This window comes from Vicingus serpentipes, from assembly GCF_007993035.1.
Lineage (GTDB): Bacteria > Bacteroidota > Bacteroidia > Flavobacteriales_E > Vicingaceae > Vicingus > Vicingus serpentipes.
Map to the genome: position 1 here is coordinate 115191 of NZ_VOOS01000004.1, position 57671 is coordinate 172861.

The 57671-nt window shown below is 31.7% G+C and carries 60 protein-coding genes (2 of these 60 cut by a window edge); 20 read left to right on the forward strand and 40 right to left on the reverse strand.

The annotated features are described in order from the left end of the window. Positions 1–2017: the 5' portion of a DNA polymerase I gene (polA, locus tag FRY74_RS09315; RefSeq protein ID WP_147100810.1), read on the reverse strand. 782 nt of this gene lie to the left of the window's left edge; only the first 2017 of its 2799 coding nucleotides appear in the window; it begins with the start codon at positions 2015–2017; its stop codon lies beyond the left edge, outside the window. Between the two features lie 73 nt (positions 2018–2090). Then, the gene (gene rlmN / locus FRY74_RS09320; RefSeq protein WP_147100812.1) at positions 2091–3143 is read right to left on the reverse strand and encodes a 23S rRNA (adenine(2503)-C(2))-methyltransferase RlmN; all 1053 of its coding nucleotides are present in this window, start codon (positions 3141–3143) and stop codon (positions 2091–2093) included. Positions 3144–3216: 73 nt separating this feature from the next. On the opposite strand from rlmN, the gene FRY74_RS09325 reads away from it, so the two are divergent. Continuing rightward, on the forward strand, positions 3217–4380 hold the full coding sequence (locus FRY74_RS09325) for an amidohydrolase family protein (RefSeq protein ID WP_170227996.1): 1164 nt from the start codon (positions 3217–3219) through the stop codon (positions 4378–4380). Between the two features lie 41 nt (positions 4381–4421). After that, a complete protein-coding gene (locus FRY74_RS09330) occupies positions 4422–4895 on the forward strand; it encodes a hypothetical protein (protein WP_147100817.1) in 474 nt (157 codons plus the stop codon). Here the strand turns inward: FRY74_RS09330 and FRY74_RS09335 are convergent. The 11 genes from FRY74_RS09335 to gldA all read right to left on the reverse strand — a co-directional run bounded on the left by FRY74_RS09335 (position 4872) and on the right by gldA (position 13943). After that, a complete protein-coding gene (locus tag FRY74_RS09335; RefSeq protein ID WP_147100819.1) occupies positions 4872–5555 on the reverse strand; it encodes a 2-C-methyl-D-erythritol 4-phosphate cytidylyltransferase in 684 nt (227 codons plus the stop codon). The genes FRY74_RS09330 and FRY74_RS09335 overlap by 24 nt on opposite strands. After that, a complete protein-coding gene (locus FRY74_RS09340; protein ID WP_147100821.1) occupies positions 5548–6039 on the reverse strand; it encodes a four helix bundle protein in 492 nt (163 codons plus the stop codon). Before FRY74_RS09340 ends, FRY74_RS09335 begins: the two co-directional genes overlap by 8 nt. A gap of 25 nt (positions 6040–6064) precedes the next feature. Next, on the reverse strand, positions 6065–7111 hold the full coding sequence (gene queA / locus FRY74_RS09345) for a tRNA preQ1(34) S-adenosylmethionine ribosyltransferase-isomerase QueA (RefSeq protein WP_147100823.1): 1047 nt from the start codon (positions 7109–7111) through the stop codon (positions 6065–6067). 130 nt (positions 7112–7241) lie between these two features. Beyond that, entirely contained in the window at positions 7242–7994 is a 753-nt protein-coding gene (locus FRY74_RS09350) for a uroporphyrinogen-III synthase (protein ID WP_147101231.1), read from the reverse strand. A gap of 40 nt (positions 7995–8034) precedes the next feature. Further along, on the reverse strand, positions 8035–8991 hold the full coding sequence (locus tag FRY74_RS09355) for a DUF4271 domain-containing protein (protein ID WP_170227997.1): 957 nt from the start codon (positions 8989–8991) through the stop codon (positions 8035–8037). A gap of 88 nt (positions 8992–9079) precedes the next feature. Continuing rightward, positions 9080–9556, reverse strand: a complete 477-nt coding sequence (locus FRY74_RS09360; RefSeq protein WP_147100826.1) for an ExbD/TolR family protein — start codon at positions 9554–9556, stop codon at positions 9080–9082. Beyond that, complete coding sequence (locus tag FRY74_RS09365) at positions 9556–10158, reverse strand: ExbD/TolR family protein (RefSeq protein WP_147100829.1); 603 nt, start codon at positions 10156–10158, stop codon at positions 9556–9558. Before FRY74_RS09365 ends, FRY74_RS09360 begins: the two co-directional genes overlap by 1 nt. A gap of 9 nt (positions 10159–10167) precedes the next feature. Further along, positions 10168–10578: a hypothetical protein gene (locus FRY74_RS09370; RefSeq protein ID WP_147100830.1), complete on the reverse strand. Its 411-nt coding sequence runs from the start codon at positions 10576–10578 to the stop codon at positions 10168–10170. Positions 10579–10586: 8 nt separating this feature from the next. Beyond that, a complete protein-coding gene (locus FRY74_RS09375; protein WP_147100832.1) occupies positions 10587–11438 on the reverse strand; it encodes a MotA/TolQ/ExbB proton channel family protein in 852 nt (283 codons plus the stop codon). 180 nt (positions 11439–11618) lie between these two features. After that, on the reverse strand, positions 11619–12872 hold the full coding sequence (gene metK / locus FRY74_RS09380; RefSeq protein ID WP_147100834.1) for a methionine adenosyltransferase: 1254 nt from the start codon (positions 12870–12872) through the stop codon (positions 11619–11621). 168 nt (positions 12873–13040) lie between these two features. After that, positions 13041–13943, reverse strand: a complete 903-nt coding sequence (gene gldA, locus FRY74_RS09385) for a gliding motility-associated ABC transporter ATP-binding subunit GldA (protein ID WP_147100836.1) — start codon at positions 13941–13943, stop codon at positions 13041–13043. Between the two features lie 87 nt (positions 13944–14030). Here gldA and rsgA point away from each other — a divergent pair, with 87 nt between their 5' ends. From rsgA to FRY74_RS09415, 6 genes are all read left to right on the forward strand, one after another. Further along, complete coding sequence (rsgA, locus tag FRY74_RS09390; protein WP_147100838.1) at positions 14031–14963, forward strand: ribosome small subunit-dependent GTPase A; 933 nt, start codon at positions 14031–14033, stop codon at positions 14961–14963. A 2-nt stretch (positions 14964–14965) separates the two neighbouring features. After that, the gene (gene dtd, locus FRY74_RS09395) at positions 14966–15418 is read left to right on the forward strand and encodes a D-aminoacyl-tRNA deacylase (protein ID WP_147100840.1); all 453 of its coding nucleotides are present in this window, start codon (positions 14966–14968) and stop codon (positions 15416–15418) included. A gap of 1 nt (position 15419) precedes the next feature. Beyond that, positions 15420–15932 carry a gamma carbonic anhydrase family protein gene (locus FRY74_RS09400; RefSeq protein ID WP_147100842.1) on the forward strand — a complete coding sequence of 171 codons (513 nt, stop codon included), beginning with the start codon at positions 15420–15422 and terminating at the stop codon, positions 15930–15932. 17 nt (positions 15933–15949) lie between these two features. Continuing rightward, on the forward strand, positions 15950–16483 hold the full coding sequence (locus tag FRY74_RS09405) for a hypothetical protein (protein ID WP_147100844.1): 534 nt from the start codon (positions 15950–15952) through the stop codon (positions 16481–16483). A gap of 172 nt (positions 16484–16655) precedes the next feature. Continuing rightward, the gene (locus FRY74_RS09410) at positions 16656–18377 is read left to right on the forward strand and encodes a hypothetical protein (protein WP_147100846.1); all 1722 of its coding nucleotides are present in this window, start codon (positions 16656–16658) and stop codon (positions 18375–18377) included. A gap of 206 nt (positions 18378–18583) precedes the next feature. Further along, entirely contained in the window at positions 18584–18961 is a 378-nt protein-coding gene (locus FRY74_RS09415) for a hypothetical protein (RefSeq protein ID WP_147100848.1), read from the forward strand. A gap of 49 nt (positions 18962–19010) precedes the next feature. Here the strand turns inward: FRY74_RS09415 and FRY74_RS09420 are convergent, their stop codons facing one another. The 4 genes from FRY74_RS09420 to panC all read right to left on the reverse strand — a co-directional run bounded on the left by FRY74_RS09420 (position 19011) and on the right by panC (position 21830). Beyond that, the gene (locus tag FRY74_RS09420) at positions 19011–19529 is read right to left on the reverse strand and encodes an adenylyltransferase/cytidyltransferase family protein (protein ID WP_147100850.1); all 519 of its coding nucleotides are present in this window, start codon (positions 19527–19529) and stop codon (positions 19011–19013) included. Positions 19530–19634: 105 nt separating this feature from the next. Next, complete coding sequence (locus FRY74_RS09425; protein WP_147100852.1) at positions 19635–20618, reverse strand: lysylphosphatidylglycerol synthase transmembrane domain-containing protein; 984 nt, start codon at positions 20616–20618, stop codon at positions 19635–19637. 7 nt (positions 20619–20625) lie between these two features. Beyond that, positions 20626–20976: an aspartate 1-decarboxylase gene (gene panD, locus FRY74_RS09430; protein WP_147100853.1), complete on the reverse strand. Its 351-nt coding sequence runs from the start codon at positions 20974–20976 to the stop codon at positions 20626–20628. A 14-nt stretch (positions 20977–20990) separates the two neighbouring features. After that, positions 20991–21830: a pantoate--beta-alanine ligase gene (gene panC, locus FRY74_RS09435; RefSeq protein WP_147100855.1), complete on the reverse strand. Its 840-nt coding sequence runs from the start codon at positions 21828–21830 to the stop codon at positions 20991–20993. Between the two features lie 140 nt (positions 21831–21970). Here panC and FRY74_RS09440 point away from each other — a divergent pair, with 140 nt between their 5' ends. The 3 genes from FRY74_RS09440 to glmS are packed head-to-tail and all read left to right on the forward strand — an operon-like array spanning position 21971 to position 25998. After that, positions 21971–22801 (forward strand): glycogen/starch synthase, encoded by an 831-nt coding sequence (locus FRY74_RS09440; RefSeq protein WP_147100857.1) that lies wholly within the window; start codon positions 21971–21973, stop codon positions 22799–22801. A gap of 3 nt (positions 22802–22804) precedes the next feature. Next, a complete protein-coding gene (locus tag FRY74_RS09445; RefSeq protein WP_147100859.1) occupies positions 22805–24148 on the forward strand; it encodes a DUF4270 domain-containing protein in 1344 nt (447 codons plus the stop codon). Positions 24149–24153: 5 nt separating this feature from the next. Continuing rightward, a complete protein-coding gene (glmS, locus tag FRY74_RS09450) occupies positions 24154–25998 on the forward strand; it encodes a glutamine--fructose-6-phosphate transaminase (isomerizing) (RefSeq protein WP_147100860.1) in 1845 nt (614 codons plus the stop codon). Here glmS and FRY74_RS09455 read toward each other — a convergent pair whose 3' ends face one another. Both FRY74_RS09455 and cysC read right to left on the reverse strand, forming a co-directional pair. Beyond that, a complete protein-coding gene (locus tag FRY74_RS09455; RefSeq protein ID WP_147100862.1) occupies positions 25999–26376 on the reverse strand; it encodes an NINE protein in 378 nt (125 codons plus the stop codon). After that, complete coding sequence (gene cysC / locus FRY74_RS09460) at positions 26376–26981, reverse strand: adenylyl-sulfate kinase (protein WP_147100864.1); 606 nt, start codon at positions 26979–26981, stop codon at positions 26376–26378. The genes FRY74_RS09455 and cysC overlap by 1 nt, the downstream gene beginning before the upstream one ends. A gap of 38 nt (positions 26982–27019) precedes the next feature. Between cysC and deoC the strand changes: the two genes are divergently transcribed. From deoC to cysQ, 3 genes are read left to right on the forward strand one after another with little or no spacing between them, the layout of a single operon-like run. Next, on the forward strand, positions 27020–27925 hold the full coding sequence (gene deoC / locus FRY74_RS09465) for a deoxyribose-phosphate aldolase (protein ID WP_147100866.1): 906 nt from the start codon (positions 27020–27022) through the stop codon (positions 27923–27925). Then, positions 27925–28362 carry a DUF2061 domain-containing protein gene (locus tag FRY74_RS09470; RefSeq protein WP_147100868.1) on the forward strand — a complete coding sequence of 146 codons (438 nt, stop codon included), beginning with the start codon at positions 27925–27927 and terminating at the stop codon, positions 28360–28362. Before deoC ends, FRY74_RS09470 begins: the two co-directional genes overlap by 1 nt. Next, positions 28355–29149 carry a 3'(2'),5'-bisphosphate nucleotidase CysQ gene (gene cysQ, locus FRY74_RS09475; protein WP_147100870.1) on the forward strand — a complete coding sequence of 265 codons (795 nt, stop codon included), beginning with the start codon at positions 28355–28357 and terminating at the stop codon, positions 29147–29149. The genes FRY74_RS09470 and cysQ overlap by 8 nt, the downstream gene beginning before the upstream one ends. Here cysQ and FRY74_RS09480 read toward each other — a convergent pair. Genes FRY74_RS09480 through FRY74_RS12900 form a run of 3 tightly spaced genes read right to left on the reverse strand, consistent with a single transcriptional unit; the run spans position 29146 to position 31612 of the window. Beyond that, a complete protein-coding gene (locus FRY74_RS09480; protein ID WP_147100872.1) occupies positions 29146–29658 on the reverse strand; it encodes an acyl-CoA thioesterase in 513 nt (170 codons plus the stop codon). The genes cysQ and FRY74_RS09480 overlap by 4 nt on opposite strands. A gap of 26 nt (positions 29659–29684) precedes the next feature. Further along, positions 29685–30950 (reverse strand): M28 family metallopeptidase, encoded by a 1266-nt coding sequence (locus FRY74_RS09485; RefSeq protein ID WP_170227998.1) that lies wholly within the window; start codon positions 30948–30950, stop codon positions 29685–29687. 2 nt (positions 30951–30952) lie between these two features. Continuing rightward, on the reverse strand, positions 30953–31612 hold the full coding sequence (locus FRY74_RS12900) for a hypothetical protein (protein WP_170227999.1): 660 nt from the start codon (positions 31610–31612) through the stop codon (positions 30953–30955). 81 nt (positions 31613–31693) lie between these two features. On the opposite strand from FRY74_RS12900, the gene FRY74_RS09495 reads away from it, so the two are divergent. From FRY74_RS09495 to FRY74_RS09505, 3 genes are all read left to right on the forward strand, one after another. After that, entirely contained in the window at positions 31694–32272 is a 579-nt protein-coding gene (locus FRY74_RS09495) for a thymidine kinase (RefSeq protein ID WP_147100877.1), read from the forward strand. A 39-nt stretch (positions 32273–32311) separates the two neighbouring features. Further along, positions 32312–33403, forward strand: a complete 1092-nt coding sequence (gene alr, locus FRY74_RS09500) for an alanine racemase (protein WP_223265867.1) — start codon at positions 32312–32314, stop codon at positions 33401–33403. 126 nt (positions 33404–33529) lie between these two features. Continuing rightward, a complete protein-coding gene (locus tag FRY74_RS09505; RefSeq protein ID WP_147100881.1) occupies positions 33530–36085 on the forward strand; it encodes a fibronectin type III domain-containing protein in 2556 nt (851 codons plus the stop codon). A 73-nt stretch (positions 36086–36158) separates the two neighbouring features. On the opposite strand, the gene trpS is transcribed toward FRY74_RS09505, so the two are convergent. Continuing rightward, the gene (gene trpS, locus FRY74_RS09510) at positions 36159–37127 is read right to left on the reverse strand and encodes a tryptophan--tRNA ligase (RefSeq protein ID WP_147100882.1); all 969 of its coding nucleotides are present in this window, start codon (positions 37125–37127) and stop codon (positions 36159–36161) included. 86 nt (positions 37128–37213) lie between these two features. Here trpS and FRY74_RS09515 point away from each other — a divergent pair, with 86 nt between their 5' ends. After that, complete coding sequence (locus FRY74_RS09515) at positions 37214–37960, forward strand: lysophospholipid acyltransferase family protein (protein ID WP_147100884.1); 747 nt, start codon at positions 37214–37216, stop codon at positions 37958–37960. Here FRY74_RS09515 and rnc read toward each other — a convergent pair whose 3' ends face one another. From rnc to FRY74_RS09535, 4 genes are all read right to left on the reverse strand, one after another. Beyond that, positions 37961–38656 (reverse strand): ribonuclease III, encoded by a 696-nt coding sequence (gene rnc / locus FRY74_RS09520; RefSeq protein WP_147100886.1) that lies wholly within the window; start codon positions 38654–38656, stop codon positions 37961–37963. Positions 38657–38687: 31 nt separating this feature from the next. After that, the gene (gene fabF, locus FRY74_RS09525) at positions 38688–39941 is read right to left on the reverse strand and encodes a beta-ketoacyl-ACP synthase II (RefSeq protein ID WP_147100888.1); all 1254 of its coding nucleotides are present in this window, start codon (positions 39939–39941) and stop codon (positions 38688–38690) included. 89 nt (positions 39942–40030) lie between these two features. Further along, positions 40031–40267, reverse strand: a complete 237-nt coding sequence (locus FRY74_RS09530; protein ID WP_147100890.1) for an acyl carrier protein — start codon at positions 40265–40267, stop codon at positions 40031–40033. An 86-nt stretch (positions 40268–40353) separates the two neighbouring features. Continuing rightward, the gene (locus tag FRY74_RS09535) at positions 40354–41013 is read right to left on the reverse strand and encodes a nitroreductase family protein (protein ID WP_147100892.1); all 660 of its coding nucleotides are present in this window, start codon (positions 41011–41013) and stop codon (positions 40354–40356) included. Positions 41014–41050: 37 nt separating this feature from the next. Here FRY74_RS09535 and purN point away from each other — a divergent pair, with 37 nt between their 5' ends. Together purN and FRY74_RS09545 are read left to right on the forward strand one after the other, a co-directional pair. Next, positions 41051–41626 (forward strand): phosphoribosylglycinamide formyltransferase, encoded by a 576-nt coding sequence (gene purN, locus FRY74_RS09540; protein WP_147100894.1) that lies wholly within the window; start codon positions 41051–41053, stop codon positions 41624–41626. Between the two features lie 77 nt (positions 41627–41703). Further along, positions 41704–42243, forward strand: coding sequence for a hypothetical protein (locus FRY74_RS09545; RefSeq protein WP_147100896.1), 540 nt, complete (start codon positions 41704–41706; stop codon positions 42241–42243). A gap of 217 nt (positions 42244–42460) precedes the next feature. Here FRY74_RS09545 and FRY74_RS09550 read toward each other — a convergent pair whose 3' ends face one another. The 13 genes from FRY74_RS09550 to FRY74_RS09610 all read right to left on the reverse strand — a co-directional run. Beyond that, the gene (locus FRY74_RS09550) at positions 42461–43078 is read right to left on the reverse strand and encodes a polysaccharide deacetylase family protein (RefSeq protein WP_147100898.1); all 618 of its coding nucleotides are present in this window, start codon (positions 43076–43078) and stop codon (positions 42461–42463) included. 8 nt (positions 43079–43086) lie between these two features. Then, positions 43087–43899, reverse strand: a complete 813-nt coding sequence (locus FRY74_RS09555) for a hypothetical protein (protein WP_147100900.1) — start codon at positions 43897–43899, stop codon at positions 43087–43089. 87 nt (positions 43900–43986) lie between these two features. Continuing rightward, positions 43987–45321: an RIP metalloprotease RseP gene (gene rseP, locus FRY74_RS09560; protein WP_147100902.1), complete on the reverse strand. Its 1335-nt coding sequence runs from the start codon at positions 45319–45321 to the stop codon at positions 43987–43989. A gap of 58 nt (positions 45322–45379) precedes the next feature. Next, positions 45380–46351, reverse strand: a complete 972-nt coding sequence (locus FRY74_RS09565; protein ID WP_147100903.1) for a GSCFA domain-containing protein — start codon at positions 46349–46351, stop codon at positions 45380–45382. Between the two features lie 13 nt (positions 46352–46364). Beyond that, on the reverse strand, positions 46365–47594 hold the full coding sequence (locus tag FRY74_RS09570) for a murein hydrolase activator EnvC family protein (RefSeq protein WP_147100905.1): 1230 nt from the start codon (positions 47592–47594) through the stop codon (positions 46365–46367). Then, positions 47578–48396: a DUF4292 domain-containing protein gene (locus FRY74_RS09575; protein WP_147100907.1), complete on the reverse strand. Its 819-nt coding sequence runs from the start codon at positions 48394–48396 to the stop codon at positions 47578–47580. The genes FRY74_RS09570 and FRY74_RS09575 overlap by 17 nt, the downstream gene beginning before the upstream one ends. After that, a complete protein-coding gene (locus FRY74_RS09580) occupies positions 48389–50143 on the reverse strand; it encodes a tetratricopeptide repeat protein (RefSeq protein WP_147100909.1) in 1755 nt (584 codons plus the stop codon). Before FRY74_RS09580 ends, FRY74_RS09575 begins: the two co-directional genes overlap by 8 nt. A gap of 22 nt (positions 50144–50165) precedes the next feature. After that, positions 50166–51167 (reverse strand): sugar phosphate nucleotidyltransferase, encoded by a 1002-nt coding sequence (locus FRY74_RS09585; RefSeq protein WP_147100910.1) that lies wholly within the window; start codon positions 51165–51167, stop codon positions 50166–50168. A gap of 6 nt (positions 51168–51173) precedes the next feature. After that, positions 51174–51608 (reverse strand): dUTP diphosphatase, encoded by a 435-nt coding sequence (gene dut, locus FRY74_RS09590; protein ID WP_147100912.1) that lies wholly within the window; start codon positions 51606–51608, stop codon positions 51174–51176. 23 nt (positions 51609–51631) lie between these two features. Continuing rightward, the gene (locus FRY74_RS09595; protein WP_147100914.1) at positions 51632–53122 is read right to left on the reverse strand and encodes an oligosaccharide flippase family protein; all 1491 of its coding nucleotides are present in this window, start codon (positions 53120–53122) and stop codon (positions 51632–51634) included. Positions 53123–53131: 9 nt separating this feature from the next. Then, positions 53132–53914 (reverse strand): enoyl-CoA hydratase/isomerase family protein, encoded by a 783-nt coding sequence (locus FRY74_RS09600; RefSeq protein WP_147100915.1) that lies wholly within the window; start codon positions 53912–53914, stop codon positions 53132–53134. Positions 53915–54016: 102 nt separating this feature from the next. Further along, positions 54017–55096 (reverse strand): PorP/SprF family type IX secretion system membrane protein, encoded by a 1080-nt coding sequence (locus FRY74_RS09605; protein WP_147100917.1) that lies wholly within the window; start codon positions 55094–55096, stop codon positions 54017–54019. Positions 55097–55098: 2 nt separating this feature from the next. Then, positions 55099–57671 carry the 3' portion of a T9SS type B sorting domain-containing protein gene (locus FRY74_RS09610; protein WP_147100919.1) on the reverse strand. It continues 1117 nt past the right edge of the window, so the window shows 2573 of its 3690 coding nt (coding positions 1118–3690); the start codon falls outside the window, past its right edge — the gene reads right to left on this strand; its stop codon occupies positions 55099–55101.

Below are 57671 nucleotides of genomic sequence, written 5' to 3' on the forward strand. Positions count from 1 at the left end.
TTAAACGCCCTGTAGCGGCTACAGTTTGCATATAACTAGTATGCAGACGATTTGTGTGAGGATTTACCAATTCTGGTAATGCATCAACGTAAGTAGATTTTAATTTTTTTAGAGAACGATATTCTAAAATTTTAGGAACGATATCATGTTTATCTGCTAATTTAGATAGCACATCTTCACCCGTTGAATATTGACCTGTCTTTGTTTTTTTTGCTTTTTCAATTATTTGCATTTTGTCAAAAAGCACTTCTCCTAATTGTTTAGGAGAATCAATATTAAAATCCTCTCCTGCTAATTCAATTATTTCTTTAGTTAATACCGTTATTGAGTCTTCTAATTCTATTGAGAATTTTGCTAACGCATCTACATCCAAATTAATACCTTCTCTTTCCATGTCAGCTAAAACAGGAATTAATGGTATTTCAATTTCGTCCATTAATTTTTTTAAGGTTGGGTTCATTTTAGGCTCAAATTCATTCTTTAATTGCAAAGTAATATCAGCATCTTCACAAGCATAATCTACAATGTTTTCTTGTGGAATATCTCGCATACTCAACTGGTTTTTCCCTTTTTTACCTATCAAAGTCTCTATTGAAACTGGTTTATAACCCAAATAAGCTTCGGCTAACAAATCCATTCCATGTCGCATGTCAGGCTGAATTAAATAATGAGCAATCATCGTGTCAAAAAGCTTTCCTTTTAACTCAACATTATAATTTGCTAAAATGTTTAAATCATATTTAATATTATGTCCAACCTTTTCTATTTTATCATTTTCAAACACTACTTTAAATTCTTCTAAAATAGCTTTAGTTTCATCTTTCTTATCTGAAAATGGAATGTAATAAGCTTCGTGCTCTTTATAAGCAATTGATAAACCTACAATTTCAGCTTCAAGTGTATTTAACCCTGTTGTTTCTGTATCAAAACAAAATGAAGTTTGTTTTGATAAATTATCAATTAGTGTTTTACGTTCTTCTGCAGTCTGCAGAAAATTGTAATTATGCTTTGTGTTGGAAATATCTTTTTGTTCCATTAACTCTGGTTCCAGTTCTTCTTCCTCAATGGCTGGAGCATTTCCAAACAAATCCATTTGCCCACCAACTTGAACTGGAGCAGCTTGAATTTGTATTTCTTTGCCTAAAACACGTTTTGCTAAATTTCTAAATTCAAGTTCAGCAAAAAGATCTATTATTTTTTGCTCATCTGGAGCTTCTACTCTAAAGTCTTCAAAATCATATTCAACTGGTACGTCTAAAATAATCGTTGCTAATTTTTTAGACATTAATCCTTGCTCTGCAAACTCAATCACATTTTCTTTTTGTTTCCCTTTTAATTCATGAGCATGTTCAATTAGCCCTTCAACACTTCCATATTTAGCAATTAAAATTTTTGATGTTTTTTCCCCTATTCCAGGTATTCCAGGAATATTATCAACAGCATCTCCCCATAATCCTAAAATATCAATAACTTGTAATGGATTTTCAACTCCAAATTTTTCACAAACTTCAGGTATTCCTAAAACTTCTGCTGGCTTTCCATAAGCTGCTGGTTTATACATAAAAATGTTTTCTGAAACTAACTGACCAAAATCTTTATCTGGGGTCATCATATAGGTCTGAAAACCTTCTTTTTCAGCAGCTTTAGCCATTGTTCCTATTATGTCATCTGCTTCGTAGCCTTCTAACAAATAGATAGGAATATTAAATGCATCTAATATTTGTTTAATATATGGAATTGCTGTTTTGATATCTTCAGGCATAGCCTCTCTACCTGCTTTATAATCAGAAAAGTCTTCTTCTCTATTTGTTGCTCCTCCAGGGGCATCAAAAACAACGGCGATATGCGTTGGTTTTTGTTTTTCTAACACTTCTATTAGAGTATTAGTAAACCCCAACATTGCTGAAGTATTAAGTCCTTTTGAATTGTATCTATGGTTTTTACCGAAGCCAAAATAAGCTCTATAAATTAATGCGAATGCATCCAGTAAAAAAAGTTTCTTATTAGAAGTTGACATATCTTAAATTTTGAGCATCCAAAATACGTTTTTTAGGGTAAGAAGTAAAGTATTGTTGAGTTCTTTTAATATCTTAATTTGCTGCCTTATTCTTATTCGCTAATTGACCACAAGCAGCATCAATATCTTTACCTCGGCTTCTACGAACATTTACAATTAAGTTGAAATTATCCTCCAAAAAAGCAGCAAATTTATCTGTTTTGTCAGCATCTGCTTTTTCAAATTTGGTATCATCAATTGGATTGTATTCAATGATGTTGATTTTACAGGGAACAACCTTACAGAAAGCAGCTAATTCTTTAGCATCTTCAATACTGTCGTTAAAATCTTTGAAAATTATATACTCAAAAGTTACTCTTGTTCCTGTCTTTTCATAAAAATATATCAATGCCTCTTTTAGTGATGCTAAAGAGTTTTGATCATTAATAGGCATTATTTCACTACGCTTCACATCATTTGCAGCATGTAATGATAGCGCTAGATTAAACTTTACATCATCATCACCAAGTTTTTTAATCATTTTAGCAATACCAGCAGTAGAAACTGTAATTCGTTTAGGAGACATTCCTAAACCAGTTTCAGAAGTAATTAAATCAATTGATTTTAAAACGTTTCTATAGTTTAATAATGGTTCTCCCATTCCCATATAAACAATGTTGCTTAATGGTGTTTTATAGTATTCTTCTGCTTGATTTTTAATAATAACAACTTGGTCAAAAATTTCTTCAGCCTCAATGTTACGTAATCGATCTAATCGTCCTGTTCCACAAAATGCACATGTTAAGCTGCAACCTACTTGACTAGAAATACAAGCAGTCATCCTTTTAGGCGTAGGTATTAAAACCCCTTCTGTAATCTTTCCGTCAAAAAGCTTAAAGGCATTTTTAATCGTTCTGTCAGAACTTATTTGTTTTTCGGCAACACTTACAGAATTAATGAAAAAATGCTCCTTTAATAAATTTCGAGTGCTTAACGATAAATTAGACATATCATCAAAGTTTATCACCTGCTTTTTCCAAAGCCACTCAAATACTTGTTTTGCACGAAACGGTTTTTCTCCATTATTAGAAAAGAAAGTTTTTAATTCTTCTTCTGTTAGGCTTCTTATGTTCTGCTTATCTGACATTAGGTATCAAAATTACGATTAGTTTTTTGTTATGCCATTGCTAGGTTCCATTCAATCGCGTATTTTTGAGCTGATGAAAAAAATTAGTGCAAATTATATTTTCCCTGGAAATATTCCTCCAATTAAAAATGGTGTTTTAATAATCGATAATAATGGAACTATTATTGACCTCTTAAACCCGCAAAAAGATGAAATTAATTGGTCAGAAGTAGAAATACATAAAGGGTTTATCTGCCCTGGATTTATAAACACTCATTGCCATCTTGAATTGTCTTACTTAAAAAATCAAATTCAAGAAAAAACTCAACTCCATGGTTTTATTAAAGAAATAATAATCAAAAGAAACACCTTTTCTGAAGAAGATCGAAATCAAGCAATTATTGAAGCTGAACTAGAAATGAAAAAAAATGGAATTGTTGCTGTTGGCGACATTTCTAATGGAAACTCAACATTTAAGCAAAAGGAAAAAGGGATTTTACATTATCATACCTTTTTAGAGGTTTTTGGATCTGACCCTAAAATAGCTAACGATGCTTTTTTACAAGCCGAAAATCTCTACAAGCTATATTATAATTCGACTAGAGTATCTATAACACCCCATGCTACTTACTCCGTTTCTGACCCTTTAACATTATTAATAAACGACCACTGCATTACCAATAAAAGTTTAGTTAGTATTCATAACCAAGAAACGGAAAGTGAAAATGAATTTCATAAAAAAGGTAGTGGTCATCTCTATAATTTCTTAGAAATTGATAAAAAAACAGCATTCATTGCTACTGGAGAAAATGCCTTGTCTTCTTTTCTTGCAAAATATAAAGATTTAAATCATACCCTTCTAGTTCACAACACTTTTACTGATAAAGATGACATCCGTTGGGCAAATAAATACAATTCAGATATTTATTGGGCCTTCTGTCCAAATGCAAACTTATACATCGAAAATAAACTGCCGAACTTTGAACTGTTCTTAAATGAAAAATGTACAATTGGAACAGATAGCTATGCTTCTAACTGGAGTTTGTCAATTTTAGATGAACTAAAAACCATTAGTAAGTCTAGCCCGAATATTAATTTAGAAACATTAATAAAATGGGCAACTTTTAACGGCGCGGAGTTCTTGAAGTTTAGTCATTTAGGTTCATTTGAAATAGGAAAAACTCCGGGTATTAATTTAATTGAAAATGTTAACGAGATGACTTTAACAGAAAAATCAAGTATAAAAGTTTTAGCCTGAACTTTTCTTTTCGTTATTTCGCTTACTTAAAACTTATCATCATGAAATTAAATTCTTTACTAGTTGCTTTTTGCTTATTATTTAGTGTGTTATCTTACGGACAAGGCATTGATAACACCAAAGAAATTACTCAGATTAGTGAAAATATAAGCTCGCTAAAAACCTCTCAAACTGAAACAAAAACAAAAATTGAGAATTTAAAGAAAGAATTGGAGTCCTTGACAAAAGAATTAGATAAAAAGAAGCGAGATTTAAGTTCTGCTAAACGAGATGTTGAAGTTCATAGCGAAACTTTAATTGACAATATTGATGACGCTAAAAAAACATCAAAAATTAGTAAGAAAAGAGATAAAATGGTTGATAAGAGTGAGAAACTAACAAAGCAAAAAACCAGCCTCGAATCAAAAATAAACAAGAAGAAAAAAGAGATTAAGAAAAATGAAAAAAAATTAAAAAAGTTAGAAACAAAAGAGGCGAAATTAAAAAGTAAATTAGGTAAATTGAACTCTAAATAGTGCTTCAGTAATCTTCAAATCTATAGGAGAGGTAATTTTAATGTTTTCTTTATTGCCTTCAACTAAATTTATTTTTTCTCCTAAGGCTTCAACAACAGATGCATCGTCTGTAAAACTTTCATCAAATTCTTGTTGGTAAGCCTTTAAAATTAAAGCCGAGGTAAAACATTGCGGAGTTTGTATTAATTGATAACAACTCCTTGCAACTGCTTTATTAGAATCATCTTGCTTAGAAACATGTCTTAGAGACTCAATCACACCTATTGATGGAATTGCGTTTCCTTTTAATTCAGCCTCATTAAAACTCTTTATTATCGTTTCTGAACTCACTAAAGGTCTAACTCCATCATGTATAGCTACAATGCTTTCTTGTTTAACAAGCGCTAAGGCATTTTTTACTGAATGGAATCTTGTTTTACCTCCACAAACTAATTGATGCGAACTAGGATTAAAGGTGTGTAAAACACAAAGCTCTTTCCAAAAATCAATTTGATTTTCGGGAAGAGCTAAGATTATTTCTATTGTTGGAAAAGTAGAATTAAACTTTTCTATGGTGTGCATTAATATAGGTTTGCCAGCTAGCTCAAGAAATTGTTTTGGAGTATCACTCCCCATTCTTTCGCCTTTACCTCCAGCAACTATAATTGCATATTTATGCATTTACAGAGATTTCTTCTTCACTAAAAAACTCATCAGCAGATGCTGTATAAGCATTTCCATTTGGTTCATCATTACTATTCAAATCTTCACTATCGTTATTGTAGTTATTATTTCTTTCGTAATTATCTTCTTTCTTTCTTCCTATTGAACGAATGTAAGCATTTAACATTCTATGAATTTTTTCAACGTTTTCTACTAATTCATCAGACTCTGCAGCTTCTATCATTCCTCTTTCTTTAGCTTTTAAAAGCCACCCTTTAGTTTTTAGTAAAAACCCTCTTGAAATATAACAATAATGCTTTTTATCTTTAAAATTATATCTTCCATACCCAGCTGCAATATTACCAGAAATAGCATCTGCATCTTTTACAAAATCTACTCCAATTGTATCTTTATTAAAACCCTCCCAGGCATTAACTATCTTCCAAATTTTATCTTCAAAGTCTAGACATTCTTGGTAAAGCTTTAAATCTTCTAATTTCATTGGTACTTGTTTAAATTGTGTTCTTTTATATAATTAGCATGGCATCACCATACGTGTAAAATCTATACTTTTCTTTAATAGCTTCTTTATAAGCTTTCATTATTAAGTCATAACCTCCAAATGCACAAGTCATCATCAATAATGTTGAGTAAGGTGTGTGAAAGTTTGTAATCATTGCATTAGCAATATTAAAATCAAAAGGAGGGAAAATAAATTTATTCGTCCATCCATCATAAGGCTTCAACTGTCCATCAGAAGAAACTGAAGACTCTATGGCTCTCATAGATGTTGTTCCAACAGCACAAATTCTCTTCTTTTTTAACTTAGTAGCGTTAACTAAATCCGCGCACTTTTGATCAATATGAGCCTCTTCTGAGTCCATTTTATGCTTAGTTAAATCTTCTACCTCAACCCCTCTAAAAGTACCTAACCCAACGTGTAATGTTAATTTAGCGAAATTGATTCCTTTTATTTCTAACCGCTTCAATAAATGTTTACTAAAATGTAAACCAGCTGTTGGAGCAGCTACTGCTCCCTCATTTTGAGCATATACAGTTTGATATCTATCTGCATCTTCAGGAACAACTTCTCGTTGAATATATTTAGGTATTGGTGTTTCTCCTAATTTTTCAATAATAGCTTTAAATTCCTCATAAGGACCATCAAATAAAAATCGTAATGTTCTTCCTCTTGATGTTGTGTTATCTATTACTTCTGCAACTAAATCATCGTCACCAAAATAAAGTTTATTTCCAATTCTAATCTTTCTAGCAGGATCAACTAAAACATCCCAAAGCAGACTCTCTCTGTTTAATTCTCTTAATAAGAACACTTCAATTCTAGCTCCTGTTTTTTCTTTATTTCCATACATTCTTGCAGGAAAAACTTTTGTGTCATTCATGATTAACAAATCACCTTCATCAAAATAGTCAATCATATCCTTAAAAAGTTTATGTTCTATTTCTCCGGTATCTCTATGAACAACCATCAACCTCGATTCGTCTCTTTCTTGAGCAGGATGTTCAGCTAATAATTCTTCTGGTAGGTCAAATTTAAATTTGGATAATTTCATGGTATAATTTTACTTGAAAATAAGGCTGCAAATGTAATAATATATAAACAATTATCAAGTCTATTTCTTTCAAAACTAACTACTGATAAACGATAAGCAGAAAAGCCACTTTTACAAGTGGCTTTAAGTATTACTTTTTTGCTTTATTTACTTTCTTTATATAAATTTCTAAAGCTTTTGTCATTGATGGTGCTTCTGAAGTAGGTGCAGAGATATCAATATTTAAGCCTGATTCTTCAGCTGCTTGGGCTGTAGTTGGTCCAAAAACAGCAATACGAGTATTGTTTTGTTTAAAGTCAGGAAAATTTTGATACAAAGATTTAATTCCTGAAGGGCTAAAAAAAACTAAAATGTCGTAATTGACATCTTTTAAATCTGATAAATCGCTACAAACTGTTCGATACAATGTTGCAATTTGATAATCAAATCCATTCTCATCCAGTAACGCTGGAATATTTTGTCTTAGAATATCAGCACTTGGTAATAAAAATTTACAATCTTTTTGTTTTTTAAGTACTGTTATTAAATCAGCAAAAGTTTGCTGTCCAAAAAATATTTTTCGTTTGCGATAAACAATATATTTTTGAAGATAAAACGCCGTAGATTCAGAAATACAGAAATATTTCATATCATCAGGAACCTTTACTCTCATTTCTTCTGCAGCTCTAAAGTAATGATCAACAGCATTTCTACTGGTAAAAATAACAGCATTAAAATCAAGTAAATTAATTTTTTGAAGCCTAAATTCTTTTGCAGGGACACCTTCAACGTGTATAAATGATCTAAAATCAACTTTCACTTTGCAAGTATCTGCCAAATCAAAATATGGCGACTTTTCCGTCTCTGGTTTTGGTTGAGAAACTAAAACACTTTTTACTTTCAACATCTCCCTATCTGTTTTTTAATTTTTAGTCGAAGTAGTCTTAATTAAAGATAAAAAACTTGCTTAATACGACTAATGGTAAAATTTCAAGCGTGCAAATGTACAAAATAATATATAAAACAAAAAAATTGTTTTGCTTTCCAATAATAAATAATCTGAAAATTCTAGCTAAAAAAATGAGTGTAAAACTTGGTAAAATAACATAGTTAAACACTACATCAAACGAGATGGTAGAGAAAAAAATAAATGCCAAACAAGGAAGTAAAATTACTCCAAACAAATAGTTGTATATTAGCGTGTTATATGTGTAAGTTGCTGATAAATCTACACGAGAAAAGATAGCAGATATTACAACAACTGAAATAAATTTTACACCGTAAGTAGCTAAAATAAAAATGGCCACTTTAACATAAAATCCATCAGTTATTGTATTACCAGTTTTAAAAATTAAAAAACTAACAATTAACAACAACAATCCAATTAAATACAATACGAACAAGCTCAAGTTTACTCGATGAAAAAATACTTTTTCTTCCCTAACAACTTCTTCAGCAGCTTGAAATGAAAATATAGATTTAAAAATTTGATTAAATCGTGTTGAACTGAAAGCCTTAACAAACCCTAACAAACCAAAAGCTATTAACAATAATATAGTTTGCCATGAAGTATTTATTGAATTATTTATAGCAGGAGAATATAGCAACTCTTCATCGCTTTTGTCTTGCTTTTGAGTAGCTATAGGGCTTATTTTTCGTGTTGGTATATTATCAAACCCTTGATTATAGAAGTTTGTATCTATCTCTGAATAATTTGAGTCAGAAACTAACACTATAGACTTCTTAGTTAAAACCTTATTGTTTGAAATTTTAGAGGGAATAATTAAAGCAGACTCATCTTCTATTTGAAGCAATTTTAAAGTATTAGATTTTAAAATAGTATCAACATTGTTTTGTTGAAGTATAGAATCTTGTTGCTGGTATGTCTGATTTATTTTCAATATGATACAAAGATATACTATTCCTCTTCAACAAAAAAAGCCTTTCTTACTAACTAAGAAAGGCTTTAATTATAAATTAAACTTTATATTAATCTAAAATTTTATCAGTTTTTTTAGTTGAGTAGTTAATTTTTAATGCGTTAACTTTTCTCAACTCTTGCTTTACTTCTGTTACAATACCCATTTTAGTATCTTGATCTACTTTTAATGACCAAGTAACTAAATTACGCTCGGCCTCATCTCTTTTATCTTTTTCCATTTCAACGAATTGAAAAAGATCTTCTTTAGTTGCAAACGCATCATTTAGCTGAATACGAGGTGCAGTACCGAATGAAGCTTGTAAAGATTTAATAGGTTCACCAATGTAAATGTAACTTACTAATGATTTACGTTCTAATTTTTCAACTTCAGTAGCCTTTGGTGTTACCACCTTAACTTTTAAAGTTGTTTCTCTCATAGTTGTGGTAACCATAAAGAAGAATAAAAGCATAAATACAATATCAGGTAAAGCGGCAGTGTTAACTGCTGGTTGACTTTTATTTCCTTTTTTTCTAAATTTTGACATTAGTTAGCCCCTCCCACAGCTTTAGGTTCAGCCTCAGAAATTCTTTGAGGATAAATTGCTTTAATTGCTTTGTATTGTTGTCCTATTAGCTCTGAAGATTCAGATTGAGCAACTAGTTCGTCATAAGATTTACCAAACTTCTGATTAGCTAATTCATTTCTCAATTCACTATATGCACCAATTAATTCATTTTGAACTTTAATGTACATCTCATAAGAAGTCCCATTATCATTCTGTAATGAAATAATTTGTTTAGAAACTTCCATTTGTCCAAAAACAGGAACTTCTTCTATTTTAAACTCAGGCATTTCAGGATTGTTTTTATCTCCTTTGATAAATTCCTTTGCTTTTGCTCTCAATTCAGATACTTGAATGTAATCTCCTTCTACTAATAGTTGGTCATTTGCATTTACCAAAACCTCAAAAATATTACGTTGCTTAACATCAATATCTTCTGGATTATCCTCTGGTGGAGGTGGTAATTTTCTAATTAAACCTGTATCTGTATCCATCGTAGTAGTTACCAAGAAGAAAATCAAAAGCAAGAAAGCGATATCCGCCATCGAACCGGCATTTATTTCAGATATTTCTCTTTTAGCCATATCAGGTTTTTATTTTAACATTTTTGAAACTTCAGCAAATATTACAGCACCAATTGCTCCGGCACCCATAATGTAAAAAGCGATTAAACCAGTTTCTGATTGTTTAGAAGTTGAACCATCAGCTAATAATACACCATCAAGTGTGAAATATTCTTCACTACCTGCAAGTGCATAACTAATACCTACAACAACTAATAAACCAACCACTCCAATTAATGCATTTTTTGCTCCTTTCGGATTTTGTGCCATTGTTAATACTGGAAATACTACAGCTGTAAGTGCAGCGATTGCCAATAAAACATAGCACCAAGTAATTAACAAACCTTCTGAAACCACACCAGCAAAAAACAATACGCTTAATACTGCTGATAGTCCTAATAAGGCTATTAATATTGTACTAAATAACTTATTGTTACCCATGTTGTTTTTTATTTATTTGATAATTCGTTTTTAACTAATAAATCAATTAAAGAAATAGAAGCATTTTCCATGTCATTAACTAAGCTATCTACTTTTGCAACGATATAATTATAAAAGATTTGAAGAATAATTGCAACAATCAAACCAAATACAGTTGTTAACAAGGCTACTTTAATACCATCTGCAACTACTGCTGGAGAAATATCTCCCGCTGCTGCAATCGCATCAAAAGCTCCAATCATACCAATTACTGTCCCCATAAATCCAAGCATAGGAGCCAAAGCAATGAATAACGAAATCCAAGAAATTCCTTTCTCTAATAATCCCATTTGAACACCACCATAAGAAACTACTGATTTTTCAACCATGTCAATTCCTTCATGACTTCTGTCTAAACCTTGGTAAAAGATACTAGCAACAGGACCTTTTGTATTTCTACAAACTTCTTTAGCAGCATCAACACCACCCGAAGCTAAAGCTGATTCAATACCAGATAATAACTTGTTAGTGTTAGTTGTTGACATGTTTAAGTATATAATTCTTTCAATAACAATTGCTAAACCTAAAATCAAACAAACTAATACAATCCCCATAAATCCAGGACCACCTTCAATAAATTTTTGTTTGATAATTTGAGTAAAAGATTCGTCTGCAGCAGGAGCAACTTCTTCTTCCATTGCTGCTGGCTCTTCAATTGGAGCAGCATCTTCAACTACTTCTTCTGCTGGAGCTTCTTCCATTACTTCTTCGCCTTCAGCAACTACTTCTTCTGTAGCAGTTTCATCTTGTGCATAAACTGTGTTTAACATTCCGAAGCTTAAAAAGCCTGTAATTGTTAATAGTGCAAATAACTTTTTCATAGAGTTTAATTGTTTGTTATCTATCTTATTTAATTTAATAATAAATGATTTTGGATGCCAAGTTACAAAAAAAATTATTCCATTGTTAATTTTTTTTATTATCGTTATGTTAACGGTTCTTTTTCTCGATAAAAGGGACAAAAAACAACTAACATTAAACGCTTGTATCTATTTCATATTCTATAGGTTAAATGTTTTTTTAACTTTAGCTACATAGTCTAATTCTTCCCATGGAAATAATTTAACTTTTATTTTTTTCACTTTTCCAGAACCATCTGTAAATTGTTTTTCAACTGTTTCACAAGTTCTTCCCATGTGACCATATGCAGCAGTTTCTGAGTAAATAGGAGTTCTTAATTTAAATCTAGTTTCAATTGCATAAGGACGCATATCAAAAAGCTTTTCTACTTTTTTAGCAATTTGTCCATCAGTTAATTTTACTTTAGAAGTACCATAGGTGTCGATAAAAATACCCATCGGTTGAGCAACTCCAATTGCATAAGCAACTTGAACTAAAACCTCATCACACAAACCTGCTGCAACTAAATTTTTAGCGATATGACGTGTAGCATAAGCAGCAGAACGGTCAACTTTACTTGGATCTTTTCCAGAAAATGCACCACCACCGTGAGCACCTTTTCCTCCATAAGTATCAACAATAATTTTTCTTCCTGTTAAACCTGTATCACCGTGAGGCCCACCAATTACAAATATTCCTGTTGGGTTGACATGATATTTAATTTTATCATTAAATAGTGCCTGAATATTTTTTGGCAATTGTTTTTTTACTCTTGGAATTAATATGTTGATTACATCTTCTTTAATCTTTTTCAGCATTTTAGCTTCCGTATCAAAATCATCGTGTTGAGTAGAAACAACAATAGCATCAATTCTAATTGGCGTATTATCATCATCGTATTCTATTGTTACTTGAGATTTTGCATCTGGACGTAAATAGTTAATTTCTTTTCCTTCTCTTCTCAATACTGCTAACTCTTTTAGTAACATGTGAGAAATTTGAAGTGCCAAAGGCATATAATTTTCTGTTTCGTTAGTTGCATAACCAAACATCATTCCCTGGTCTCCAGCTCCTTGATCTTCTTTCTTTTTACGCTCTACACCCTGGTTTATATCTGGTGATTGCTCGTGAATTGCAGAAAACACACCACAAGAGTTACCATCAAACATATACTCACTTTTAGTATAGCCAATCTTATTAATTACTTCTCTTGCTATTTTTTGAACATCTAAGTAAGTTTTTGATTTAACCTCTCCGGCTAAAACAACTTGACCTGTTGTTACTAAAGTTTCGCAAGCTACTTTCGATTCTGGATCAAAAGCTAAAAAGTTATCGATTAATGCATCTGAAATTTGATCAGCTACTTTATCTGGGTGCCCTTCTGACACTGATTCTGAGGTAAATAAATACGACATTTTATATTGTTTTTTTAGTTGTTAAAACGAAATGTCGGCCGAGAGCAATTAGAAAAATACAATTTTAGCTTTTTTTTCTGTGGTCGCAAGCAGCCAAATCATTCCACATTTAATTCGACAACAAAATAAAGGAATTTTTATTTTACTTATCGTTAATTCTATAATTTTTTATTTTGTTAATGATTTGAAAACATTCTCTAACGATTGGGTTTCTTTTTGCATTGTTAAAACAGTTAAATCATGTTTCATTGCAAATTGAAAAATGTTGTTTCTTACATTATCTGCTTTTATTTCCATCACCAAAACAGTCTCAGATTTTTGAGCAATTTTTGTTACTCCTTCAATTTTTTCTAATTGTTTATTATCTATCGGTTTATCAAATTCTACAGTAACAACAATACCTTGTTTGTTTCGTTGTTGTAATTCTTTTGTGGTTTCGTTGGCTACAATTACACCTTTATTTACAATAATTGTTTTATCACAAATTGCTTCAACCTCTTGCATAATATGAGTCGAAAGCATAATTGTTTTTTCTTTCCCTATCTCTTTTATTAGATTTCTTATCTCTTCTAGTTGATTTGGATCTAAGCCTGTAGTAGGTTCATCTAATATCAACACTTTTGGATTGTGTATCATTGCTTGGGCTAATCCCACTCTTTGTCTATACCCTTTAGATAAAGCTCCTATTTTTTTGTTTTGCTCCAAGCCTAATCCAACCATATCAACCATTTCTTTTACACGAGCTCTTCTGTTGTCAATTTTATAAACTCCTCCAACAAAATCTAGATATTCTTTAACATACATGTCTAAATAAAGAGGATTATGTTCTGGTAAATACCCTACATTTCGTTTTACATCAATTGGATCTTCTGTTACATCATAACCACAAACTTTAATTATTCCACTAGTTTGCGGAATAAAACAAGTTATGATTTTCATCATTGTGGATTTCCCTGCTCCATTTGGACCTAAAAAACCAACAATTTCACCACCTCCAATTTCAAATGAAACATCGTTTAAGGCTTTTTGCTCGCCATAAATTTTTGTAACATTTTTTACTTCTATTGACATATTAAATGCTTTATTATTGTAATACGAAAGTACCAATTTTAGCTTAAAGCATTTAATTCTTTAACTTTGATTTTTTAAAATTATACATTGCAAGGAATCGTTATAAAATCTACCGGAAGTTGGTACTCAGTTCGTTTAGAAAATGAAAAGCAAGTTGACGCCCGAATTCAAGGTAAATTTAGGATAAAAGGAATTAAAACAACCAACCCTGTTGCTGTTGGAGACATTGTAACATTAAAAGAAACGGAAGAGAATTATGTAATTACCGATATTCAAGACAGGAAAAATTACGTCATCAGAAAATCGGTTAACCTTTCTAAACGTTCGCACATTATTGCTGCCAACATCGACCAAGCTTTGTTAATTGTTACGCTAAGCCACCCTACAACTTATACTGGTTTTATCGACCGTTTTTTAATTACCGCAGAGGCTTACCATATCCCTACTATTATTGTTTTTAATAAAATAGACATCTATACCGAAGCAGAAAAAGAAAAACTTACTAAGTTGATGGCTATATATACCAAAATTGGCTATAAATGTGTTGCTATTTCTGCATTAAAAGAAGCTAATATTGAAGAACTAAAAACAATAATGAAAGATAAAACTTCTGTAGTTTCAGGACATTCGGGAGTAGGGAAATCGACTTTATTAAACTGTATTGAACCTAAACTGAAATTAAAAACTTCTGAAATTTCAGAGTCTCACTCACAAGGAAAACACACCACCACTTTTGCAGAAATGTACGAGCTTAATTTTGGTGGATTCATTATTGATACCCCTGGTGTTAAAGCGTTTGGTTTGATTGATTTTGATAAAAATGAACTCTCTCATTACTTTTTAGAGATGAGAGCGTTATTAAACGAATGTCATTTTAATAATTGCCAGCACATTAACGAACCAAAATGTGCTATTAAAGCTGCTGTTTCTACTGGAGAAATTGAAGAGTTCAGATACAACAACTATATTAGTATGTATACTGATGATGAGGAAGAAAATTATCGAGATAAAGGGTATTAATTATGAAAGTTGTCATCCAAAGAGTATCTGAAGCTTCTGTCACAGTTAATAAAATTGTTACAGGAAAAATTAATGCTGGCTTATTGGTATTGATAGGGTTTGAAGAAACAGACACACAAGAAGATATTGCTTGGATGAGTGGAAAAATAACTCGTTTACGCATATTTGGCGATGATAATGAAAATATGAATTTATCTGTTAGTGATGTTGGTGGCGAAATTTTATTAATTAGTCAGTTTACTTTGCACGCTAGCACAAAAAAAGGAAACAGACCCTCTTTTATTAAGGCCGCAAAACCCGATTTAGCAATACCTTTATACGAACAGTTTATACAACAGCTGGAAATAGATTTAGGCAAACCTATACAAACTGGCGAATTTGGTGCCGACATGAAAGTGGCATTAATTAACGATGGCCCCGTAACCATAACAATAGACAGTAAAAACAAAGAATAAAATGGCTTTAATAAAAACAGTAAACGGAATAACTCCTGAGTTTGGCAATGATTGCTTTATAGCAGAAAACGCAACCCTAACTGGCGATATAAAAATGGGCGATAATTGCAGTATTTGGTTTAATGCTGTAATACGTGGCGATGTTCACTATATTAAAATGGGAAATAAAGTAAATGTGCAAGATGGAGCTGTAATACATGCTACTTACCAAAAATCACCAACTACAATTGGCAACAATGTTTCTATTGGGCACAATGCTTTGGTGCATGGTTGTACCATACACGATAATGTATTAATTGGTATGGGGGCAATTGTTATGGACGATGTAGTTATTGAAAGCAACTCGATAGTTGGTGCTGGAGCTGTTGTAACCAAAGGAACACACATAGAAAGTGGTTGTGTTTATGCTGGTAACCCTGCTAAAAAAATTAAAGAAGTTGGTAAAGATTTATTAGAAGGAGAAATTAACCGAATTGCTGACAGTTATGTGATGTATTCTGGTTGGTATAAGTAATTTAATTTTTCATTTACATGAAGACTTTTTCTATAGCTTCCTTTATTCTTATTACTTTTTATGCAAATAGTTTTTTTGCACAAGGATGCAGCGATGCTGGTTTTTGTAGTATAGACGGAATAAAACAAAACAATGTAGAACAAAATTTGATAAATACTGCTACAATAGAACCTTTTAGCAACAATATTAAAACAGGAATATCTATTGGCAATACTAGGTATAACGTATGGATATTTAATTCATACCTTGCTTATTCTAGACAAATTAATAAGCAGTTGAGTTTTTCAATAAAAATGGATGGGCAATATCGTTTCGGTGAGCTTAATCAAGTATTTGGCTTTTCAGACCTAAGTCTTTCAATGTCTCAAAAATTATCAAAATCATTCGGAATTATCGCAGGGGGAAAAATACCGTTTAATGATGCGAATAATAAATATAAAGGTAACTCAATGCCAATGGCCTATCAGACAAGTTTAGGGTCTTATGATGCTATTCTTGGAGTACAATATGTTCAAGAAAAAATTTTTGTTGTCCTAGTCGGGCAACATTAAGAAAACGAAAACCCCGCAAAAACAGTAGTGTTCTTTTGTGGGGTTTCTTTTTGGTACAGGATTCGTTACAGGGTTTTAATTAAAGTCATTACAGAACCCTACTTTCTAATGTCTTTATTTCTTTAAAATAGAATTCTCATTATTTTAATATCTTGCGATAATTAAATACGATATGAAATATATTTTTCTTACAACTTTAATTTTTTCATTTTATAGTCTATTCGCTCAAAGCGATTCTATTAATGATGTAAACTCAGAATTAAATTTTTATACAAAAGATTTATCTGATAAACTTATTATGCCTTATTTAACTTTAGTAGATATGGATGGTGGTGATTTTTTTGATCATGGTGTTGGAAATAGAATACAAATGGAGCTGGCAAATTATAATGGCATTTTAGTTAACGAAAAATCATTAATAATTGAAGAAAATAAAGAAGATGACAATTACAAGTCGATGAAGTTTTACACAGGTGGGCCAAATAAGCAAAAGTATTTGAGTAAGTATGTTATTAACAATTTAAATGCTAAAAGCACACTTGCAGAATTACTAGGAAGAAATGAGGATGGAGGGTTTGATATTGATAAGTTAAATGCATTTTCGGATAAGATTATACATAAAAAAGGCATAAATAAAAACGAAGATTTTGCATATGATAGAACAGTAGATGAAGTTGGTGTTGCGCTAATGTTAAACACTTATTTTTTGGTAAAAATAGACGGTAAATTATTTATTTTTAGAATAAACATTGAAAGAAAGAACCTTACATCATACGCTCAAGAGTATTGGTTTGAAAATTCAGAAAATAAAAATAATTTAAACGCTAAATACGACAGTTTAAAAATTCCTGTAGAATATATTGATATGGTACCATTAAATTTTATATCAAATAATAATGTGCAAAAAAATGGACCAAGATATGCTCAAAAAGTAGTTAATACTTTAATCAATAATAATATTTGGTTTAAAGATTTATCGAAAGAAGAAGGTGAAAAAATAATTTCAATAAATGATGATAAAACAGAAATATCACTTGATGAATTATTAAAAGGAGCATACAGGACCCTGACTCAAAGAAAAACACCATCCCGAACTTCTTATTACTATTTAACCGATATAGTTGAAAATAAACAGGGAAAATTAGAAAATAAGATTGTAGGGAAATTATTAGTTAGACCTCAAACTAAAGAGGCAAGGCAAATAGGTGGAAGGAAAATTCATAAAGAAATGAAAATTATACAAACATCTAATTATTTTAATCTTTCAATTGGATATAACCCTTTTATAGATGTAACATCTAATGGTATCAATTATGAAATTGGAATACCAATAAGAAGATCACGTAAGGGATTTACAAACCTAGAATTTATTTTTGCTTATACAAAAAGTTTTACAAAGCGAATTGATGCTGGCAATTTAGTATTTGATTATAATTACTATCCTGAAATAAATACGGGTTCAAAGTATAGAGCTGGAACTGGGGTTCGAAAAAATATTAATGGAGTAAGATCTTACAAATTTTGGAGTTTTACTTTGTTTGGGATTTCTGCAAAAGCTTATTTATCTAATCGTGGAAATTTTTTCATCAAATATAATATTAGCTTTGGTATGTTTGGTAACAATGTAACTACTAACATGTTTAAAACCGAAACTGGTTCTGGTACTGTAGGTGGGTTTTTTAAGAACTCAATTGGGCTTCATCATTATTTAAACCATCGAGTAAACTTTTTCATACGTCCAACTTTAACTTCTAGGTCACATATAAATCAATATATAAATGTTTCAGAAAGCGAAATTTCAAGAAAAGCGGGAGGATGGAATGACGAATTTAGAAACATAGGTAATAGCAAATTAACAGGATCTATTTTATTCGGTTTTAATTTTGATATTTAAATATACATTAAATTCTCTTTCATTTCTTTAATCCAAATTCACGATTACCGTACAGGGTTTTAACTGTTTTCTATCGGTATTTGCGTTTTTACTTCAACCTAATAAAAGTAGAAAGTCGTGTTTAAATGCGGCCAAGTGGTATTAGCGGTTAGATTGGTAAGCCCCTAGGGTGGCAACAACCCTTTATTCAGAACTCAAATACATTTATGATTGGGAATTTTTCAAAAGAAGAATTAGGAGCTAAATATCCCATTACAAATAAATTTAAACGTGCGGGAGATCTATTGTTGAGAATTTCTTATCACCACATCCCTAAAGTCAGAATGAAAAATTTTTCGTTTACCTATAGCTTGCTTCCTATTTATCACTTAAAAAATGATGAGTATACAAATGCAGAAAAAAAAATAGTTGAGATTAAAGATAGCAAAGGCCTTACTTTAAATACCAATGTTTTTGTGAATTATCGGATTAATAATAAATCAGCAATAGAAATATCTACTGGATTTCCTTTAATTGCTAGGAAGTTGCGCCCTGAAGGATTAAGCCAATTTGCCATAACTATAGAGTTCATTAAAAGGTTTTAAAAGCCGTTAGATTAAAATCTAAAATATTTAATCTGATAAAGTAAAATATCTAACTTCTTTTTAACTTCTCCTCAATTTTTGAAGTAGAATACCCTGGTACAAATTGGATAACCTCAACAGCACCACCATTATTTAAAACTACATCAGAACCTACAATGTATTTTTTGTCAGTTTTGTCTGTACATTTTGGATCGTAATCGCCTCCTTTAATTAATACGTTTGGTTGTAATTGGTTTATTAAATCGAAAGGGGTATCATCATCAAACACAACAACTGCAGCAACAAAATCTAACGCTGCAATTAATAAAGTTCTAGAATATTCATCTTGCAAAGGTCTTGAGTCTCCTTTTCCTTGTCGTTTTACAGAAGCATCAGAGTTAACCCCAATAATTAATTTACTTCCAAAATCAGCCGCTTGAGCCAAGTACTCAACATGTCCTCTATGCAAAATATCGAAACACCCATTTGTAAATACTACTTTTTGGTTAGTTTTTTTCCAGTTTTCAACTTGTATTAAAAGTTGGTTTAAATCAACTATTTTATTGGTAACGCTAGATAAGTGAGACATTTTCTTTTTTTGTGCTAAAGTATTTATTTTTAAGGAAACGAGTATAAAATGAGATTGCTGATATTTTCAGCTTTTCAAAAAATAATCAAAAAAAATTGTGTTTTCTTATTCAGAAAGGGCAGCTTGTTTTTTACTAATAAACGGTAAAGCCACAAGCGAAACTAATCCTGCTAAAATAGTAAATGCCGTAAGTGAGGTCCAAGCAAGCATACTAAACGATTCAGCATTTTCTATGTTGTATAGATTTGAAAGAACTGCAGCCACCATTAATGGATATAAACCAATACCTCCTGGAGTAGCAGAAATGGCAATCCCACCTACAACAAAAGCAGCAAAAACAGCATTTATACTCAAGTTTGCAGTTTCTGGCAAGGCAAATGAGCACACCCAAAGCATTAAAACATAACAAACCCAAATAAAAATAGTATGTAAAACATAAGCTGTTCGTTGTTTAAGTTGAAGAATAGTTGAGACTCCTTCATACAACCCTCTTAAAATTTCCCTAACTTTTAATTTAATTTTAGGAACACTCATAATTAAAACAAATCCAACAACAATAAGCAAAGCAGCTAGAAAATAGCCCCAAGTAGGAATTCCTCCTCCAGAATTTCCGGTATTTTTAATCGAATTAAAAGCTTCAACATCTTTTTGAAAATATAATGTTATCCCCATTACAATACCAAGCATAATAACATCAATTATTCGCTCAACTATTATAGTTCCAAATACTTTCTCGAAAGGTGCTTTCTTTTGAAATTTAGCATAATAACCTGCTCTTGCAACCTCTCCAGATCTAGGAATAGTAAGGTTTATTAAATATCCAATCATTACACTGTGGTACATTTTCCAAAAGTTTGGAGTATGTCCTAATGGAGCTAGTAAATATTTCCAGCGATAAGCCCTACTCATATGGCTTAATAGCATAATTATAATACCTATAAAAATAAATCTATAATCAGCTTTTAAAAAAGCGTTTTTTAAATTCTGTAGTTCAACATCAGTAAGATTCGAAATAAAAAACCAAGTAAGATACACTCCTATTCCTAAAGGAATAATAATTTTAAGAGCGGCTATAAGTCCTTTTTTCAAAAAGTAATTATTTTAATTTATTGGTAGTTTCATCAGGGAAAATCAATGTTGGTTTAAATGATTTTGCTTCTTCAAAATCCATAATTCCATAAGAGATAATAATAATGATATCGTTAACTGCAACTTTACGAGCAGCAGGTCCATTAAGGCATATTTCTCCTGATCCTCTAGGCCCTTTAATCGTATATGTTTCCAATCGTTCGCCATTGTTAATATTAACAATTTGAACTTTTTCACCCTCAATAATATTAGCGCCTTCCATTAAATCTTCATCAATGGTAATGCTGCCAATATAATTTAAATCAGCTTCGGTTACTCTAACCCTGTGAATTTTAGATTTTACTACTTGTACTTGCATAATTGGAAGCAAAATTAATTAAATATTGTGATATTATCTATCAACCTTACATTACCCATATTCACCGCTGTAAATGCCACACAATAATCAGATTGACTCCAATCTGATAAAGGCTGAAGTGTATTACCGTCAGCAATGTCAAAATACTCCAACTGAAACTTGTTTGACTTCGCTAAATTATTAGCAAAATAGGTTTTCATTTCTTCCACAGAACCTCTGGAATAATTATGCTTTATGTTTGAAAGCAATTCAAAAATAATTTTAGCCTCATCTCTTTCTTCTTTACTAAGCCTTTCATTTCTTGAGCTCATTGCAAGCCCTGTTTTCTCTCTCAAAATAGGACACCCAATAATTTTTGTTGGACTATCTATTTGATTTACTAATGCCTTTACTATTGCTAGTTGCTGAAAATCTTTTTCTCCAAAAAATGCATAAGTAGGATTAATAATTTCGAAAAATCGTTGGATCACATTTGCAACACCATTAAAATGACCCGGTCGGTGTTCTCCTTCCATTACATTTCCTAAAGCGCCAAAATCGAATTCTTTAAATGTATAATCATCATACATTTCCTCAACTGTTGGCAAAAAAACAACATCACATCTTTGCTGTTCCAATAACCTTAAGTCTTGCTCAACGTTGCGAGGGTATTTTTCTAAGTCTTCTTTTTTGTTAAATTGAGTGGGATTAACAAAAATGCTACAAACAGTTAAGTCACATTTTTTTTGAGATGCATCAATCAATGATAAGTGCCCATTATGCAAGGCTCCCATTGTTGGTACAAATCCGATAGATTTGTTTGCGTTTTCTTGCAAATATTGCTGCAAGCTGCTTACACTTTCAAAGATTAACATCTATTTATTAGTTCAATTTTTCCGCAAAATAAATAATTAATAATGTAATTATAGATTTTTAACACATCTAACCTCTATTTAAAACTTGACTTACAGCTGAAAATATCGTACTTTTGCAACTCATTTCTATAAACTGTTATATGAAGAAGAAGAAAATTTTATTTATTTCCCAAGAAATTACCCCTTATTTAGAAGAAACAGAATTATCACTAATCGGCCGTCACTTACCCCAAGGAATACAAGAAGCAGGTAAAGAAATTAGAACGTTTATGCCAAAATTTGGCTGTATTAATGAACGTAGAAATCAATTGCATGAAGTTATCCGTTTATCAGGAATGAATTTAATCATTAATGATAACGACCACCCTTTAATTATTAAAGTTGGCTCAATTCAGCCAGCAAGAATGCAGGTTTATTTTATTGATAGCGAAGACTTTTTTCAACGAAAAGCTGTTTTTCATGACAAAGAAACTGGTAAGTTTTTTGATGATAACGATGAAAGAGCAATTTTCTTTGCAAGAGGTGTTTTAGAAACTGTTAAAAAACTTGGTTGGGTTCCAGATATTATCCATTGCCACGGGTGGATGACTAGTTTAGTTCCTTTGTATATTAAAACATCATATAGCAAAGATCCTATTTTTGAAAATTCAAAAGTTGTTTTTTCTTTATATGACAATGAATTTGAAAACCCACTTAATCCTGAATTTGCTAACAAAGCTTTAATGGAAGGTATTAATGAAGATGCTATTGCTGATTATAAAAAAACATCTTTTGTTGACTTAAATATAGCTGCAATTAACGCTTCAGATGCTATTGTTAAAGCAAGCGAAAACATTCATCCAGATTTACAAGCGGCTTTTGATAAGACTGAAAAGCCTAAATTTGATTGTCAAGACAAAGATTGTTTCGTAGATGATCACTCTAATTTTTATGATGAGATCTTAGAGTCTGTAGAAGTAATACACAATTAAAAAATGAACAACATTCTTATTCGTATTTATACTAAACGGAAAGCATTAATGCTTTCCGTTATCTTTTTTACGACCTTATTTTCATGTAAAAAGGATGGGGAATTATACCCTGAGTTTAATTCAGAAAATTTAATTGTTAGTTTTACTGATACCTTATCTATTTCAACTAAAGTTTTAAGAGATGATTCCATCAATACTTTTAATGTAAGCTCTAATCTTTTAGGTATTTATAATGATTCTATTTTTGGTTTAAGTAGTGCGTCATTCTATTCTGAACTAACCCTTTCTGGTGCAAATGTAAATTTTGGAAATAATGCAATAATTGACTCTATTGTTCTTTCATTAAAGTATAAAAGTCCTTTAGACTTTTACGGTGAATTATTCACTCCAATGGATATTAATGTTTATGAACTCACTGAAGAAATTTCTGGTGATGAATATAATTCTGCTCAAGATATTAATTACAACCCAACTCCTATTGGGAATTTTAATGACACCTTATATATCACAACTCCGGTTAAAGTCATTAATAATCAAGATACTACTTCATTTGATCCTCACTTAAGAATAAGATTGAATGATGCAATTGGCCAAACTATTCTTAATGCAGGAGATGATGGTCAAACAATATCTAACAACGACGCTTTTAAATCTATTTTTAAAGGACTTTATATTTCACCTTCTTCATCAGTAACATCTTCAACATTGCAAAAAGGGAAAGGAGCTATTGTATCCTTCGATGTTAATTCATCTTTGTCAACTGTAACATTGTATTACCATAATGATTCTGACACTACTTCTTATAGTTTTATTATGAACTCCGAAAGCAAAAAGTTCAACCGATTTGATCATAATTATGCTGGAACTGATGTTGAAAAACATATAAATAATACTATTGATTTAGACTCAACCTTAACCTATGTTCAATCTATGGGAGGGGTAAAAACTAAAATTGAAATCCCAAACATAAAAGATCTTGCAAAAATTGAAAATATTATCATTAATAAAGCAGAAATAGTTTTCCCATTGAAAGATAATTCTAACGCTACACTTCAAGCAATTCAAACGTTAGCATTAACTGGTATTAATGAATCTGGTGATGCAGTCTTTCTTATTGATAATTTTGAAGGAACTGATTATTTTGGTGGCACACTTGATGCTGAAAATAAAACTTATAGTTTTAATATTGCTCGGCATATTCAACGAATAATTACTGGAACTGAAGAAGATTATGGATTATACTTAATTGCAACAGGGTCTGCTGTTTCTGCTAACCGCTCGGTGTTAAATTCTGCTATACACCCAACTTCAAAAATGAAATTAAATATTACTTATTCTAAACCTTAATAACTATGTGTGGAATAGTTGCATACATTGGAGATAAGCAAGCTTATCCTATTTTAATAAAAGGACTTCAACGTCTTGAATACAGAGGTTATGACAGTTCTGGTGTAGCATTGTTAAGCAACAATGAAATACATCTTTATAAAAAGCAAGGTAAAGTTGTTGAGTTAGAGAATTTTGCTAACGGAAAGGATGTTAGTGGTAGTGTCGGCATTGGTCATACTAGGTGGGCAACACATGGTGCTCCCAATGATAAAAATGCTCATCCTCATTATTCTGGATCAAATAAATTAGCAATTATCCATAACGGAATTATTGAAAACTACGCCTCTTTAAAAGCAGAAATGATTTCTAGAGGGCATGTCTTTGAAAGTGATACAGATACAGAAGTTTTAATTCACTTAATAGAAGATATTCAGGAAAAAACTAATGTTGATTTGGAAGAAGCTGTAAGAATTGCTTTAAACGAAGTGATCGGTGCTTATGCAATCGTAATCATGTCTAAAGAAAATCCTGATTTATTAATTGCAGCTAAAAAAAGTAGCCCGTTAGTTATTGGATTAGGAGAAAAAGATGAATTTTTTATCGCTTCAGACGCTACACCAATTGTTGAATACACAAGAAATGTAGTTTACCTTAATGATGAAGAGATTGCTATTATGCAAAGAGGAGAAGATCTTCGTTTATTAAACATAAAAAATCAACAAAAAACACCATATATTCAAGAATTAGAAATGCAACTCGAGGCCATTGAAAAAGGTGGTTACGATCATTTCATGATAAAAGAAATCTATGAACAACCTCAATCTATACGTAATAGTATGAGAGGAAGAATAGATTTAAATAAAGGAATTATTTCTCTTGGTGGAATTAGAGAATACGAACAAAAAATAATTAATGCTCAGCGAATTATTATTGTTGCTTGCGGTACTTCGTGGCATGCTGGCTTAGTTGGCGAATATTTATTTGAAGACCTAGCAAGAATTCCTGTTGAAGTTGAATATGCGTCTGAATTTAGATATCGAAATCCCATTATAAATGAAAACGATGTAGTAATAGCAATTTCTCAGTCAGGAGAAACTGCTGATACTTTAGCGGCAATTAAATTAGCAAAAGAAAAAGGCGCTACAATAATTGGTATTTGTAATGTTGTAGGTTCAACCATCTCTAGAGAAACTCATGCAGGGTCTTACACTCATGCTGGTCCAGAAATTGGAGTAGCTTCTACAAAAGCATTTACTGCTCAAGTAACCGTTTTGTCTTTAATGGCATTATCAATTGCCCATAAAAAAGGAACATTATCAGAATCTAGATTTAGAGAATTGTTAGTGGAATTAGATAACATCCCAAACAAAGTAGCTCACATGCTTGAGTCTGATAAAACAATAAAATATATTTCTGATATTTATAAAGACGCTCGCAACTTCTTATACTTGGGTAGAGGCTATAACTTCCCTGTAGCCTTAGAAGGAGCTCTTAAATTAAAAGAAATCTCTTACATTCATGCTGAAGGTTACCCTGCAGCAGAAATGAAACACGGACCAATAGCTTTAATCGATGAAGAAATGCCTGTTGTAGTTATTGCTACGAAACACGGTAACTATGAAAAAGTAGTTAGCAATATTGAAGAGGTAAAAGCTAGAAATGGAAAAATAATTGCAATAGTTACTGAAGGAGATACCGCTGTTAAAGCCATTGCAGACCATGTTATTGAGGTTCCTGAAACAGAAGATGCATTAAGTCCTTTATTAACTTCTATTCCTTTGCAATTACTTTCTTATCATATTGCAGTAATGAGAGGTTGTAATGTTGATCAACCAAGAAATTTAGCAAAATCAGTAACTGTAGAGTAATTATTTAGTCCACATCATAATTTTAGGATTTTCTTCGAAAGAAGAAATATCCTTTTTAAAAATAAGATGGGCTAAATCAACTAATGGTAGTATTCCAAAACCACCTAAAGTAACAGCATATATTATTGGAGCACCTGGTCTTGTTCTTAAATAAACACGATGTCCTCCAAGAGGTCCGGTTAATATTGTGAATATTATGGCTTTTACTCTTACATGTTTTCGTTCTGCTTTTTTATTAGGCTGAATGGAGTCGCCAGCATTAATTAATTCTTTGTTTTCAGCGAAAATAGTATCTTGAAAACTAAATTGTGTTTTTTCAGCTTTTGCAAAAAATACACTCGTGAAGAATAAAAAACAAAACGTTATTTTTTTGTACATCAAACTGATAAAATAGGTAATATTTTAGCAACAACCTCATCTATAGTTTCATCTACCGTTTTCCCTTCTGTTTTTAAATCTAAAAAAGGATTAGTTGGTGCTTCAAAAGGAGCATCTAGTCCTGTAAAGTTTTTAATTTCTCCTGCTCTTGCTTTTTTATATAACCCTTTCACATCTCTTTGTTCGCAAACCTCAAAAGGTGTGTTAACAAAAATCTCTAAAAAATCTTCCTCTCCTATAATCTGTTTTGCCTTTTCTCTAATTTCAACTGTAGGGCTTACAAAGCAATTTATTGTAACTATTCCAGCGTTTAAGAACAATTTCGATACCTCAGCTATCCTTCTAATGTTTTCCGTCCTGTCTTCTTCGCTAAAGCCAAGATTATTATTGATTCCTGTTCTTACATTATCCCCATCTAAAATTTGAGTTAAAATCCTTTTTTTGTTAAGCTCCCTTTCTAACCCAATAGCAATTGTGGTTTTACCAGACCCTGAAAGACCAGTAAACCAAATTACAATAGATTTTTGTTGAAGTAACGCTTCTTTATCTTTTCTTTGTAATATCCTATGAAAAACAGGATGTATATTATTTGAATTATTTTGCATATCAATAACAAATTTAATAATTAAAACAACGGAGTTAAATGATTCCTTTTGCAAACATAAAAGATATTCCTAGTTTAAACCCAAACTATACGTTTGATTCTGAAATTAATGAATCAATTCAGCAAGTTTTAGTTTCTACTAGCCCTATTTCTGATAAAAAAAATGAATTAGCCTTAATTTTAAACCTAATAGATTTAACTTCATTAGAAGGTGCTGATACAACCTTAAAAATAGAAGGCATGTGTAATAAGGTTTTAGGGTTAGAAAAGTATAACAAAATACCTAATGTTGCTGCAATTTGTGTTTATCCAACTTTTGCTAAACTAGTTAGTCAAAAACTAAAGGGCACCAAAATTAACACAGCTTGTGTAGCGGGAGCTTTCCCTTCAGGACAATCAAGTCTTGATATTAAACTTAAAGAAATTGAATGGGCAATAAATGAAGGGGCTACAGAAATTGATATGGTTATTTCTAGAGGAAAACTTTTAGAGGGGAAGTATCAAGAAGTGTTTGATGAAATTGTTGCTATTAAAAAATGTTGTGGAGAAATTCACCTCAAAGTAATTATTGAAAGTGGTGAATTGCAAAGTCTAAAAAACATAAGAATTGCAAGCGATTTAGCAATGTATGCCGGAGCTGATTTTATTAAAACCTCAACAGGTAAGATTAGTGAAGGAGCTACGTACAAATCTGTTTATGTAATGCTTAATGCTATAAAAGATTTTAATAAGGCAACCAGTAAAAAAATAGGAATGAAACCTGCCGGTGGTATTTCTGATATTGAAACAGCAATTAATTATTTAAAATTAATTGACAAAACAGTTGGGCAAGAATGGTTTGACAATCATTTATTCCGATTTGGAGCGAGTAGATTAGCTAACAACGTTTTAAATGAGTTATCCGTATTAGTTGATGAACCAACACTAAAAAACTATTTTAATTAATGTCAGAAGACTTTTTAATAAAAAGGCATCTTGCTAAAACCATGACATGGCGTATAGTTGGTACAATTGACACCATGATTATTGGTTGGATTGTTTCTGGAGATCCTTTAGTTGGTCTATCAATAGGGGGTACAGAAGTTCTTACAAAAATGGTTTTATATTTTTTACATGAACGCGCATGGTTTAAATATGGTTATTCTAAAAAAACGCACGGAGCTAAAATGTCAAGAAAAAGACACCTTTTAAAAACTATTTCATGGAGAGTAATTGGAACTATTGACACCATGCTTTTGGCTTGGTTAATTTCTGGAAACCCATTAATAGGTTTAAAAGTTGGAGGAATAGAGGTTATTACTAAAATGATACTTTATTATTTTCACGAAAGAGTTTGGTATAAATATGATTTTGGAATTGAAAAAGAAAAAAATAATGGATAGAAAAGACTTATTATTAAATGCAATTAACGCAGCGCTAGCTGGAGGAAAAGAAATATTAGATGTATACAACTCTGATTTTGCAATCGAGCACAAAGACGATAAGTCACCTTTAACTGAGGCTGATAAAAGAGCTCATTTAAAAATAGTTGAATTATTAGAATGTACTTCTATTCCTGTTTTAAGTGAAGAAGGGAAAAATATACCTTATGACGAACGAAAAAATTGGAGTCAATTTTGGATGGTAGATCCTTTAGATGGTACTAAAGAGTTTATAAAAAGAAATGGCGAATTTACTGTAAACATTGCCCTTATTGAAAACCAAGAATCAACAATGGGGGTGATTTATGTTCCAGTAACTGGTGAATTATATTTTTCAGATGAAAAAGCTTATAAAGCTGAAAACATGAGGTTAAAAGTTAAAAGTTTGGAAGAATTATTACAAAATGCTCAAATATTACCTTTGCCTCAAACTAGAAAGAATTATATCGTTGTCGGCAGTCGTTCACACATGAGTGAAGAAACAGAAACTTATATAAACGAACAAAAAGAATTACATAACGAAGTAGACATCCTTTCTAAAGGTAGTTCATTAAAATTGTGTATGGTTGCTGAAGGAGCTGCTGATAGTTATCCTCGTTTCGCTCCAACAATGGAATGGGATACAGCTGCAGGTCAAGCAATCGTAAGAGGTTCTGGGGCTAATGTTATTAACTGGGAAACTCAAGAAACAATGCTATATAACAAAGAAAACCTATTAAATAGCTGGTTTTTAGTAAAAAGAGACTAACTAAATAACTTTTTTAATTCCGTTGCCTCTTCTGGTTTCATTTTACCCGCTAAAATAAGGCTGAGCTGTCTTCTTCTTAGTGCTGCTTCATATCTGCTTTTTTCTTCTTCTGTTTCTGGGATTACTTCTGGAGCTTCTATAGGACTTCCCATTTGATCAACTGCAACAAAAGTATAAATAGCATCATTACATTTTGTTTTAGCTCCAGTTCTATGGTCTTCCACAAAAACATCAATCACTACTTCCATCGATGAATTAAAACATCTTGAAACTTTAGCTTCTAGTGTAATAATATCACCTAATTTAATTGGATGAGAAAAAGAAACATTATTAACAGCAGCAGTAACAACAATTCGATTAGAACAACGATGAGCTGATATTGCTGCACAGATATCTAACCAGTGCAACAATCTTCCTCCCATTAAATTTCCAAGGGTATTGGTGTCATTAGGTAGCACCAATTCTGTCATTATTGCTTTTGTAGATTCTGCTGTTTTAGTTTTTGCCATAATAAAAATCTTAGCTGCAAAGGTAATTACAATTCATTTACAAAATCAGTAAGCAACCTGAAACAATCTTCAAATTTAGAAAGAGGTAAAGTTTTAGAAACATCATAAACATCATGGTAAGCTTTTATTCCTCCCAAAGTATATATAAATATTGCTGGCACACCTTTTTCTGCGAACCAATAGTGATCACTATTAGCAGCTTTTCCTCTTATTTTTACTTGCTTCAAATAATTATTAGTAGAGTTAATCTCAACCAACTTATCAAACTGAGGTTTGAATTCTGAACCATTAACCACTTGAATTCCTTCGTCTCCAGTTCCCATTATGTCAACATTTATCATAAAATTAATGCTAGCCAATGAGAAAGTTGGGTTTTCTACAAAGTGTTTAGAGCCAATAATTCCTGCTTCTTCGGCACCAAAAGCCATAAATACAATTGTTTTTTTAGGAACTTCTTTATATGAGTAATAGTAAGCTAAATTTAATAACATTGCTATTCCGCTTGCATTATCGTTAGCTCCAGGAAAATAAACTTCACTTCCCATTTTTCCTAAATGGTCGTAATGAGCACTAAAAACAATAATAGAGTCCGGGAATTCAGCTCCAACAATTTTACCAATAACATTTTGAGAGGTATAGTTTGGAATAAATTCTTGATCAATTTCTATTGAAATTTTAGTTGCCGTTTTGTCAAAAGAATTCCTCAAGACTTTTAAAACAACATAATCTGAAACTATGGTTGAAAGATGGTGAGTTAACTTTGCTTCTTCTAAAAAAACAAGACCTGAAGCTAATATACCATTAGTTTTAATTATTGTAAACTCTTCTTTTTGAGTTGCATCTTTATCATCAATAACAATAATTTTATCCTTAAAAAACCCTTGTTTTTTTAATTTGTAAAGCTTCTTTTTTGATGGTATAGTTGATTTATCATAATAAACCAGGTTAAAAACACCTTTCGTTTTAACGGACTTAGGATCAACTAAATAGTCAACTCCTGCGATTAATTCTTTATCCTCTAACTTTACTTTTAAAGTGCTCGGAAAAGTATTTATTGAATAATTGAAAGGCTGAAAAAAAGACTGCGCAATAGGTTTGAGCCCTACTTTTAAAAATTCGTTAGCAATATAATCTGCTGCTTTTTTTTCGCCTTTATTTACAGCACCTCTTCCCGAAAAATAAGATGAAGTTAATGTGTCTATAACCTCTCTGGCGTATTCAATATTTTGTGAATTTAAATCAACCGAAAAAACATAAACTAAAAAAATTAAACCTACAAGCTGCTTTTTCAAAACTATAAAAATCTTCGTTGAACTTTATTTTGAAGCATCAATAAGTGCTCGTTTTCCAAATCCCAATCATAGGTGGCTCCAAACTCATTTAATTTACCCATAGCTATTACTTCATTTTCACAGGCATCTAAAGTTTTTATGGCTTCATTAAAAAGCGTCATGTCTTTATTAAATAATTCGTTGGCAAACAAATACCTATCATTTAATGAAAAAGCATCTTTTAATGACGCAATAGGGGTTTGAGAAAATTTATCACTAACCGAATTCTGACCGTTCTCTTTTACTTCTTTAGCTTCCAATTTTTTAGCTTCTTCTGCTTCTTGAACAGGAATAACTTCCTTTTCTTCTTCTATTTTAATCGCCTCATCAATTAATTCAATCTGGACTTCTTCTGGTGCCTCAATTAACTCTTCAATTATTGCTTCTTTCTTTAGTTCTCTTTGTTCTTGTTGATAATTTCTTCTTTTATGGCTGGCCTGCTCCTCATTTAATTCAATTGCAAATTTCAAAACAGCGGCCAATTCCTGCAGTTTATTTATTTTTGATAGCATTACGCTTGCTTCTAACGAAGGAAAATAATCTTTGTCTGTAAATCTATCTGAGTGTTGATTAATCTTGTCTAATAGTTGGTTAAATTCTTTGCGCAGTTCTTGAATTTCCATAACTTCGAATTGTTTTATAATGAACCATAAAGTTAATCAAAATCTAGCTCTAACAAACTTAATTAAACAACTAATAAAAGCATGTTTTTAGAAAACAATATAAACACTACAAACAAAAAAGGATGGATAGAGGTTGTTTGTGGCTCAATGTTTTCAGGTAAAACAGAAGAACTTATTAGGAGAATGAAGAGAGCTCAATTTGCAAAACAAAAAGTTGAAATTTTTAAACCTGAGATTGATATTCGATATGATGAAGAAAAAGTAGTGTCACATGATGCTAATGAAATTCATTCAACTCCAGTGCCATCATCTTCAAATATTTTATTGTTGGCAAATAACGTTGATGTTGTTGGTATTGATGAAGCTCAATTTTTTGATGATGAATTAGTTAATGTATGCAATCAATTAGCAAATAGTGGCGTTAGAGTTATTGTTGCCGGTTTAGATATGGATTTTAAAGGAAAGCCTTTTGGACCTATGCCCAAAATCATGGCTTGTGCTGAATATGTTACTAAAGTTCATGCTATTTGTATGAAATGTGGCGATTTAGCAAATCATTCATTCCGGTTTTCAGAAAATGAAAAACTAGTTGAGCTAGGTGAAACAGAAGCTTATGAACCGCTATGCCGAAAATGTTTTTATACTCACTCAAAAAAATAAGCCCCGATTAAAGAATTAATTTACGATACCACCCTAGAAATCAACATGAGGAATTTAGAATCGAATCTAAATTACTTTAAGTCGCTATTGCAGCCTTCAACCAAAATAATGGTAATGGTTAAAGCTTACTCTTATGGTATGGGAACTTTTGAGATTGCCAACTTATTAGAGAAAAACAATGTTGATTATTTAGGTGTTGCAAATACTTTTGAAGGAGCTGAACTTAGAAATGTTGGGATAGGTTTACCTATCATGGTAATGAACCCAGAAGTTGAAAGTTTTGACTTAGTAATTAAACATCAGTTAAATCCTGTTATTTTCTCATTAAAATCACTTAATGTATTTTTAAAATATATTGAAACCAACCAACATTTATTGCCAATTAAGCCCTATCCTATTAATATTAAAATAGAAACTGGAATGAATCGTTTGGGATTTAATATTCGTGACCTCGAAAAAGTTGCTGAAGAAATAAAATCACACCCATTAGTTTTTGTAGAGAGTGTATTTTCACATCTTTCTGCAGCAGATGAGTCTCAATTTGATGATTTTACTAATCAACAAATACAATTGTTTCATCAATCTGCTAAAAAATTCTGCTCAACTTTTGATTACCCTATATTAAAGCACCTCCTAAATTCTCATGGAATTGTTCGTTTTAATAATGCTCAATTTGATATGGTAAGGTTAGGAATTGGTATTTATGGTTTCTCATCTGATAAAGAGACTCAACAAAATTTATTGCCAGTAAGTACGTTAACCTCTAAAATTTCTCAATTTAAAACCATACCTAAAGGAGATACAGTAGGTTATGGAAGGGCTGGTAAAGCAACAAAAGAATTGTCTATTGCCACCATACCATTAGGTTATGCTGATGGTTTAAACCGAAGATTAAGTAACGGAAATTGGAGTATGATGGTTAATGGCAAAAAAGCTCCAATAATTGGTAACATTTGTATGGACATGCTAATGCTTGATGTAACAGGAATTGAATGTAAGGCAGGCGACAATGTAGTTGTTTTCGGAAAGGACAACACTATTGTTGAAATGGCTGAAAAATTAGAGACAATTCCTTACGAGATTTTAACAACAATATCCCCTAGAGTAAATAGAATTTTTTCTTATAATTAGACTACATTAAATAGCTACTCGTCTAATTCTCATCTTATTTCTTTATAGAATGGTTTATATTTGATTATAGATTTAACAATCTAATAATTCGAATTAAACTAAATTATCAATATAAAATTTTATCCTATGAAAAAAAATACATTTTTTATGTCATTTCTTTTGCTTTTAAGCTGGCAAGGAATGGCGCAAACAACTTTGTATCTTACAACTTCAGGAGGAAGTTTTGCTACAGAAAAGTGGGTAGAAATCACAGATGGTCCTAACGGAACAGGAGCTGTTCTTTGGGCTCAAGGAAACGGAACTTATGGTGACGGTCAAGGTCTTGTAACTGATAGTGCCTTTACTATTGTTGATGGCACAACTTATTACATTAATTGTTATGATAGATATGCTGATAGTTGGGATGGCACCACTTACCAAATAAGAACAGCTCCAGCTGGAGGTGGAATTTTAATTGTCAATAATGGAGGGGTTTCTCCTGATGATGGGACTGATAATGACGCAGCTTCTACATGGGAAATAATGGATGATGAAAGAGAATCGTCTGAAGCTTTCTCGTATACTCCAGCTTCTTGTCTTCAACCAGGCAATTTAAATGTAAGTAATGTTACTTCGATATCTGCTGATTTAGCTTGGACTGAAAATGGAATTGCTTCTACATGGGATATAGAATGGGATACAACTGGCTTTACTCCTAGTACAGGAAACATGATTACAGGAACATCTTCAAATCCATACAATTTGACTGGTTTATCTCCAGAAACATCTTATGAGTTTTATGTAAGAGCTGATTGTGGTGGTGCTAATGGTACAAGTGCTTGGGTTGGACCTTTCTCTTTTACAACAACTTGTGCAACATACACACCAAATTATTTAGAAGATTTTACAATCTTTACTCCTAATTGTTGGAATGAAGCTGGTGATGGAACACCAACAACAGGATACACAGGTATCGGAACTGGAGAATGGAATCATACCCGTTATTTAAATATCGGAGCAGCTAATGATGCTGTAAAAATTAACCTTTATAATGTTGGAACTAATGATTGGTTGTTATCTCCAATATTTGATTTATCTGCTGGAGGTTGGGAATTAGCGATTAATGCTGGAGTTACCTCATATAATGGTACAGCGTCTATCAATATGGGGTCTGATGACACTGTTCAAGTATTATTATCTGTTGATGGTGGGATTAACTGGTCAGCGATTTACACATGGGATGTGAATAATCAACCAACGAATACAGGGTCTGCATATACTATAGATTTATCTGCCTATACAGGAATTAATAATCAGTTTGCAATATGGGCAACTGAAGGTTCTATTGATGATACTGAAGATTTTGATTTTCATATCAATGATTTTGAAATTAGAATTCCACCAACCTGTCCAGCTCCATCCTCTTTAATTGCAATAAATATTGATGGCATTTCTGCTGATTTAGGTTGGACTGAAAATGGAACTGCTTCTACTTGGGATATTGAATGGGACACAACTGGCTTTTCTCCTGGTACAGGAAATATGATTACAGGAACATCTTCAAATCCATACAATTTAACAGGTTTAATCCCAGAAACATCTTATGAATTTTATGTTCAAGCTGATTGCGGTGGTTCTGGAACAAGTACTTGGGTTGGCCCATTTTCTTTTACAACAACCGTTTCTTGTCAAGCACCTAGTGCTATAATGGCTTTGGCTATTAACCCAACTGATGCTTTAATTGGATGGTCTGAAAATGGTTCTGCAACATCATGGCAAGTAGAATGGGGGAATCTAGGGTTCTCTTTAGGTTCTGGTTTTTCTGAAGTAACCTCTTCAAATCCTTATTTATCTATGCCTTTAATGCCAGAAACTCCTTACGATTTTTATGTAAGATCTATTTGTGGTGCTGGAGATACAAGTGTTTGGGTTGGTCCATTTACATTTATGACGCCTTGTGTTGCTTCACCGATTACTACATTCCCGTGGACAGAGGATTTTGATGGAGAAACTACACCAAATATGCCTTGTGGTTGGATTGTTGATAATGCTAATGCAGATGCATATACTTGGGAAACAGGTACAAATCAACCAAATTCAGGTGCCAATGCAATGCAAGTAAGATGGAATTCAGCAGAAGCTGCAAATGATTGGGCTTTTACTCCTGAATTACAATTGACAGGTGGTGTAACTTACCAATTATCATTTGCATTTAGTGTGGCTGGTAGTACATTCCCTGAAAAATTAAAAGTAATGTATGGTGCTGGACAAAATGTTGCTGGTATGACTGATTTATTATTTGATTCTACTATGACAAATACAACTTATCAAACTGCAACAGCACTATTCACTCCTCCTACAACTGGTTCTTATTATGTTGGTTTCCACAATTACAGTGATGCCGATATGTTTAGAATTTATGTTGATGATGTAACTGTTGATATCGCAACTGCTATTGAGGATAATATGTTAGCAAACAACATCAGTATCTACCCAAATCCAACAACTGGTATATTTACTATTGTTGGAACTGTTAAAAATACTTCTGTAAATGTTATGAGTATTACTGGAGAAGTTGTTTACCAAAACAATATTTCAGGAAATAATACAATAATAGACTTAAGCAATAAAGCTAAAGGATTATATTTTGTTTCTATTTCAACTGAAAATGGAACAGAAACATACAAAATGGTAATTCAATAATTATCACACATCTAAACAAAAAAAGGCTTGATACACATGTATCAAGCCTTTTTTATAATAACTAACCTTAATTTTAATATCCTAACCTTTCTCTAACTCTTTTTAAAACTGGTCGAGCCACTTTTCTTGCTTTTTCAGCTCCTATTTGAAGCTCTTTTTCCAATTCATCTAGATTCTCAATATAATAATTAAATCGTTCTCTTTCTGCTTTAAATCGGTGGCAAATTAATTCAAACAATTCTTGTTTAGCATGTCCGTAACCAAAATTACCTGCTAAATATTTAGCTTTTAAATCAGCTATTTGTTCATGAGTTGCTACCAATTTAAAAATTGCAAACACATTACAAGTATCTGGATTTTTAGGTTCTTCTAGCGGAGTACTATCTGTTTCAATACTCATTATTTGTTTTCTTAATTGTTTATCGTTTAAGAAAATATTAATAATGTTATTTTTTGATTTACTCATTTTTGCACCATCGATACCAGGAATCAACATCGTATCTTCTTGAATTTTAGCCTCTGGCGGAACTAAAGTATCTCCCATCTGATGATTGAAGCGATTGGCAACATCTCTTGTCATTTCTAAATGCTGCAATTGGTCTTTCCCTACAGGAACAAGTTCTGCGTCATATAATAATATATCAGCAGCCATCAACATTGGATAAGTAAATAATCCAGAGTTCACATCCTCTAATCTATCAGCTTTATCTTTAAATGAATGAGCTAATGTTAATCTTTGATAAGGGAAAAAACAACTTAAATACCAAGACAATTCTGCCACCTCAGGAATATCAGACTGACGATAAAAAACAGTTGTTTCTGGATTTAATCCACAAGCCAACCATACAGCTGCAGTGTTATTGGTGTTTTCTTTTAATGTTTTCGCATCTTTTATTTGCGTAAGCGAATGCATATCCGCTATAAATAAAAACGCATCATTTTTAGGGTTATTTGCCATTTCTATAGCTGGTAATATTGCCCCTAATAAATTTCCTAAGTGTGGTGTTCCTGTACTTTGAACCCCTGTTAATATTCTTGCCATGTTGCAAAAATAGCTTTTTAAGAGTAAATTCTAAGATATTTTTTGAATAGCTATTTAGTACTTTGTTTTTTTTACCTTTGCTGCTTATGAAAAAAATTAAAGAAATCATTGGAGGGCTATGGAAAATCTATATTTTTTTTTGGTTTACTTTACTCCTATTAATTCTTTACCCTATTTATTTAGTTTTTCTATTAAATGACAAACATTTTCACAAAGGTTTTAAATTGCTCCGCTGGCATACTGGTTTACTGATGTATATTTCAGGAATATTTACAACTGTTAAAAACAAACATTATTTACAAAAAGGACAAGCGTATGTTTACGCTCCAAATCATTCTTCCTATTTAGATATTGTAATATTATATCAAACCTTTTCCGAGTACTTTGTATTTATGGGGAAAAAAGAACTTGCAAGCGTGCCTGTTTTCAATATTTTCTTCAAAAAAATGAATGTAACTGTTGATAGAAAAAGTAGCATGTCAGGTAAAAGAGCAATGGATAGATGTGCAACTGAAATCGACAAAGGACATAGTGTTGTTATGTTTCCTGAGGGAACAATTCCTGACAACGCTCCAATATTAGGTAGATTTAAAGTCGGTGCTTTTAAATTAGCTATTGACAAGCAAGTACCAATTGTTCCAATAACAATGCCTAGCAACTATAAACGATTAGAAATGAAAGGTTTATTTTCTGGTAAAGCAAGTCCAGGAATTGCAAAGGTGGTAATTCATGAGCCAATTTCTACGATTGGTATGACAGAAGAAGATATTCCAACACTTCAAAGTAAAGTTTATAATATCATTAATTCAGAGTTAAAAGAAGCTGGGTTGTAATTAATCTTCTTTCTCTTTAAGGAATTGTTCCGCAGCTAATTGTTCTGCTTTCTTTTTGCTTATAGCTTCACCTTTACCCTTTAGTTGATTTTCAATAAATAGCTTTGCTAAATAAATTTTAGATTGTCCTTGCTCTATCTCTTCAATTTCAAACTCAAATTTTAGTTTATTTTTTTGAGCCCATTCTATTGCTCTACTCTTAAAATCAGTTTCATTTTCAATTACTTCATTCAATTCAACGTGATTTTGAAGTAATTTATTTAAAATGAAAAATTCAGCTTTATTGTAGCCTTTATCTAAAAAAATAGCACCAATTAAAGCTTCTAAAGCATCGCCATAAATCGACTTTGATTCTCTATCGAGATTAGAAATAACTAACTCAGTTAATCCAATTTTTTCAGCTAAATTATTTAGAAATTGTCTTCTAACTAATTTAGATCTCAATTGGGTTAAAAAGCCTTCATCTTTAAATGGAAACTTTGAATAAATATAATTTGAAATTACAGCATCGAGTATTGCATCTCCTAAAAATTCGAGGCGCTCATTACTTTCGAAAGGCTGTTTATCTTCATCTATTAATATAGATTTATGAGTAAACGCTTGTTCGTATAAAGATATTTTATCGGGATAAAAACCTAATATGCGCTCAAGTTTGAGCGCATATTCAGATTTTTTTTTAAAGAAATTTATTGCCATAAAGGGTTAACCTTTTATGGGAAAAGTAATCTTAAGCTTCATACTTTTTAAATATTACAGAAGCATTGTGGCCTCCGAAACCAAAAGTATTACTTAAAGCAGCTCTAACTTCTCTCTTTTGAGCCTTATTAAACGTAAAGTTTAATTTAGGGTCAAATGCTTCATCATCTGTGAAGTGATTAATCGTTGGAGGCACTATATTTTCTTTAACAGCCATTAATGTTGCAACTGCCTCAATAGCCCCTGCTGCACCTAATAAATGGCCTGTCATTGATTTTGTTGAACTAATATTTAAGTTATAAGCATGATCAGCAAATACACTTAAAATAGCTTGAGATTCAGCAACATCTCCTAATGGAGTAGATGTTCCGTGAACATTGATATAATCAATATCTTCTGGTTTTAATCCAGCATCATCTAAAGCAGCTAACATTACGTTTTTAGCTCCTAATCCTTCTGGATGAGGTGCTGTCATATGGTGAGCATCAGCAGACATTCCTCCACCAACTATTTCAGCATAAATTGTTGCTCCTCTTTTAATTGCGTGCTCATATTCTTCAAGAATAACAGAAACTCCACCTTCTCCCATTACAAACCCATCTCTTTCTTTATCAAAAGGACGAGAAGCCGTTTCTGGAGAATCGTTTCTAGTTGATAAGGCATGCATTGCATTAAAACCTCCCATTCCAGCTTCATAAATAGAAGCTTCAGAACCCCCTGAAACAAAAACGTCTGCTTTTCCTAATCTGATATAGTTAAAAGCATCTATTAATGCATTGGTAGAAGAAGCACAAGCCGCAACTGTTGTAAAGTTTGGTCCTCTAAAACCATATTCCATAGATATTAATCCTGAAGCTATATCAGCTATCATTTTAGGAATAAAAAATGGATTGAATCGAGGAGTTCCATCTCCACCAACAAAGTTTGAAACTTCATCTTGGAATGTTTTAATTCCTCCAATACCAGAACCCCAAATAACACCAACTCTATCTTTATTCACCGTTTCTAAATCAATTTTAGAATCAGCTACAGCTTCTTTAGCTGCTATTAAAGCAAATTGTGTGTAAGGGTCAATTTTTCTTGCTTCTTTTCTATCAAAATAATCTGCAACATCATAATCTTTAACTTCACAAGCAAATTGTGTTTTGAATTTTGATGCATCAAATCGAGTTATAGGCGCACATCCACTAACCCCTTTTTTAAGATTTTCCCATGTTTCAGGAAAAGTTTTTCCTAGAGGAGTTATGGCTCCTATACCTGTTACTACTACTCTTCTTAATTCCATTTAAGAAACATTAAATATTGATAATATAAAACAGAAAAAGCTTTGAATTAGATATTCAAAGCAATTTCATTTAACCTAATAAAGGCTTATTACTTAGCGTTATCTTCGATGTATTTAACAGCATCTCCAACAGTAGCAATTTTTTCAGCTTGATCATCTGGAATTGCAATATTGAATTCTTTTTCGAATTCCATAATTAATTCAACTGTATCAAGAGAATCAGCTCCTAAATCATTTGTGAAGCTAGCTTCAGCTGTTACTTCGTTTTCGTCAACACCTAATTTGTCAACAATAATTGATACTACTCTTCCTTTAATATCTGACATGTTATTTAGTTTTTAAATTTATTTTTAATCTTAATAGTTTGCAAAGAAAATTATTTCTGTGAATATAGACAAATTATTTTGAATTATTAATACACAATCATTACTTCTTCAAGGGGCTTTCTTCTGATATCAGGCACTTGAGCGTCTTTTGAAGGATAGCCAACAGGTATTAATAAAAATGGGCGTTCGTTTTCTGGGCGATTTAATAGTTTGGTTAAAAAATTCATTGGACTTGGTGTGTGCGTTAATGCGATTAAGCCTGCATTATGTATTGCTGTTAAAAGCATCCCTGTAGCCAAGCCAACAGATTCATTTACATAATAGTTGTTCACTTTTTCTCCTTTAACCATTTCGTAAGCTCTTTTACAAACTATAATTAAATAAGGTGCTGTTTCTAAAAAAGGTTTGTGCCAATCGGTAGCAAATGTTTCCAAATCTTTTAGCCATCGCTCGCTCATCCTTCCATGGTAGTTTTCATATTCTTCTTTTTCGGCAGCTTCACGTATTTTCTTTTTCATTTCTGGATTTGCTACCACACAAAATGTCCAAGGTTGTTTGTGCGCGCCCGATGGTGCTGTGGAAGCTGCTTTTATAATGTTTTCAATTACTTTAATATCTACAGGTTCATCAGAAAAATCTCGTACAGTTCTTCTTTGATCTAACCAATTAAAGTACTCTTCACTTTTTATTAACTGCTCTTGGGGTTTAATCTCTTTTCTTTTATAAGGGATAAATTTATCTTCCATAATAGTTACTTTTGAGGTATTGAAATTAGTAAAAAAAATGACAAAAAAAATAGCTGTTTTTGCTTCGGGTAGTGGTTCTAATGCTGAGAATATTTTTAATTATTTTAAAAATAATGACAAAGTAACCATATCGTTAATTTTAACTAACAACCCTACCGCTGGTGTTATTGAACGAGCTAATCGGTTAAATATTCCTTTTGTTGTTTTTGATAAAAATGCTTTTAAAAACACCAATGAAATTGTAAAGCTATTACAAGAAAACAACATTGATTTAGTAGTGTTGGCTGGTTTTTTATGGTTAATACCAGAAAATTTAATTGAAGCTTTTCCCAATAAAATTGTAAACATACATCCGGCATTATTACCAAAATATGGCGGCAAAGGAATGTTTGGCGACAATGTGCACAAGGCAGTAGTAGAACATAAAGAAACCGAAACAGGTATTACCATACATTTTGTAAACCAACATTACGATGAGGGCAAAGTTATTTTCCAAGCTAAATGTAAAGTTTTACCAACGGATACTTTTGAGGAAGTAGCTTCAAAAATTCATGCTTTAGAATATGAACACTTTCCGAAAGTAATTGCGGATTTGCTCTTGACTTTCTCATAAAAATCAGCTACCTTCATTTATCAACCGATTAAATCGCATTGAAACGCGACTTAGACAGGCGTTATAACCAATTGAAAATGAAAAAAATAATATTCATAACCATATTAGCATTGATAACTTATGGGCAATGTTTTAGTCAATCTAACACTCCTATTTTTATCGGATTTCAGCCAAACATTACAGTTGAACCATTCTATGACAAAGGCGAATTTGACTTAGATATTGCTCCTGTGGTTTTTGAAGCTTCTGTAGGCTTAAGAACAAACATTAAAATTTCACCGATTGTTAATTATCATTTTGGAGGAACAACTAATGGAGTTTCTGATATTGGAGTTTTTAGTGTTTTGCCAATCTTCATTAAATCCAAGGAAGCTAAAAATGAAAGGCCCTATGGATTCTACCTAGGGCCGGTGATTGGTTTTGGAAGGAATTTAATTAACAGTCATTATACAACTACATTAAGCATAGAACCTGGATATATGTTTGAGACTAAAAACCGATTTACGATTTCCATGGGATTGCAATTAGGTGGATCATATTTCTCATACGATAAAGAACCTAATAAATGGGTTATTCATTGGGGGCCAAAATTCAGCTTTGGTTTTTGGATAAACTAAAATGAAAATAAGACTGGCTATAACACTGTATATAGCAAATAGGGCGTTCGGTGGTTTACGAAAGTGTTGCTATTTACAAACACCGCCAAATCGTTTATTTGGCTTTTAAGAATGAATAAGATAAAAACAAAATGCAACGCTTTGGCTAAGCGCAAACTTTATAGTTTTTCTGTATCTTTTGCCCTAAATGCCATATACTAAACGAAAGAAGATGAAGTCAATCTTCTGTAATTACTCCAAAAGTAAAACCTTGTTGTTTTAAAAACTCAATTGCTTTAGGCAAAGCATATTTCAGGTTTTTTTCGGCTTTTACGCTGTCGTGAAAAACAATTATAGAGCCTGCTTTGGTGTTGTTAATTACATTTTCGGCACATTTTGCAGGGCTTAAATTCGCATCAAAATCTCCACTCAACACATCCCACATTATAATTTTATAATGTTGTTTAAGCTTTCTTATTTGCGTGTTTTTTATTCTCCCGTAAGGTGGGCGAAATAAATTAGAATCTACTAATTCTGCACATTTTTCAATGTTTTGTAAGTAATCAGAAGATTTTGTTTTCCATCCATTTAAATGGTTGTAGGTGTGGTTTCCTATTGCATGTCCTTCAGCGATTAATTGCTGATATATTTGAGGGTATTTTTTTACATTATCGCCAACCACAAAAAATGTAGCTTTTATCTTGTGTTTTTTTAATGTTTCTAAAACCCATGTTGTAATTTCTGGTGTTGGACCATCATCAAAGGTTAAGTATATTGTTTTTGTATTGTTAGGTATATCCCAAACTAAGCTAGGAAATGATTTTTTTATAGCTAATGGTGTTTTTACAAGAAACATAGCCTGCTTTATTCTGGTTTTACATTAACTATTTTTTCAGCTAACTTATCAGCAATTAATGGGAATTCTGATTTAATGATTTTCTCGATATCGTTTTCGCTACTGTTAAACAATGTTTTAATTGCTCCAGAATCCATCACTTTTTCTTGATTGTTGAATATTGTGTAATGTACTTTTATTTCTCGCTGAGACTGACTATTCATCCCGCCACTTTCTTTCATTGTGCGTTTAATGTCTAGCTCGTTTATAAATAAATAATACGTTGCTTGGTATTGTTTATTTAAAGTGTTGATTAAATTTTCATTAGAGATTTTAGTCATCATGTATTTTTCTCTATCATCTGTTTGAGAAACAATTTGACCATTATTAATTCCTGCTTCGATTGGTTCTTCTTCTCTCTCTTTTTTCTTAAACTTATTCATCAATTTTTTGCCTGTATTTTCTTTTTCTACCACTTCTTCTACAGGCATTACTTCGTATTTATAGCCTATAGAGTTATAGATGTAAGAAAGTTCTTTAATGGCATCTTCTTGAGGGATAGTGTAAAAAGAAAGAGAAGTGTAATACTTTTTTAAGGAAATGTAAATGTTTTGATCTAAAGCTGCTCTAAACTTTGCTTTAATATCCTGAAAATTCATTTGATTTTCTTTAACCAACTCTTTATCTATATCAGAAATGTAAAGTCTTGGTTCGAAAGGAATAATTAAAACTTTGGCTTTTCCGTTGGCTTCACTATTCGTAACTGTACCCATTGTATTGTTTTGGGCAGTTAGTTTAATCGAGAAAATAAACAGCGTAATAATAAAAATGATTTTATTCATTGGTTTAGTGTTATGTAGAAGTAGTAAAGCTAAGTTATAATCACTGTTATGAGATTAAAACTAGAATAGCTTTTAAACAACTACGCGTTAATTACTAAACCACGCTCTTACAACATCCATACCATTAGCGTATAACATAAATGCTAACAACAACATCATTCCGGCTATTTGAGCATATTCCATAACCTTTTCGTTAGGCTTTCTTCCTGTAATCATTTCATAGCTCAAAAACATTACGTGCCCGCCATCTAAAGCAGGTATTGGTAATAAATTCATTACAGCAAGCATTACTGAAATCAAGGCTGTTTTTTCCCAAAAGTTTTGCCAATCCCAAGTAGCTCCGTAAAGTTTGCTTATCGAACCAAATCCTCCTAATTGTTTTACTCCAGCCTTAGAAAAAATTAATTTAAATTGGTCAATATATCTTTTTAAAACATTTCCTGTTTTATAAAATCCTGCAGGAATAGATTCAAAAAAACCATACTCTTTGGTAGCTATTGTTAAATAGTCTAAAAGTGACCCATAATGAATTCCTATCTTCCCTTCATCATTTGAAATAATCTGAAAATCTAATTCTTCATTATTTCTTAGTACTTTAAAAGTATATGCTGTCTTTGGCTCTGCAGAAGTATATTGAGTTGAATTCACCACTCCTGATATTTTCTCTCCGTTAACTCCAATAATTTTATCGCCAATTAACAGCCCCGCTTTTTCCGCTTCAGACAAAGGTGTTATCGAGTCTAAAATCATAGGATAATCTTCTACAAACAACCCTTTGGTTACTTTATTGCTAATAACTGTTTCGGCAAAATCTAAAGGAATAGACACTGTTTCTCTATTTCCTCCTCTATCAACCGTAACTTCTTTAATGTTGTCTAATAAAATTTGAACCGTAATTTGACCATAAGTTGTTTCACTATCTATTGGCTTACCATCTAAGGCAACAATTTTATCTCCGTTTTTAAACCCTATGCTTTGCGCTACAGAATCGCAATAAACGCCATAAGTAGCATTTTGAGCTGGGATATAAGTTTCTCCCCATGCAAACAAAATCATTGCATAAATAAAGAACGCTACAATAACATTTACAATAACACCACCAAGCATAATAATCAATCGCTGCCAAGTTGCTTTAGAACGGAATTCCCAAGGTTCAGCAGGTTTTTCCATTTGTTCTTTATCCATACTTTCATCTATCATCCCTGATATTTTTACATAGCCCCCAAGTGGTAACCATCCAATACCATATTCAGTGTCTCCAATTTTCTTTTTTACTAAAGAAAACCAAGGATTAAAAAATAAATAAAATGCCTCAACTCGAGTTTTAAATGCTTTGGCAGCAATAAAATGACCAAACTCATGCAATACCACAAGTATTGAAATTCCTAGTAAAAGTTGTGCTGCCTGTATAACGTAATCCATTCTTTTGTTTTATTTGAATAGCGAAATTACTATTTCCTTATTTGTAAATGCTATATCTTTAGTTTTGTTGATTCAATTGACTTATTTCTTGTTCAAAATCTAAATAAGGAGCTGTTTGCTTTAGCTTATTAATTAATTCAGTTTGTTTTGCTACAAACTGTTTGTGTCCAATGCTTTCGTAATTAAATGGTTTATGAGCTGCAGCATTTTTTATTTTGAATATTTGCTCAACTAAATCTAATGTACTTGGTTCAAAATAAGTTTCGGAAAACTTATCCCACACATAATTTATGGCTTGATCTGATGGGTGAATCATATCTTCTTTGTAAAAGCGATAATCCCTTAATTCATCAATTACTATTTCGTAAGCAGGAAAATAACTACAGTTTTCATACTTATTCATCAATTCATTTATTGCTAAATGTAATGTTGATTTACTTAAATTATTTTCGTGCAAACCACCTTTTGCATGTCGAACAGGACTAACCGTAAAAACAATGTTTTTAGTTTTAAAGTGGTTTAACAATTCATCATATTTTGTTACTATCTCAGCAACTGTTAATAAACGTTTTGAGAAAAATGTATTTGGTATTTTATGGCAATTGGCTACGATTTGACTGGTTTCTTTCCACTCATAAGCCCAAGCTGTACCAAATGTTAAAATAATGGTGTTCGATTGATTTAAAGCTAAAATATCTGCAGCTAACTTATCATTTTCCTTCATCAAAAATGCACTCTCATCAATTTTATGTGAACTACTTTGATTTGAAAAATTTACAAGTTTTTCATCTTTATAATTATAGATGTCATTACCATCATAATGCTTAACCTTTAATAAACGATGAAGATTTTCCGCAATAGAAATAGGGTTATATATCGTACCAAACGAGTTGGAACTAATATTAAATTTAGCTTCTTTTAACCTATGTCCAATATTTTGCGAAAAGCAAGACCCGATTAAAAATAGCCCCTCATTATGAGAGATTTTAAAGTTTGATTGAGGTATTTTAGTAGGAATGGAAAGTATCATTTTTAGTAAAAGCCTATTTTCTAAAAATCCAATATTCAGGGTTAAGCTTGGTCATTCCTTTCCATATTTCAAGATGGACATCCGTTTTTGATGCTCCCGACTCATTAACTAAAACTCCCAAATGTTGTTTTGTACTTACTTTATCTCCTTTCTTAACAAAAACTTCAGTCATATATGAATAAACACTCAAGTATTCTCCATGTCTAATCATTACAACTTTTCCTTCTCCAGGAATAATGGCCACAGAACTAACTTCACCATCAAAAATTGCTCTAGCTATTGCTCCTTTTGTTGTACTAATATCAATACCATTATTGTTTATTACAATTCCTGTTAAAACTGGGTGTGGATGTTGACCAAAACGATCAGTAATAACTCCCTCCATAACTGGCCAAGGTAACTTGCCTTTATTGGCAGCAAAAGAATTTGAAAGTTTTAATGCTTCTGGAGTCATAGGGAAACCTTTTGAAGTATTTCCAGCTTTTTTAGCTGCTTCACGAGCTTTTCTAATCTCGTCTTCAATAATTTTTTGTATCGCTTTTTGTAATTTTTGAGCTGCAGCTTGCTTTTTAGCTAATTCTTGCTTTAACTCTTGCTCCTTTCCTTGAAGCTGTTTTACAGCACCCTCTCTCTCTACTTGCTCAACAGCTAATTTTTGTTTCTCTTGTTCTTCTAAAGAAATTATAGCACCTTTTTCTTGCTTTGCTTGGTCTAATTCTGTTATTTTTTGTTTTAGCGATTCTTGTGTTTTTACAATATTTTTTGCTTGACTTTTTCGGTATGTTGAATATTGCTGAATATACTTTAATCGCTTATAAGCTTGATTAAAACTATTTGAAGCAAATACAAACATAATCTTTTCAAAAGAACCCTTATGGACATATGCATAGTAAATCATTTTAGCATACTCCTCTTTTAGCTTTGATAAATCATTTTGCAAAAAAGCTATTTCATCTGTGTTTTTCTTAATCTCATTATTGTACATTCTAAGTTCAGCATTTAAAGCTGAAATCAATCCTGCACGAGCATTAATTTTACTCTTTAATTTCAATAACTCGTCTAATGAAAGCTCTTTGTTTTTTCGTGTTTCGTTTAACAATTTGTTCGTTAGCGAAATTTCTTTCTGAAGCAACTTCTTTTTAGCCTCTAAATCATTTTTGGACTGAGCATTAGTATTTAAACTAAAAAATAGTGAGCAAATAATTGCCAAGCATCCAAGAATATGTTTATTGAATTTGCTCATACTTAGATGGGATTTTAAACGAATAACTTTGCTCTTTATCTAATGTTATTTTACTATAGTCAACATTAATTTTAAGTTGCTTTTTAGACTGTATATTAAAAGCTAATTTATAAGGAAACAATTGATTGTTTAAATCAGTGTGCTTAGAAAAAATAGCATTTAATGATTGGTCTTTATTAGGGTCTAAGATTAACAATTCAACAATTTTATAGGTTTTAGGAATTAACCATATTGCCTGAGATTGCTCTTTTATTTTTTCCTTCTCTTTTTTAATGTCTTTTTTTACTTTTCGTTTCTTCTCGGTTCCTATAAAATAACGGTTAGTTTTACGGTCTATTGCAGTCTTAAGTTTTTCATTTTTTTCAAATTCTAAACTATTACCAATCAATAATGATTGAAGCATTTCAAAATCAAACTCTACATTAAACATTTTATTAATGTATTCGAAATCACCCTTAAAATATTCTGACTTTACTCTGTTCATTAACATTACTGAATCTTGAGTAATCATTACTCTCGCTATTTCTATTCCTAAAACTGGTGTAATTGAAATCCATATCACACTGTCTTTTTGAATTCTAAGGTGCGCTTTAAAAGAAGTTGACTTCTCATCAATAAATTCAATTTCTGCTTTTGCAGAAAGCGAACCAAAATTAAATTCATTTTTACTTAATGAATCCACTAACTCTTTAGTGGTATGATGCTCTATTTTATTTTTAACTATTTCTTCTTGCGGTTTACATGCATAAAAAAATATAAACAAAAAAAGAATAGAATATTTAATATGAAACAGCTTATTCATACAGCTTTTTATCTTCAATTTTTTTGTTCAGTAAATCTGAGCCTTCGCCTTGCGTTTTAGCTAAATTCCAAAACTCTAATGCTTTTTCTATATTATTTAATTTGGCATGGACATCACCAAGGTGTTCAAGAATTACAGCATTTTTATCTCCTCCATTTGCAATCGCTTTTTCTAGCCATTCTTTAGCAGCAATATATTTTCCTTGTTTGTATAAAATCCAAGCATAAGTATCTTCGTAGTTAGGTTGGTTTGGTTCTATTTCATTTGCTAAAGCAGATAATTCTTCAGCTCTTTCTAAATGCTCTTCCCTAAGTGATAAATAGTAACCATAGTTATTGAGTACAAAAATATTTCTTGGCTCAATTTCTAATGCTTTTTCATAAGCTTCATCTGACTCTTTATGTTGTTTTAATTGATAATAACTATCTCCTAAATTTGCATAAAACTGAGCCAATAAAGGAGGATTATCTAGAACAAAATCTTTACCTAGAACAAAATAATCAGCTGCTTCTTGATAATTCTTCTTTTGCATATTTGCAACACCATAAAAGAAGTAAAACATTGGTTGATTTGGGAATAAATCAATTGCAGGTTTACTATGAGCTAATAAATCATCATAGTTCTGTAACTCTGCATCAATTAACAACACTTGACTCCAAATAGCAAACTTAGAACTATCTAATTCAATTGCTTTTAAATAATTTTCTTTAGCACTTTCAACCTTTTTTTCACGATATAAAAAATCAGCATATATCGTATATGCTTTAGCTTCCGAAGGATGTGTTTTTATTAAAATTTTGTTTAAATCAAATGCTTCTTTTTTTAGTTCTGAATCATTTTCAGTGTAAGAAAAATAAGATAGTAAAATTTGCATTTTAGAGTCTATATCAAAATCTTCACTTTCAAAAACTTGCTTTATTTCATTATATGCTTTTTCTTTTTCACCAATGTTTCGGTAATAATCATAAAGCCCTAAATGTGAAAAATTATCAGTAGAATCTTTTTCTAAAATTTGCTGATAGATTTCAAACGCCTTATCATTTAAATTGTTTGCTAAATACATATCAGCCAAATACCCTTGAAATTTAGTTTCTTCTGGGTACTCATTAATTAATGCTTTTAATTCTTCTGCAGCCTTATCAATGTTATTTAACTTTATATAAACCTTTTGTTTTTGTAGCGATATTTCTTCTGAAATACCCATTTTTTCTTCCAAGCTATTATAGCTTTTTATTGCTTCTTGGTATTGTCCAACGTATAGCTGCATACCAGCTAAATCATAATACAACTCAACATTTTCAGGGTTTTTTTCAACAAGTTTTTGATATTGCTTTATTGCGTTTTCTGTGTCTCCATTTTTCTGTAAAGCGTAAGCATAAAAATAACGGTACCAATAGTTCTCTCCATCTATTTCAACAGACCTTTGAGCATTGTCTAAAGCTAATTGTTTCTGCTCAGCAAAATCAAAAATCTTAGCTACTTCATAATATGCAGCAGGCTCATCTGGTGCTATTTCAATACATTTACTAAACAAACCAGCAGCGATTTGATAGTTGCCTAATATTCTTTCTTTGTTTGCATTATGAAACATAAAATCATAATTCATTCTTTCCTTTTCAGAAAGTTCAGAAAGGCTTTTGCTTTTTGTTTTTTTAGGTTGACTTGAATTATTTTCTACACTTTTAGGTGCTGAACATCCTATAAAAAAGAGGATAAAAAACGAGAAAATGTAGAAGAATATTTTCATTTAATTAGTTGCTTAAGCATTTTTAGTTTATTTCGTTATAATCGCCAATGCTTAATTCTTGAGCATTATTACTAATTTTTACAAAATTTCCAATCATTGAATTGTTTAATGTAGAATCAGTAATTGTTGTGTTTGTTTGAATTATTGTATTAGTTATGGTTGAATTTTCAATCATCGAATTATCTCCAATAGAAACATGAGGCCCAATTGTTGCGTTTTTCAAAACAACATTTTTACCAATAAAACAAGGTTCTATTATCTTTGAACCTTCATTTTTTAGTGAAGCATCAACAATATTTTCATTTTTAATATGCTCTAAAACCCTTTGGTTTGTATAAACTGTAGCTTTATAATTACCACAATCGAGCCATTCATTCACCTTCCCAGGAACAAATTTCGTTCCTTTTTGCTTCATGTTCTCTAAAGCATTGGTTAATTGATATTCTCCCTTTTCTTTAATGTCGTTATCAATTAAATATTGTAATTCGTTTTTTAAATACGCTCCGTCTTTAAAATAGTAAATTCCAATGATTGCTAAATCAGAAACAAACTCAACTGGTTTTTCAACAAAATCAGTAATTACATTTTGTTCGTTAAGTTTAACAACACCAAAAGCACTTGGATCATCAATTTGATTCACCCAAATAATACCATCAGCACTACTATCTAATGTAAAATCTGCTCTAAATAATGTATCGGCAAACGCTACTACAACATTGCCTTGCAAGCTATCTTTAGCACAAAGTATTGCATGTGCTGTTCCTAAAGCTTCTTCTTGGTGATAAATACTTCCTTTTGCCCCTAATCCTTCTGCAACAGCAATTAAGTCTTTTTCTACTTGATCGCCAAAATCACCGATAATAAAAGCTATTTCATCAACTGGTTCTCCGCAAACTTTTGTAATATCTTCAACTAATCGTTGAACTATTGGTTTTCCAGCTACTGGAACTAACGGTTTTGGAACTGTTAATGTATGAGGTCTTAAGCGTGAACCTCTTCCTGCCATTGGCACTATAATTTTCATGTCTTTTTATTTTTTCCCTGTACTACCAAATCCTCCAGCACCTCTTTCGGTGTCTGAAAGTTCTTCAACTAATTTCCATTCTGCTTGCTCATGTTTAGCAATCACCAACTGCGCTACTCTTTCTCCATTTTCTATTGTAAATTCTTCATTTGAAAGGTTTACCAAAATCACACCAATTTCGCCTCGGTAATCAGCATCTATTGTTCCTGGAGTATTTAAAACGGTTACTCCATTTTTATATGCTAAACCACTTCTTGGTCTTACTTGTGCTTCATAACCTATTGGTAACTCTATAAAAAGACCTGTTTTAACGAGTGTTCTTTCTAAAGGTTTAAGTGTAATTGATTCTGATATATTTGCTCTTAAATCAACTCCAGCAGAAGCTTCGGTACCATAAGTTGGTAAAGGATGATTTGACTTATTGACTATTTTAATATCCATTGTAAATTCTTTTTTGCAATTGACTAAATTACCACTTTTTTTGGTCTTTCTATAAGGTAAATTATAGCTGCAAAAGCTATTAATAAAAGACTATGAACACTGTATTTTAAAAATCCTGACGTTAAATCAATATAACTGCTTATAAGGTAAAATCCAAACGAAATTGTTAAGTATAAAAATATCTTGGGTAAATCGTATTTAATTGGATAATGTTTTCTACTTAAAATAAATGATAATAACATCATTGAAAAATAACAAATTAGTGTAGCCCATGCCGACCCTACATAACCATAAACTGGAATCCAAACATAATTTAAAGCAATTGTAATTAATGCCCCAAAAATACCAATGTATGCTCCATATTTTGTTTTTCCACTTAACTTGTACCATATAGATTGGTTATAATATATCCCCAAACTTATATTTGCAAACATTAAAATTGGCACTACATGTAAACCCTCCCAAAAAGCTTCGTTTGGAATAAAATATTTTACAACATCAATAAATAACATAACTCCTAAAAAAATGGTTGCGCAAACTATCACAAAATAGGTCATTACTTTCGAATAATTTTCCTTAGCATTTACTTCTTTTTCTTGAGCAAAAAAGAATGGTTCTGCTGCATATCTAAATGCTTGAATAAATAGTGTAATAATTATTGAAACTTTATAGCATGCTCCATAAATTCCAATCTGTGATAATGTTTCTTTTTCTCCTAAAACATCAAACAACATTCTTTTTAGCATTATTCTATCAATTGTTTCATTAACAATTCCTGCCAAACCAAAAATTAACAGGGGTAAAGCATAAATAAACATTTTTTTAAGTAAACTTAATTCAAAGCCATACTTAGCATAAATCATTTCGGGCAATAGAAGAACAAACTTTATAATACTTGCTATTAAGTTTGATATGAAAACATAACCCACACCAATATTAGGATTGTAAAAAGTGTCTATTATCCAATTAGTTTTCCCGCTTGCATGCATTGGGCGACAATAAGCTAGAAAAAATAAGTTTAATCCAACAAAAACAATAATATTAGCAAAGTTTACAATAACAAATTTTGTGGCTTTATTCTCTGCTCTTAACCTTGCCATTGGTATAGATGACACAGCGTCTAAGCCAACAATAATTGCAAACCAAGTAACAAACTCTTTATTATTTGGATATTTTAACCAATCAGCAATTGATTGGTTAAACAAAAATGCAACGGAAATAAAAATAAAAGATGTTGCTAATAAAGAATAAATTATAGTTGTATAAACTTTCTGTTTACTCTCATCTTTTTGAGTAGAATACCTAAAATAGGCCGTTTCCATGCCATAAGTTAAAAAAACAACTAAAAACGCAACATAAGAATACATTTCAGTAATAATTCCATATTGGTCTGTAGAAAACTTAGCAGCACCGATATAAATTGGGACTAAAAACCATGTCATTAACCTTCCAATAATGGTTGTAAGACCATAGATGGCAGTTTGACTTGCTAATTTTTTTAGTGGATTTGACAATTTTTCAATTTATTTCCCAGGAAAATTGGCTTTTCGTTTTTCAATAAAAGCAGTTGTTCCTTCTTTAAAATCTTCTGTTCCAAAGCATTTTCCAAACTCTTCTATTTCAGTATCAAAACCATTTACACCATCAGTATAACCTGCATTTACAGCTCTTATTGCACTTGCTATTGCAACAGATGAGTTTTTAACAATCTTTAACGCAATTTTTTGGCAGGAAGCTAGTAATTCTTCTTGTGTTGTAACCTGATTTACTAATCCATAACCGTAAGCTTCTTCGGCAGAAATCATTTTTGCAGTCATTATCATTTCCATAGCTCTCCCCTTACCAACTAATTGAGCCAGCCGTTGTGTTCCACCATACCCAGGAATAACTCCTAAAGTAACCTCTGGCAATCCTAATTTAGCATTGTCTGAAGCTAATCTAAAATGACAACTCATCGCCAACTCTAAACCTCCTCCTAGGGCAAATCCATTAACAGCTGCAATTACTGGTGTTGTTAAATTTTGAACTACGTCAAATAAATATTGATGTCCTTTTGCAGCCAATTCTTTCCCTTCAGCAACATCAAACTGATAAAACTCTTTAATGTCTGCACCAGCTACAAAAGCTTTTTCACCTGAACCTGTAATAATTATTGCTTTTACATTATCGTCACTTTCCAAACTCTTAAAAGCATCTCCTAACTCTTTTATAGTTTCAGAATTTAATGCATTTAACTGATTAGGACGGTTAATTGTTAAAACAGCGACTTTTTCTGCTATTTCAATTATAATGTTGTTGTAACTCATTGCTAATATTTTTTATTTATGAAAACAAAAATAAAACATTGAACAACAATGAAGAAACTATTTAAAATAAGTTGTAAAAAAGAAATGTTAAAAAAGGTTCAATTAAAGGTTTCCTGTACTCCCTTTCATTGTTACGTGTTTACTTCCCTGACCAAACAAAGTACCCTCAAAATCATTAAATTGTATCGAAAATTCAAATCCGTTTACACTTTTACCTCCAGCACCATTTAATGCCGAAAGATTATAATCGTAAGAACCACTTAATTTAAAGTTTCCAAATTTGAAAAACAAAACAGGAATAATTGCGTCTTTATAACGATATAAAAGTTGTGCTCCTATGTATGAATCTTTTAAGTAACCAGTGTACTTTGTATTAGTCATTAAAGAATATCTAAACTCAGGTCCAAAAGTAAGTTCTCTAGATGTGTTTTGCATCATATATAAAAAAGTACCTCCAACAACAAACTTCGAACTATTTATTGAAGCTAAATATTTACCATGACCAACATATCTTCTACTGATTTGGCTTTCTCCATCCGATAAAAATTCATACTTAGGTTCAAACAAACGAAAAGAAGCTAACCCTAACTCAAGAAGTTTTTGATCGTTATTTGTAACAGCTTTACTTCCTGTATGATATCTATAGCTAATACCTGCAGACATATCTATTATACTTGTTGAAACTACCGCAAAATTTTCACCACTCGATAATTCAGGGTTATATTCATATCCATTATATTGTGACCCCCATTCAATATTGTCTGGGTTAACAGATTTTTGAATATAGCTCCCCATAATACCAAGAGCTATTTTACTGTTTTTCCCAACAAATAGGGCTGAACTTATGACAAAATTAATTTCATTAGTCCCTAAATTTCCAGCTCCAGCTTTGTCAGTATAAAAAGCTAATCCAGTTCCAATGTAGCCTCTTTTCCAATTCATTTTTTCTGAAAAAATTGGTAAATCGATCGAAATTCCAGTTGTTTTAAATGAATTTTCTATCCCTGTCCATTGTGTTCGATAATTAATGTTTGCCCTACTGTAGCCGTTTCCCATTCCTGCTAACCCTGGGTTAAGAAGTAATGGTGAAGAATTAAATTGAGAAAATCTATTATCCTGAGCAAACAAGTCTTGTTTACTCAAAAACACTAAGGTTATTATTAAAAAAATAAGTTTTTTCATTATTATCTAAATAACGTAATTGTACCGCTTTGCTCAACTGTTGTTTGATCTACCATACTAGCTTCAAACTTGTAAACATAAACTCCAGCATCTAATTTTTTCCCATTATGAGTACCATCCCAACTATTTTTCTGGTCATTTGATTCAAAAATTAAAGTTCCCCACTTATCAAATATTTGTATTGTCATTAAGGAAATACTTTTACTTCTTACATCTACAAAATCATTTAACCCATCTCCATTAGGAGAAAACCCGTTAGGAATAAATAAATCAGGTACAACTATTTCAATATTTACTGATCCGCTAGAAATACAACCATTTGAATCTTGAACAGTTACAAAGTAAGTTATATTTTCAGTAGGTTTAGCTATTGGACTTTGGCATGCTACACAAGATAAAAAGTCTGCTGGCGACCATAAATAATTTTCTCCTCCTGTTGTAGTCAGTGTAATTTCATCTTGTATAGTTATTATCGTGTCAGAAATTGTTGTTACTATTGGTAAAGGATTGACAATAATTAATTGACTTAGAACAAGTTCTGAAACACAAAATGTTGATGCTGTAACAGAAATTAGACTATCATTTTGTGGTGTAAACGTAAAAGATGATGAAGTTGTACTGTCTGGCCACCACAAAATATTGTCGGCATTTACGGATAGTGTTGTTGTTTCACCTATACAAAGTGCTGTATCAATTACTGATAATGTTGGCGCAACTACACTTCTCACGTCCATAGAAATTGTATTTGATACCTCTGAGCAATTATTATTGCTGTTTAAAACAACTGCTGCTTGATAGTTTTCAGAAGTTACAGCTGTAAAAATTGGATTCGCAATTGATGCATCAGATAGTTGTGTTGATGGTGTCCATGAAATACTATAAGCATTACTACATGTTGCATTAAATGTTCCTAGCAAGCCTGCTGAAGGGTTTGTAGTGTTCAATAGTTCTGTATTATTTGCGTCAAATAATTGAACAGTATTTTCAATATCAGTAGCACCTGAAATATATTCAAGAGTTAAAATATCTCCTTCGTTGATTGGTATAACCATAGAATAAGAGCAAGAGCCACTTGTGCATGCATCTACAGCAACTCCTGACTCATAAATAATACCGTTAATTTTAACGTCAACACCTTCAAATCCGCTCCATCCATCACCAACAGCATCTGAGAGGGTTAATAAATAAGTACATTCATCTAAAATCCCATCTAGGTTAATATTCACAACGTCACCTTCACAAATAACAGTGTCAGGAGAAGCTGATAAATTAATTTGAGGATAAACAACAACATGTTTATTCCATGTAACACTTCCACATCCTGTTGTTGCAGTAACAGAAACTAAACTGTCATTTTGAGGAGAAAAAGTGAAAGTTGAACTATTTGAATTATCAGGCCAAAACACTGAGTCTGCACCATTTACAATAAACGTTGATGAAGCTCCAAAACAAATAGCCGAATCACCAGCAATTGTAGGTAAATCGTTTGAACTAACCCCGATTGTAATTGAATCAGATACTACCGAACATTCGGGATGTGCAATATTAAAAACTTCAACTGCATAAGTGTTTGTTGTTGTTCCATTAAAAATAGGTGTTTGAATCATCGGATCTGACAAATCTATTGTTGGACCCCAGCTAAAAGATAGATTTTGATAAAACAAATTCAAAGTAAGGTCTATAGTTACATTGTCACTAAAAGCGTCTTCATCGTTTGCAGAAATTGTTACACTTGTAATAGGTAAAAACGCACTTAAATCTAAATCCGTTTGATTACATTGTTGAGTAAATTGAGTCACTCCATTAATAATTATATCATAAGTATACCAATTAGGACAATTTGTTCCCGTAAATGCAGCGTCTAATGTAATAGAAGTTATGTCTGCTCCAGCAGGAATACAAGAAAAGCTATTAATAGTTACATCAGTATTAGGGTCATCGTCTTGCCCTGTTACTGAAGCTGTTTCTTGGCAGCTTACAAGGTTTCCTGAAATTCCTAACACATCTAATTGCACTTGTTGTCCTTCACAAATAGAAGTATCACTAATCATAATAGCATTTAATTCTTCTAAAACAAATACACTTATAGTGGTATCAAATTCACAACCATATTCATCTGTTACCTGAAAAATATATTGATTTTCGCCTTCAACCTGAGTGTATGCAACAGACATTGAATCATATGAAGCAATAATATCTGGCGATGCTTGCCAAAATCCATCGGCAATTGCAACATCATAAAATTCTGAGTTAGGGTTAATGTCAGGATTTAATGTAATTCCCCATTCAAAAATATAACCATTATCAGCGCCTATATTATCAGTAACTGTTATAGTCCAGTTACCATCAATTGGGCACCCAATAAGGCTGTTAAAACTTTCTTCAGGCAAGAAATCCCCCGGAGTTAAAATATTGTTTCCTGGATCAAAAGTTGAAGGAATATAGTTGCCTGCAATATTTTCATCAACCATAGTTCCCATTGCTGCTCCTAATGTAAAACAATAGTCCATACCAATTCCAGGGTCATTACTGCCGTCATCATTTGCATCTCCTAAGAAAGTACCTCCAGAACCAC

Coding starts and splice junctions, on each gene's coding strand:
- rlmN (WP_147100812.1), bottom strand. CDS start 3,143: ATGTCAGATAAGCAGAACATAAGAAGCCTAACAGAAGAAGAATTAAAA.
- FRY74_RS09325 (WP_170227996.1), top strand. CDS start 3,217: ATGAAAAAAATTAGTGCAAATTATATTTTCCCTGGAAATATTCCTCCA.
- FRY74_RS09330 (WP_147100817.1), top strand. CDS start 4,422: ATGAAATTAAATTCTTTACTAGTTGCTTTTTGCTTATTATTTAGTGTG.
- FRY74_RS09335 (WP_147100819.1), bottom strand. CDS start 5,555: ATGCATAAATATGCAATTATAGTTGCTGGAGGTAAAGGCGAAAGAATG.
- FRY74_RS09340 (WP_147100821.1), bottom strand. CDS start 6,039: ATGAAATTAGAAGATTTAAAGCTTTACCAAGAATGTCTAGACTTTGAA.
- queA (WP_147100823.1), bottom strand. CDS start 7,111: ATGAAATTATCCAAATTTAAATTTGACCTACCAGAAGAATTATTAGCT.
- FRY74_RS09360 (WP_147100826.1), bottom strand. CDS start 9,556: ATGTCAAAATTTAGAAAAAAAGGAAATAAAAGTCAACCAGCAGTTAAC.
- FRY74_RS09365 (WP_147100829.1), bottom strand. CDS start 10,158: ATGGCTAAAAGAGAAATATCTGAAATAAATGCCGGTTCGATGGCGGAT.
- FRY74_RS09370 (WP_147100830.1), bottom strand. CDS start 10,578: ATGGGTAACAATAAGTTATTTAGTACAATATTAATAGCCTTATTAGGA.
- FRY74_RS09375 (WP_147100832.1), bottom strand. CDS start 11,438: ATGAAAAAGTTATTTGCACTATTAACAATTACAGGCTTTTTAAGCTTC.
- metK (WP_147100834.1), bottom strand. CDS start 12,872: ATGTCGTATTTATTTACCTCAGAATCAGTGTCAGAAGGGCACCCAGAT.
- gldA (WP_147100836.1), bottom strand. CDS start 13,943: ATGTCAATAGAAGTAAAAAATGTTACAAAAATTTATGGCGAGCAAAAA.
- dtd (WP_147100840.1), top strand. CDS start 14,966: ATGAAAGTTGTCATCCAAAGAGTATCTGAAGCTTCTGTCACAGTTAAT.
- FRY74_RS09400 (WP_147100842.1), top strand. CDS start 15,420: ATGGCTTTAATAAAAACAGTAAACGGAATAACTCCTGAGTTTGGCAAT.
- FRY74_RS09405 (WP_147100844.1), top strand. CDS start 15,950: ATGAAGACTTTTTCTATAGCTTCCTTTATTCTTATTACTTTTTATGCA.
- FRY74_RS09410 (WP_147100846.1), top strand. CDS start 16,656: ATGAAATATATTTTTCTTACAACTTTAATTTTTTCATTTTATAGTCTA.
- FRY74_RS09415 (WP_147100848.1), top strand. CDS start 18,584: ATGATTGGGAATTTTTCAAAAGAAGAATTAGGAGCTAAATATCCCATT.
- FRY74_RS09420 (WP_147100850.1), bottom strand. CDS start 19,529: ATGTCTCACTTATCTAGCGTTACCAATAAAATAGTTGATTTAAACCAA.
- panD (WP_147100853.1), bottom strand. CDS start 20,976: ATGCAAGTACAAGTAGTAAAATCTAAAATTCACAGGGTTAGAGTAACC.
- panC (WP_147100855.1), bottom strand. CDS start 21,830: ATGTTAATCTTTGAAAGTGTAAGCAGCTTGCAGCAATATTTGCAAGAA.
- FRY74_RS09440 (WP_147100857.1), top strand. CDS start 21,971: ATGAAGAAGAAGAAAATTTTATTTATTTCCCAAGAAATTACCCCTTAT.
- FRY74_RS09445 (WP_147100859.1), top strand. CDS start 22,805: ATGAACAACATTCTTATTCGTATTTATACTAAACGGAAAGCATTAATG.
- glmS (WP_147100860.1), top strand. CDS start 24,154: ATGTGTGGAATAGTTGCATACATTGGAGATAAGCAAGCTTATCCTATT.
- FRY74_RS09455 (WP_147100862.1), bottom strand. CDS start 26,376: ATGTACAAAAAAATAACGTTTTGTTTTTTATTCTTCACGAGTGTATTT.
- cysC (WP_147100864.1), bottom strand. CDS start 26,981: ATGCAAAATAATTCAAATAATATACATCCTGTTTTTCATAGGATATTA.
- deoC (WP_147100866.1), top strand. CDS start 27,020: ATGATTCCTTTTGCAAACATAAAAGATATTCCTAGTTTAAACCCAAAC.
- FRY74_RS09470 (WP_147100868.1), top strand. CDS start 27,925: ATGTCAGAAGACTTTTTAATAAAAAGGCATCTTGCTAAAACCATGACA.
- cysQ (WP_147100870.1), top strand. CDS start 28,355: ATGGATAGAAAAGACTTATTATTAAATGCAATTAACGCAGCGCTAGCT.
- FRY74_RS09480 (WP_147100872.1), bottom strand. CDS start 29,658: ATGGCAAAAACTAAAACAGCAGAATCTACAAAAGCAATAATGACAGAA.
- FRY74_RS12900 (WP_170227999.1), bottom strand. CDS start 31,612: ATGGAAATTCAAGAACTGCGCAAAGAATTTAACCAACTATTAGACAAG.
- FRY74_RS09495 (WP_147100877.1), top strand. CDS start 31,694: ATGTTTTTAGAAAACAATATAAACACTACAAACAAAAAAGGATGGATA.
- FRY74_RS09505 (WP_147100881.1), top strand. CDS start 33,530: ATGAAAAAAAATACATTTTTTATGTCATTTCTTTTGCTTTTAAGCTGG.
- trpS (WP_147100882.1), bottom strand. CDS start 37,127: ATGGCAAGAATATTAACAGGGGTTCAAAGTACAGGAACACCACACTTA.
- FRY74_RS09515 (WP_147100884.1), top strand. CDS start 37,214: ATGAAAAAAATTAAAGAAATCATTGGAGGGCTATGGAAAATCTATATT.
- rnc (WP_147100886.1), bottom strand. CDS start 38,656: ATGGCAATAAATTTCTTTAAAAAAAAATCTGAATATGCGCTCAAACTT.
- fabF (WP_147100888.1), bottom strand. CDS start 39,941: ATGGAATTAAGAAGAGTAGTAGTAACAGGTATAGGAGCCATAACTCCT.
- FRY74_RS09530 (WP_147100890.1), bottom strand. CDS start 40,267: ATGTCAGATATTAAAGGAAGAGTAGTATCAATTATTGTTGACAAATTA.
- FRY74_RS09535 (WP_147100892.1), bottom strand. CDS start 41,013: ATGGAAGATAAATTTATCCCTTATAAAAGAAAAGAGATTAAACCCCAA.
- purN (WP_147100894.1), top strand. CDS start 41,051: ATGACAAAAAAAATAGCTGTTTTTGCTTCGGGTAGTGGTTCTAATGCT.
- FRY74_RS09545 (WP_147100896.1), top strand. CDS start 41,704: ATGAAAAAAATAATATTCATAACCATATTAGCATTGATAACTTATGGG.
- FRY74_RS09550 (WP_147100898.1), bottom strand. CDS start 43,078: ATGTTTCTTGTAAAAACACCATTAGCTATAAAAAAATCATTTCCTAGC.
- FRY74_RS09555 (WP_147100900.1), bottom strand. CDS start 43,899: ATGAATAAAATCATTTTTATTATTACGCTGTTTATTTTCTCGATTAAA.
- rseP (WP_147100902.1), bottom strand. CDS start 45,321: ATGGATTACGTTATACAGGCAGCACAACTTTTACTAGGAATTTCAATA.
- FRY74_RS09565 (WP_147100903.1), bottom strand. CDS start 46,351: ATGATACTTTCCATTCCTACTAAAATACCTCAATCAAACTTTAAAATC.
- FRY74_RS09570 (WP_147100905.1), bottom strand. CDS start 47,594: ATGAGCAAATTCAATAAACATATTCTTGGATGCTTGGCAATTATTTGC.
- FRY74_RS09575 (WP_147100907.1), bottom strand. CDS start 48,396: ATGAATAAGCTGTTTCATATTAAATATTCTATTCTTTTTTTGTTTATA.
- FRY74_RS09580 (WP_147100909.1), bottom strand. CDS start 50,143: ATGAAAATATTCTTCTACATTTTCTCGTTTTTTATCCTCTTTTTTATA.
- FRY74_RS09585 (WP_147100910.1), bottom strand. CDS start 51,167: ATGAAAATTATAGTGCCAATGGCAGGAAGAGGTTCACGCTTAAGACCT.
- dut (WP_147100912.1), bottom strand. CDS start 51,608: ATGGATATTAAAATAGTCAATAAGTCAAATCATCCTTTACCAACTTAT.
- FRY74_RS09600 (WP_147100915.1), bottom strand. CDS start 53,914: ATGAGTTACAACAACATTATAATTGAAATAGCAGAAAAAGTCGCTGTT.
- FRY74_RS09605 (WP_147100917.1), bottom strand. CDS start 55,096: ATGAAAAAACTTATTTTTTTAATAATAACCTTAGTGTTTTTGAGTAAA.